General features: G+C 64.2%; 60 protein-coding genes (2 of these 60 cut by a window edge). 28 read left to right on the top strand and 32 right to left on the bottom strand.

What is annotated here, in order from left to right; all coding sequences use genetic code 11:
• On the bottom strand, window positions 1–40 hold the 5' portion of the coding sequence (locus BM190_RS33415) for a c-type cytochrome, methanol metabolism-related (protein ID WP_018320735.1). It extends 449 nt beyond the left edge of the window; 40 of the gene's 489 nt are visible here — the first part of the coding sequence; its start codon is at window positions 38–40; its stop codon lies off the left edge, out of view.
• A gap of 111 nt (window positions 41–151) precedes the next feature.
• A complete protein-coding gene (gene xoxF5 / locus BM190_RS33410; RefSeq protein ID WP_018320734.1) occupies window positions 152–1,954 on the bottom strand; it encodes a lanthanide-dependent methanol dehydrogenase XoxF5 in 1,803 nt (600 codons plus the stop codon).
• A 511-nt stretch (window positions 1,955–2,465) separates the two neighbouring features.
• Here xoxF5 and BM190_RS33405 point away from each other — a divergent pair.
• Window positions 2,466–3,434, top strand: a complete 969-nt coding sequence (locus tag BM190_RS33405) for a helix-turn-helix domain-containing protein (protein WP_018320733.1) — start codon at window positions 2,466–2,468, stop codon at window positions 3,432–3,434.
• Window positions 3,435–3,471: 37 nt separating this feature from the next.
• On the opposite strand, the gene BM190_RS33400 is transcribed toward BM190_RS33405, so the two are convergent.
• The 6 genes from BM190_RS33400 to BM190_RS33375 form a co-directional block, all read right to left on the bottom strand.
• Window positions 3,472–3,897: a hypothetical protein gene (locus tag BM190_RS33400; protein WP_092261825.1), complete on the bottom strand. Its 426-nt coding sequence runs from the start codon at window positions 3,895–3,897 to the stop codon at window positions 3,472–3,474.
• 144 nt (window positions 3,898–4,041) lie between these two features.
• The gene (locus BM190_RS33395) at window positions 4,042–5,031 is read right to left on the bottom strand and encodes a Bug family tripartite tricarboxylate transporter substrate binding protein (protein ID WP_092261824.1); all 990 of its coding nucleotides are present in this window, start codon (window positions 5,029–5,031) and stop codon (window positions 4,042–4,044) included.
• Window positions 5,032–5,141: 110 nt separating this feature from the next.
• Complete coding sequence (locus tag BM190_RS33390) at window positions 5,142–6,167, bottom strand: FUSC family protein (RefSeq protein WP_092261823.1); 1,026 nt, start codon at window positions 6,165–6,167, stop codon at window positions 5,142–5,144.
• 247 nt (window positions 6,168–6,414) lie between these two features.
• Complete coding sequence (locus BM190_RS33385) at window positions 6,415–7,344, bottom strand: type 2 periplasmic-binding domain-containing protein (protein WP_092261822.1); 930 nt, start codon at window positions 7,342–7,344, stop codon at window positions 6,415–6,417.
• On the bottom strand, window positions 7,341–7,697 hold the full coding sequence (locus BM190_RS33380; protein WP_091966698.1) for a c-type cytochrome: 357 nt from the start codon (window positions 7,695–7,697) through the stop codon (window positions 7,341–7,343). The genes BM190_RS33385 and BM190_RS33380 overlap by 4 nt, the downstream gene beginning before the upstream one ends.
• An 11-nt stretch (window positions 7,698–7,708) precedes the next feature.
• Window positions 7,709–9,373, bottom strand: coding sequence for a methanol/ethanol family PQQ-dependent dehydrogenase (locus tag BM190_RS33375; RefSeq protein WP_092261821.1), 1,665 nt, complete (start codon window positions 9,371–9,373; stop codon window positions 7,709–7,711).
• A gap of 342 nt (window positions 9,374–9,715) precedes the next feature.
• Between BM190_RS33375 and lanM the strand changes: the two genes are divergently transcribed.
• The 5 genes from lanM to BM190_RS33350 all read left to right on the top strand — a co-directional run bounded on the left by lanM (window position 9,716) and on the right by BM190_RS33350 (window position 12,372).
• Window positions 9,716–10,108 carry a lanmodulin LanM gene (gene lanM / locus BM190_RS33370; protein ID WP_018320726.1) on the top strand — a complete coding sequence of 131 codons (393 nt, stop codon included), beginning with the start codon at window positions 9,716–9,718 and terminating at the stop codon, window positions 10,106–10,108.
• A gap of 137 nt (window positions 10,109–10,245) precedes the next feature.
• Window positions 10,246–10,593 carry a hypothetical protein gene (locus BM190_RS33365; RefSeq protein WP_244550803.1) on the top strand — a complete coding sequence of 116 codons (348 nt, stop codon included), beginning with the start codon at window positions 10,246–10,248 and terminating at the stop codon, window positions 10,591–10,593.
• A 229-nt stretch (window positions 10,594–10,822) separates the two neighbouring features.
• The gene (pqqA, locus tag BM190_RS33360) at window positions 10,823–10,903 is read left to right on the top strand and encodes a pyrroloquinoline quinone precursor peptide PqqA (protein WP_012029362.1); all 81 of its coding nucleotides are present in this window, start codon (window positions 10,823–10,825) and stop codon (window positions 10,901–10,903) included.
• Window positions 10,904–11,165: 262 nt separating this feature from the next.
• A complete protein-coding gene (locus BM190_RS33355; protein ID WP_244550802.1) occupies window positions 11,166–12,008 on the top strand; it encodes a DUF6662 family protein in 843 nt (280 codons plus the stop codon).
• Window positions 12,009–12,162: 154 nt separating this feature from the next.
• Window positions 12,163–12,372, top strand: coding sequence for a hypothetical protein (locus tag BM190_RS33350; RefSeq protein WP_092261818.1), 210 nt, complete (start codon window positions 12,163–12,165; stop codon window positions 12,370–12,372).
• A gap of 9 nt (window positions 12,373–12,381) precedes the next feature.
• Here BM190_RS33350 and BM190_RS33345 read toward each other — a convergent pair whose 3' ends face one another.
• From BM190_RS33345 to BM190_RS33325, 5 genes are read right to left on the bottom strand one after another with little or no spacing between them, the layout of a single operon-like run.
• Window positions 12,382–12,729, bottom strand: coding sequence for a hypothetical protein (locus tag BM190_RS33345; RefSeq protein ID WP_026202409.1), 348 nt, complete (start codon window positions 12,727–12,729; stop codon window positions 12,382–12,384).
• A 26-nt stretch (window positions 12,730–12,755) separates the two neighbouring features.
• Window positions 12,756–13,559, bottom strand: a complete 804-nt coding sequence (locus BM190_RS33340) for a pentapeptide repeat-containing protein (RefSeq protein ID WP_177237451.1) — start codon at window positions 13,557–13,559, stop codon at window positions 12,756–12,758.
• Window positions 13,560–13,607: 48 nt separating this feature from the next.
• Entirely contained in the window at window positions 13,608–14,336 is a 729-nt protein-coding gene (locus BM190_RS33335) for an ABC transporter ATP-binding protein (protein ID WP_092261816.1), read from the bottom strand.
• Window positions 14,326–15,063: an ABC transporter permease gene (locus tag BM190_RS33330; protein WP_018320721.1), complete on the bottom strand. Its 738-nt coding sequence runs from the start codon at window positions 15,061–15,063 to the stop codon at window positions 14,326–14,328. The genes BM190_RS33335 and BM190_RS33330 overlap by 11 nt, the downstream gene beginning before the upstream one ends.
• Window position 15,064: 1 nt before the next feature.
• Window positions 15,065–16,063 carry an ABC transporter substrate-binding protein gene (locus tag BM190_RS33325; RefSeq protein WP_177237450.1) on the bottom strand — a complete coding sequence of 333 codons (999 nt, stop codon included), beginning with the start codon at window positions 16,061–16,063 and terminating at the stop codon, window positions 15,065–15,067.
• A gap of 87 nt (window positions 16,064–16,150) precedes the next feature.
• On the opposite strand from BM190_RS33325, the gene BM190_RS33320 reads away from it, so the two are divergent.
• Entirely contained in the window at window positions 16,151–16,510 is a 360-nt protein-coding gene (locus tag BM190_RS33320; RefSeq protein ID WP_092261859.1) for a hypothetical protein, read from the top strand.
• A gap of 186 nt (window positions 16,511–16,696) precedes the next feature.
• Here the strand turns inward: BM190_RS33320 and BM190_RS33315 are convergent, their stop codons facing one another.
• On the bottom strand, window positions 16,697–17,515 hold the full coding sequence (locus tag BM190_RS33315; protein WP_177237449.1) for a quinoprotein dehydrogenase-associated SoxYZ-like carrier: 819 nt from the start codon (window positions 17,513–17,515) through the stop codon (window positions 16,697–16,699).
• A 57-nt stretch (window positions 17,516–17,572) separates the two neighbouring features.
• On the bottom strand, window positions 17,573–18,499 hold the full coding sequence (locus BM190_RS33310) for a quinoprotein relay system zinc metallohydrolase 2 (protein ID WP_092261813.1): 927 nt from the start codon (window positions 18,497–18,499) through the stop codon (window positions 17,573–17,575).
• 126 nt (window positions 18,500–18,625) lie between these two features.
• On the opposite strand from BM190_RS33310, the gene BM190_RS33305 reads away from it, so the two are divergent.
• Both BM190_RS33305 and BM190_RS33300 read left to right on the top strand, forming a co-directional pair.
• Window positions 18,626–19,507 carry a substrate-binding domain-containing protein gene (locus BM190_RS33305; RefSeq protein WP_177237448.1) on the top strand — a complete coding sequence of 294 codons (882 nt, stop codon included), beginning with the start codon at window positions 18,626–18,628 and terminating at the stop codon, window positions 19,505–19,507.
• Window positions 19,504–20,061, top strand: a complete 558-nt coding sequence (locus BM190_RS33300) for a PQQ-dependent catabolism-associated CXXCW motif protein (RefSeq protein WP_092261811.1) — start codon at window positions 19,504–19,506, stop codon at window positions 20,059–20,061. The genes BM190_RS33305 and BM190_RS33300 overlap by 4 nt, the downstream gene beginning before the upstream one ends.
• 132 nt (window positions 20,062–20,193) lie before the next feature.
• Here BM190_RS33300 and BM190_RS33295 read toward each other — a convergent pair whose 3' ends face one another.
• From BM190_RS33295 to BM190_RS33270, 6 genes are all read right to left on the bottom strand, one after another.
• Window positions 20,194–20,493 (bottom strand): copper-binding protein, encoded by a 300-nt coding sequence (locus BM190_RS33295; protein WP_018320714.1) that lies wholly within the window; start codon window positions 20,491–20,493, stop codon window positions 20,194–20,196.
• A 129-nt stretch (window positions 20,494–20,622) separates the two neighbouring features.
• Window positions 20,623–21,231, bottom strand: a complete 609-nt coding sequence (locus tag BM190_RS33290; protein WP_092261810.1) for a hypothetical protein — start codon at window positions 21,229–21,231, stop codon at window positions 20,623–20,625.
• Window positions 21,228–22,076: a lanthanide ABC transporter permease protein PedC gene (locus BM190_RS33285; protein ID WP_092261809.1), complete on the bottom strand. Its 849-nt coding sequence runs from the start codon at window positions 22,074–22,076 to the stop codon at window positions 21,228–21,230. Before BM190_RS33285 ends, BM190_RS33290 begins: the two co-directional genes overlap by 4 nt.
• A complete protein-coding gene (locus BM190_RS33280) occupies window positions 22,073–22,879 on the bottom strand; it encodes a lanthanide ABC transporter ATP-binding protein PedB/LutE (RefSeq protein WP_092261808.1) in 807 nt (268 codons plus the stop codon). The genes BM190_RS33285 and BM190_RS33280 overlap by 4 nt, the downstream gene beginning before the upstream one ends.
• Complete coding sequence (locus BM190_RS33275; protein ID WP_177237447.1) at window positions 22,876–23,844, bottom strand: YVTN family beta-propeller repeat protein; 969 nt, start codon at window positions 23,842–23,844, stop codon at window positions 22,876–22,878. The genes BM190_RS33280 and BM190_RS33275 overlap by 4 nt, the downstream gene beginning before the upstream one ends.
• Window positions 23,845–23,852: 8 nt before the next feature.
• The gene (locus tag BM190_RS33270) at window positions 23,853–25,034 is read right to left on the bottom strand and encodes a lanthanide ABC transporter ABC transporter substrate-binding protein PedA1 (RefSeq protein WP_092261807.1); all 1,182 of its coding nucleotides are present in this window, start codon (window positions 25,032–25,034) and stop codon (window positions 23,853–23,855) included.
• A gap of 60 nt (window positions 25,035–25,094) precedes the next feature.
• Between BM190_RS33270 and BM190_RS33265 the strand changes: the two genes are divergently transcribed.
• On the top strand, window positions 25,095–25,667 hold the full coding sequence (locus BM190_RS33265) for a DUF3280 domain-containing protein (protein WP_091966648.1): 573 nt from the start codon (window positions 25,095–25,097) through the stop codon (window positions 25,665–25,667).
• 170 nt (window positions 25,668–25,837) lie between these two features.
• On the opposite strand, the gene fghA is transcribed toward BM190_RS33265, so the two are convergent.
• Both fghA and BM190_RS33255 read right to left on the bottom strand, forming a co-directional pair.
• Window positions 25,838–26,683 carry an S-formylglutathione hydrolase gene (gene fghA / locus BM190_RS33260; RefSeq protein ID WP_092261806.1) on the bottom strand — a complete coding sequence of 282 codons (846 nt, stop codon included), beginning with the start codon at window positions 26,681–26,683 and terminating at the stop codon, window positions 25,838–25,840.
• 74 nt (window positions 26,684–26,757) lie between these two features.
• A complete protein-coding gene (locus BM190_RS33255; protein ID WP_092261805.1) occupies window positions 26,758–27,378 on the bottom strand; it encodes a response regulator in 621 nt (206 codons plus the stop codon).
• A gap of 142 nt (window positions 27,379–27,520) precedes the next feature.
• Here BM190_RS33255 and BM190_RS33250 point away from each other — a divergent pair, with 142 nt between their 5' ends.
• The 5 genes from BM190_RS33250 to BM190_RS33235 all read left to right on the top strand — a co-directional run bounded on the left by BM190_RS33250 (window position 27,521) and on the right by BM190_RS33235 (window position 32,757).
• Window positions 27,521–28,879, top strand: a complete 1,359-nt coding sequence (locus tag BM190_RS33250; protein WP_177237446.1) for a histidine kinase — start codon at window positions 27,521–27,523, stop codon at window positions 28,877–28,879.
• A gap of 163 nt (window positions 28,880–29,042) precedes the next feature.
• Window positions 29,043–31,514, top strand: coding sequence for a TonB-dependent receptor (locus BM190_RS33245; protein WP_177237445.1), 2,472 nt, complete (start codon window positions 29,043–29,045; stop codon window positions 31,512–31,514).
• A gap of 111 nt (window positions 31,515–31,625) precedes the next feature.
• Window positions 31,626–31,988, top strand: a complete 363-nt coding sequence (locus BM190_RS33240) for a hypothetical protein (protein ID WP_092261803.1) — start codon at window positions 31,626–31,628, stop codon at window positions 31,986–31,988.
• A 147-nt stretch (window positions 31,989–32,135) separates the two neighbouring features.
• Entirely contained in the window at window positions 32,136–32,288 is a 153-nt protein-coding gene (locus tag BM190_RS40800; protein ID WP_177237433.1) for a hypothetical protein, read from the top strand.
• Window positions 32,289–32,349: 61 nt separating this feature from the next.
• Window positions 32,350–32,757 (top strand): hypothetical protein, encoded by a 408-nt coding sequence (locus tag BM190_RS33235; protein ID WP_018320701.1) that lies wholly within the window; start codon window positions 32,350–32,352, stop codon window positions 32,755–32,757.
• A 67-nt stretch (window positions 32,758–32,824) separates the two neighbouring features.
• Here the strand turns inward: BM190_RS33235 and BM190_RS33230 are convergent, their stop codons facing one another.
• Window positions 32,825–33,400 carry a YybH family protein gene (locus BM190_RS33230; RefSeq protein WP_092261802.1) on the bottom strand — a complete coding sequence of 192 codons (576 nt, stop codon included), beginning with the start codon at window positions 33,398–33,400 and terminating at the stop codon, window positions 32,825–32,827.
• Between the two features lie 81 nt (window positions 33,401–33,481).
• Here BM190_RS33230 and BM190_RS33225 point away from each other — a divergent pair, with 81 nt between their 5' ends.
• The 3 genes from BM190_RS33225 to BM190_RS33215 all read left to right on the top strand — a co-directional run bounded on the left by BM190_RS33225 (window position 33,482) and on the right by BM190_RS33215 (window position 38,384).
• Window positions 33,482–34,435, top strand: coding sequence for a LysR family transcriptional regulator (locus BM190_RS33225; RefSeq protein WP_018320699.1), 954 nt, complete (start codon window positions 33,482–33,484; stop codon window positions 34,433–34,435).
• Between the two features lie 291 nt (window positions 34,436–34,726).
• Window positions 34,727–35,161, top strand: a complete 435-nt coding sequence (locus BM190_RS33220; RefSeq protein WP_018320697.1) for a helix-turn-helix domain-containing protein — start codon at window positions 34,727–34,729, stop codon at window positions 35,159–35,161.
• A 397-nt stretch (window positions 35,162–35,558) separates the two neighbouring features.
• Window positions 35,559–38,384: an ATP-binding protein gene (locus BM190_RS33215; protein ID WP_092261801.1), complete on the top strand. Its 2,826-nt coding sequence runs from the start codon at window positions 35,559–35,561 to the stop codon at window positions 38,382–38,384.
• Window positions 38,385–38,448: 64 nt separating this feature from the next.
• Here the strand turns inward: BM190_RS33215 and BM190_RS33210 are convergent, their stop codons facing one another.
• Window positions 38,449–38,847: a putative quinol monooxygenase gene (locus tag BM190_RS33210; protein WP_092261800.1), complete on the bottom strand. Its 399-nt coding sequence runs from the start codon at window positions 38,845–38,847 to the stop codon at window positions 38,449–38,451.
• Between the two features lie 47 nt (window positions 38,848–38,894).
• On the bottom strand, window positions 38,895–39,734 hold the full coding sequence (locus tag BM190_RS33205; protein ID WP_177237444.1) for a VOC family protein: 840 nt from the start codon (window positions 39,732–39,734) through the stop codon (window positions 38,895–38,897).
• Window positions 39,735–39,939: 205 nt separating this feature from the next.
• Here BM190_RS33205 and BM190_RS33200 point away from each other — a divergent pair, with 205 nt between their 5' ends.
• From BM190_RS33200 to BM190_RS33190, 3 genes are all read left to right on the top strand, one after another.
• Window positions 39,940–41,403, top strand: a complete 1,464-nt coding sequence (locus tag BM190_RS33200) for a GH1 family beta-glucosidase (RefSeq protein WP_092261798.1) — start codon at window positions 39,940–39,942, stop codon at window positions 41,401–41,403.
• Window positions 41,404–41,660: 257 nt separating this feature from the next.
• Window positions 41,661–42,893, top strand: a complete 1,233-nt coding sequence (locus tag BM190_RS33195; RefSeq protein ID WP_092261797.1) for an acetyl-CoA C-acetyltransferase — start codon at window positions 41,661–41,663, stop codon at window positions 42,891–42,893.
• Window positions 42,894–43,249: 356 nt separating this feature from the next.
• Window positions 43,250–43,552 carry an HU family DNA-binding protein gene (locus tag BM190_RS33190; protein WP_018320691.1) on the top strand — a complete coding sequence of 101 codons (303 nt, stop codon included), beginning with the start codon at window positions 43,250–43,252 and terminating at the stop codon, window positions 43,550–43,552.
• Between the two features lie 72 nt (window positions 43,553–43,624).
• On the opposite strand, the gene BM190_RS40795 is transcribed toward BM190_RS33190, so the two are convergent.
• The 5 genes from BM190_RS40795 to BM190_RS33170 form a co-directional block, all read right to left on the bottom strand.
• A complete protein-coding gene (locus BM190_RS40795) occupies window positions 43,625–43,780 on the bottom strand; it encodes a hypothetical protein (RefSeq protein ID WP_177237443.1) in 156 nt (51 codons plus the stop codon).
• 5 nt (window positions 43,781–43,785) lie between these two features.
• Window positions 43,786–46,167: an endopeptidase La gene (lon, locus tag BM190_RS33185; protein ID WP_092261796.1), complete on the bottom strand. Its 2,382-nt coding sequence runs from the start codon at window positions 46,165–46,167 to the stop codon at window positions 43,786–43,788.
• A gap of 8 nt (window positions 46,168–46,175) precedes the next feature.
• A complete protein-coding gene (locus BM190_RS33180) occupies window positions 46,176–46,559 on the bottom strand; it encodes an Hsp20/alpha crystallin family protein (protein WP_092261795.1) in 384 nt (127 codons plus the stop codon).
• Window positions 46,560–46,738: 179 nt separating this feature from the next.
• Window positions 46,739–47,305, bottom strand: a complete 567-nt coding sequence (locus BM190_RS33175) for a YciE/YciF ferroxidase family protein (protein ID WP_092261794.1) — start codon at window positions 47,303–47,305, stop codon at window positions 46,739–46,741.
• Between the two features lie 113 nt (window positions 47,306–47,418).
• Complete coding sequence (locus BM190_RS33170; protein ID WP_018320686.1) at window positions 47,419–47,625, bottom strand: hypothetical protein; 207 nt, start codon at window positions 47,623–47,625, stop codon at window positions 47,419–47,421.
• Between the two features lie 88 nt (window positions 47,626–47,713).
• Here BM190_RS33170 and BM190_RS33165 point away from each other — a divergent pair, with 88 nt between their 5' ends.
• The 3 genes from BM190_RS33165 (at window position 47,714) to BM190_RS33155 (ending at window position 50,951) form a co-directional block, all read left to right on the top strand.
• On the top strand, window positions 47,714–48,340 hold the full coding sequence (locus BM190_RS33165) for a MarC family protein (protein WP_092261793.1): 627 nt from the start codon (window positions 47,714–47,716) through the stop codon (window positions 48,338–48,340).
• A 157-nt stretch (window positions 48,341–48,497) separates the two neighbouring features.
• Window positions 48,498–49,151: a class II aldolase/adducin family protein gene (locus tag BM190_RS33160; RefSeq protein WP_092261792.1), complete on the top strand. Its 654-nt coding sequence runs from the start codon at window positions 48,498–48,500 to the stop codon at window positions 49,149–49,151.
• 12 nt (window positions 49,152–49,163) lie between these two features.
• Window positions 49,164–50,951 carry a chloride channel protein gene (locus BM190_RS33155; RefSeq protein ID WP_018320683.1) on the top strand — a complete coding sequence of 596 codons (1,788 nt, stop codon included), beginning with the start codon at window positions 49,164–49,166 and terminating at the stop codon, window positions 50,949–50,951.
• Between the two features lie 7 nt (window positions 50,952–50,958).
• On the opposite strand, the gene BM190_RS33150 is transcribed toward BM190_RS33155, so the two are convergent.
• A complete protein-coding gene (locus BM190_RS33150; protein WP_026202400.1) occupies window positions 50,959–51,216 on the bottom strand; it encodes a DUF2798 domain-containing protein in 258 nt (85 codons plus the stop codon).
• 303 nt (window positions 51,217–51,519) lie between these two features.
• On the opposite strand from BM190_RS33150, the gene BM190_RS33145 reads away from it, so the two are divergent.
• The 4 genes from BM190_RS33145 to puuE form a co-directional block, all read left to right on the top strand.
• On the top strand, window positions 51,520–51,921 hold the full coding sequence (locus BM190_RS33145) for a hypothetical protein (protein WP_092261791.1): 402 nt from the start codon (window positions 51,520–51,522) through the stop codon (window positions 51,919–51,921).
• Between the two features lie 1,320 nt (window positions 51,922–53,241).
• On the top strand, window positions 53,242–53,517 hold the full coding sequence (locus BM190_RS33135) for a hypothetical protein (protein WP_177237442.1): 276 nt from the start codon (window positions 53,242–53,244) through the stop codon (window positions 53,515–53,517).
• Window positions 53,518–53,607: 90 nt separating this feature from the next.
• Entirely contained in the window at window positions 53,608–54,021 is a 414-nt protein-coding gene (locus BM190_RS33130) for a DUF3830 family protein (protein WP_014493672.1), read from the top strand.
• Window positions 54,022–54,132: the 5' end (the start) of an allantoinase PuuE gene (gene puuE / locus BM190_RS33125; protein WP_092261790.1), read on the top strand. The gene runs 825 nt beyond the window's last position; 111 of the gene's 936 nt are visible here — the first part of the coding sequence; its start codon is at window positions 54,022–54,024; the stop codon falls past the right edge of the window.

Below are 54,132 nucleotides of genomic sequence, written 5' to 3'. Positions count from 1 at the left end.
CGTCCGCGACCGCAATTCCTCCGGACGCAACCAAGATCATCGCAGCAATGACAGAGCAGATTTTACGCAAGAGATTCATCCTCGAAGGAGCCCGGGGGAGACGAGCCGGCGCGTGGATTTGATTCCACGCGCCGGAGCGATGCTGATGGGCCTAGTTCGGCAGCGCGAACACGGTCAGCGTACCGCCGAGTGCCGTGTAGTTGCTGAGGGCCGCATAGCCACCGACCGCGCCGAGACCTGCGGTCGGATCGGTCAGGCCTGCCGCCAGACCGATGCCGGCCCAGCCGCCGACGCCGGAGAGCACTGCGACATACTGCTTGCCGCCGTTCTCGTAGGTGGTGACGTTGCCGATGATGCCGGAGGGAGTCTTGAACTTGTAGAGCTCCTTGCCGGACTTGGCGTCGACCGCCTTCAGGTAGCCTTCGAGCGTGCCGTAGAACACCACGCCGCCGGCGGTTGCGAGCGCACCCGACCAGACCGAGAACTGCTCCTTGTTCGACCAGACGATCTTGCCGGTCTTGCCGTCCCAGGCGATGAAGTTGCCCATGTGGGTTTCACCCGCCGGCGGATACATCGAGAGCGTCGCACCCACATAGGGCTGGCCCGCGGTGTAGCTCACCTTGAACGGCTCGTAGTCCATGCAGACGTGGTTGGTCGGAACGTAGAACAACTGCGTGTCCGGCGAGTAGGCTGCCGGCTGCTCGTCCTTGGTGCCGAGCGCGGCCGGGCAGATGCCCTTCACGTTGACGTCCTCGCCCGCCTTGTCGGTCGAAGCTGCGTCGAGCACCTTCGGACGGCCGTAGGTCGGCGAGTTCTTGTCCATGTCGACGCCGGAGGTCCAGTTCACCTTCGGATCGTACTTTTCGGCGACCAGGAGTTCGCCGTTGGTGCGGTCCATGGTGTAGGCGAGGCCGTTACGGTCGAAGTGCGTCAGCAGCTTGCGCGGCTGGCCGTTGATCGACTGGTCCGAGAGGATCATCTCGTTGACGCCGTCATAGTCCCATTCGTCGTGGGGCGTCATTTGATAGACCCACTTGGCGACGCCGGTATCCGGGTTGCGCGCCCAGATCGTCATCGACCATTTGTTGTCGCCGGGACGCTGCTTCGGATTCCAGGTCGAGGGGTTGCCCGATCCGTAGTAGACGAGGTTCAGCTCGGGATCGTAGGAGATCCAGCCCCAGGTGGCACCGCCGCCGATCTTCCACTGATCGCCTTGCCAGGTCTTCAGGCTGGAATCCTTGCCGATCGGCTTGCCGAGCGCGGTGGTCTTGTCGTCGACCAGGAGCTGGTTGTCCGGTCCTTCCGAATATCCGCGCCATGCCAGCTTGCCGGTCTTGATATCGTAAGCCGACATATGGGCCTGGACGCCGAACTCGCCGCCGGAGATGCCGATCAGCACCTTGTCCTTGACGACCATGGGGGCCGACGTGCCGGTCTCGCCCTTGCTCGGATCGCCATTCTTGGCGGTCCACGCAACTTGACCGGTCTTGACATCGAGCGCGACGAGGGTGGTGTCGGCTTGATGCAGGAAGATCTTGCCGTCGCCGTAGGCCAGGCCGCGGTTGACGGTGTCGCAGCACATCACCGGGATGACGTTCGGATCCTGCTTCGGCTCGTACTTCCAGACGATCTTGTTCTCCTGCGAAAGGTCAATGGCATAGACCTTGTTCGGGAACGGCGTGTGGACGTACATCATGTTGCCGATGATCAGCGGGCCGCCTTCATGGCCGCGCAGCACGCCGGTCGAGAAGGTCCAGGCCACCTGGAGCTTGCCTACGTTCTGTGCGTTGATCTGGTTGAGCTTGGAATAGCGGGTATTGGCGTAGTCGCCGGTCGGCATCACCCAGTCTTTCGGGTTCTGCGACATCTTGACCAGCTCGTCATTGGCTGAGGCGCCCCCGACGGCGAGCGCCGCCGCGGAGCCAAGAAAGGTCGCCAGTAGCACCTTGCGCATAGTTATTCCTCCGTTGGTCTCGTTTATTGTTTCCGAAGCAATACTGATTCACCGGGCTTCTCGTCCGGCGTCTGCTCGTGCAGGGCGGTCACGATTGGGACCAGAAACGATGCTGTGCTGTTTCCTCCTCCTGATGAGAGCCACGGGTCCACGTGCAGGAGCGGCCCGTTCTTGTTGTTCCTGCCGCAATCCCTAACGACTTCGTCATCGGGAAACTTGCCCAAGAGAGAAGGCGGTTTGCTTCATAGCGCACGGACGCGAAGATTTTGATTTTGCAGTAGCGAATTCAGCGGCTTCCGCATCGCTTTGACAGTGCCTTCAACGCTCAGGTTCCCCTTGACGGCGCTGCAACTAAGGCGGAGGATTAAGTTTCAAGGGTGGCAATGGAACGATGGCGCTCGTGCCAAAAGACCGCTCAAATTCGAGGTAAACGTCACGCAATCACGGCTGAGGGCTCCGGCAGCGCTGGTTGCGATTCGCGTCTCTCCGGATCAAACCAGTGGCTGGATTAATGTCCGACACCATTCACACGCTCTCGACGACCGGCATGACGCCGAAGCGCCAGATCCAAAGCTGGATCGACGGGCTGACGAGTCTGTGTGGGCATTTCGACGTCGATCCGCTGGAGGCGTCCTCGCTCGAGGGCCGCATCGACTACACCAGCGTCTCGCGCCTGAAGCTCTGCCAGATCGAAGTGAGTCAGCATCGCATCGCCCATACGCTGGCGCGCGCCAAGGCCAACGAGCATCCGTACATCAAGATTCACTTCCAGACCTACGGCGTGTCCTATTTCGAGCAAGAAGGCCGCCACATCGAAATCAACCCGGGCGACATCATCGCCTATGACGTCTCCTGCCCGCATTCGATCATCAGCCCGGCCTTCACCCGTCACGACGTCGTGATCGTGCCGAAGGCGCTGCTGCGCGACCGCGGATTCCCGTCGCAGCGGATGCCCGCCTGCAAGCTGTCGTCGAAGACAGGGACGGGGCGGATCGCCCACGATTTCGTTCATGCGACCTTCGACGAGGCGGCAAAGCTGTCGGCAAACAGCGCGGTCGGCGTCGCCGATTCGCTGATCGACCTGCTGCTGCTGCCGCTGCGCGAAGCCGACACGATGTTCGACCGTGTCGGGCCCGAAGCGATGTATGTGCGCGCGCAGTTCTTCATCCGCGAGCACCTGCGCGATCCGGATCTGTGCATCGACCAGATCTCGACCGAGCTCGGCTGCTCCAAGCGCTATCTGCACATGCTGTTCTCGGAGCGCGGCACCACGGTGAGCGACTACATCTGGCAGGCGCGCCTGCAGAACTGCCGCCAGGAGCTCGAGGCCCACGCCGGCAAGACCATCACCGACGTCGCGTTCTCCTGGGGCTTCTCCAGCTCATCGCATTTCAGCCGGGTGTTCCGGAAATATTTCGGCGTGGTGCCGTCCTCGATCCACAAGGCGCAGCAGGCCACCGCGAGTTCGGGCGAGCACTAGGCCGGACGCAAGAGGCTGCCAGCGATTGCTATCCCGCTTACGCCGACGTCGCAATATAGGGAATGCTGCCCACGAGAGCGACGAGCAGCGCCGCGTTGCCCAGCATTCCGCTCCAATGTAGCCTGCGCAACCGACGCGGGGCTTCGGCATCGCCGGCGTCCCTTGCGCTGAGCTGGTCGTCCATCCGCCGCATGAACCAGCTGCGCCCCCAGATTGCCAGGGCAGCGATCATGCCGACGCCCATCGCAGCCGCCAGGCGGCCGTCGAGGAGGAGGGCCACCGTTCCAATCACGGCGGCGATGCGCATCACCAGAAAATGGGCGTTGAACATTCCGCGCAGCAGCTGGGCGACGGGCTGGATATCGAGCTTCACCAGCAGGAAGGCGGGCGATGCCAGCGTGAAATAGCCCATCGGAAAGAGCAGGATGACCATGACGGCGACAGCGACTCCATCCGGTGTCATGCAATCGGCCTTTCCCGTTCCGCCCCGATGAAGGCTCTCGGCGGTGGCGCACAATCATAGCGTGAAATTGCGCTTCCGACACTAGGCTTTGGTCGGAAGCCGGCCCGGGAAGGACGGCGGGCGCGTTGCGTCGCCCCTGGATCCTCAAGCCGGCTCGAGGCCGAGAGACTTCGCGCTCTCGATCCAGATCGGCAGTTCGCGCTGATACAGGGCGTTGCTCTCCTTGAAGCCGATTGCGGGTTCGAGCACGAAGGTCGTGAGAACTTCCTTCACTTTCGGATCGTTGTTGGCGGCAACGCACAGCTCAGCCAGGCGGTCGACGACCGCTTGCGGCGTTGCCTTCGGCACGGCCCAGCCCGAGAAGCCGCTCACGGTGAAGAATTTCGAGGTCGCGCCCTGCTCCGGGAGGGTCTTGATAGCAGGGATCACATCGACCTTCTTCGAATGCACCGCGAACACGGTGCCGCGGTCGCTTTGCAGGACCGACTGGGCCGCCGTGTAGCTGCCCATCGCGGCATCCAGCGTGCCTTCGAGCATCCCCGTCCACATCGGGGCTTCGCCGCGGTAATGGACCGGCTCGATGGACAGGCCATACTGCTTGTTGAGCTCGTTGATCGTCATGTGCGGGGCCGAGCCGGCGCTATAGGTGCCGAAGTTCACCTTGCCGCTCTTGCGTGCGAACGCAACGAAATCCTCCAGCGTCTTGACCCCGGTCTTGGGGTTCGCGACCAGCAACAGGCCGGCACCCGGAATGACGCTGACGAGCGCCAAATCCTTGTCCATGTCGTAGCCGGGATTCTTCATCACCACCCGGTTCATGATGTAGGTGGTCGAGATCGAGCACAGCATGGTGTGGCCGTCGGGCTCGGCGCGGGCGACTTCGGCGGTGCCGATCGCGCCGGAGGCGCCGGGCTTGTTCTCGACGACGACAGTCTTGCCGACCTGCTTGGAGATGAACTCACCATAGGCGCGCGCGAGCAGGTCGGTCTGCCCGCCGGCGGGATAGCTGCAAATCATGCGAATCTGCCGCGACGGCCACGCGGCTTGCGCCGAGGCGTTGCGCATGACGAAGGGCATCGCAAGTGCGGTGGTACCGGCGGCGACGAAGTGGCGGCGATCGAATTTGGCGGACATGATTCCCTCCTGATTTTGGCCGAACCTACTGCATCAGGCTGGCGCCGCCATGGCCGGCGAGCGAGACAGATTGGCGCATTCGACACAGCGGCGAGGTGCCCATTCGCGCCTCACCCGGGGGGCGACCGCGCCTTACGCATGATGCGCAGCCACACGATCTCGGTCAGGGCCACGGCAATGAGGCCAAAGCTGCCGCCGATCAGCACGTTGACGATGCGCTCCTCCGCGATGCCACTGGCGCCGCCGGCAAAGGAGGCGGCCAGCGCGATGAAGAAGCAGCGCAGGCCGAAGCCGAGGATGTAGCGGGAAAACGAGATCAGCGTGAGGGTCGCCGCCAGCACCGCGAGCGCGTAGCCGACGCGGCTCTGCGGCAATACGATGCCGGCGAGGAAGCCCAGCGGCACGCCGACGAAGGCGCCGATCGTACGCTGCTTCAGCTTGTCGGTGGACGTCGAGAGATCGCCGACCACGACGCTCGCGGCCGACCACATCACCCATTGCCCCTGCGCAAGGTTCAGGATTTCGACCAGCGCCGCCGCCGCGAACACCGCCATGGCGGTTGCCAGCGCGGGCAGGAACCACTCGGCCGCGGGCGGCCCGAACGAGGTTGCGGCATCGCCTTGCCGCCGCTGGTCGTAAATCCGGATGGCGCAGACCAGTGCCAGCGCGATCGGCGAGGAGGCGACGATCACGCCGGCATGCCGCAGCGCTTCGGCGGTGCTCACGCCCTCGCGCACCTCGCAGGCGAGATAGACGGCGGGGATGAATACCCAATTGCCCAGCGTGCGGAAATGCTCGCCATAGCGGGTCCCTGCCACCGCCAGAAAACCGGCAAGCGCCGTCAGCACCGCGAATAGCGGCTTGATCGGGGCTGCCAGGAAGAGTGCGGCAAAGGTCACGAGGATGGCGAGGTAGTGCCAGACGATGACTTTCGGCGGAAAGTGCTGCCTGAGCGCGGGAATGAGCAACGAGACCGCGACCAGCCCGAGATTGAGCAGCGCCGTTTCGCGCGCGATGAAATAGGCGGCCACCATCGGTCCGGCGACAATCAGCGCGCGCAGCAGCTCGGCGGTTTTGATTTCGCGGGAGAGCAGGTCGCGCAGGTTGGTGGCGGACGGGCTGATGGGCGAATTCACGGAGCACCAAAGGGGCGAATGAAAAGCCAAGCATAGCACGGAATGATGCAGAACTTTGCGAAGGGCTCGACGGCCTTGCCGCACCCTCGCTGTCATCGCCCGCCTTGTGCGCAATTGCGCACTGGGGGGCGATCCAGTACTCCGTGACGGTTGTGATTGACCCGTTGGGCCGCGGCGTACTGGATGCCCGGCTTCGCGGGTATGACAGCGGAGCGCGCGGAGGTGCTGCCGCTCGCCGCGACCAGCTCTACCGCTGAATGATCTTCATCCACACGTCGCCCAGGATCGCAGGCTCGCGCGGTGGCAGGTAGGTGAGCCCGGCCTGCATGCCTAACTCTGCGATCTTGCCTTCGGCCGCGAGCCCCGTCAGCGCCTTGTTGACGGCGTCGATCAGCGCGTCATCGCTGGCCAGTCCGACATAGCCGCGATTGGCGCCGATCGGATAATAATATCCGGACGCCGTGATCGCCGTGTCCGGATGCGCGGCGCGATGGGCGTCGAAGCGGCCGAGGTCGATCAGCGTCGCGTCATGGTCGCCGCGCCGGAGTGCGCCCAGCAGATCGTCGCGGCCGGGGACGAGATGGGTGATGTTGTCGATCAGCCGCCCCTTGTCGAAGGTCATCAGGATGGCATCGCCGAGCGAGCCGCTTTCGATGACGAGACGAAGGCCGGCGAGATCGCCGATGTCGCCGATCTTGCGGCCGCTTGCCTTCGGCCCGAGCACGACCGTCATCGGCGAATAGACGTAAGGCTGGCTCGGCGCGAGCACGCCGAGTGCGACGCGGCGCCGCCGATCGTCGCGCGTGGCCCCGGCGAAGTCAGGCAAGCGCGCCGTCTTCATCCCGGGGGCGACGAGCGAATCCTTCGTCAGCGCGTAGCCGCCGACGAGCGAGCAGCGGCCATCCGAGAGCAGCGCATTGGCCTCGAGCTGTGGACTCGAATCCTCGTCCAACTTGCTCTCGAACCACTGGATCGTCAGCTTCCGTCCGAGCCGCTCCGCCATTGCCTGCGCCAGCAGCACGTCGAAGCCGGCATCCGGCTTGCCGCGGTGGTGCATCGAGAACGGCGGCCGGTCCTCGTCGAGACAGATCTTCAGGGGATCGTCGGCCGCAAGGGCGACCGACCCCATCGTCGAAAGAAGGGCCGCAATGCTCCATGCAGCACGCCGGCCCCTCATGGCTTCCTCCGGCTGGAGATGAAGGCCCAGAGGGAGCCGATCTCCTCGTCGTTGAGGATATCGCCCCACGGCGGCATCTTGTTGTTCTTGCCGTTCTTCACTGTGGTGACGAAGCGCGTCTTGTCGTCGGGGATGGCACGCAGGTCCGGCGTGATCGTGCCGGAGTTCATCAGATTGGGGCCGTGGCAGTGCGAGCATTTCGAAGCATAGGTCGACTTGCCGTGGTCGATCTGTGCCTGCATGGGATTGCCGGTTGCGTCGTCCGCGGCGCGAACGGTCGCCGCAAGCGCGACCGTCAGCCCCGCGACGGCGGCGAGGACCGCCGCCGTCTTGTGAGATGGTTTTCTCAGCATCATGCCGTGGATTACTGCTTGACCGCAAAGACCCACAGCGAGCCGCCGGGCGGCACGTTGGCAAGCCGCTCGTCGCCCGAGAACAGCGAGTAGACGCCGCCATAGCCGCTGGTCACCGCGACATACTGCACGCCATCCTGCTGCCAGGTCACCGGCTGGCCCTCGATGCCGGACCCGGTCTGGAACTGCCAGAGCTTCTTGCCGGTGTCGGCATCGAAGGCCTCGAACTCGCCGGTCAGGGCACCCGAGAACACGACGCCGCCCGCGGTCGACAGCACGCCCGAGAAGCGTGGAATGTCGCTCGGTGCTTCCCATTTCGACTTGCCGGTCATGGGATCGATCGCCTTGAGATGACCGCGCGGCCCGTCGCCGTACTCCCAGAGGTCGGTCAGGTCCATCCCGAGATACCATTCACCCTGCTTGAAGGTGACGGGCTCAGTCTTGTACCTGCCGCCGAAGGCGAGCGTGTTGGCATAGGCAAGGCCGGTCTGCGGGTTGAAGGACATCGGCTCCCAGTTCTTGCCGCCAAGGATCGACGGATAGACCGTGACCTTCTTGCCCTCGCGCGCGTCCTTCGACACGTCGGTCTCGATCGGACGTCCCGTCTTCATGTCGATGCCGGTTGCCCAGTTGACCTTCACGTAAGGGTTGGCCGCGAGCAGCTTGCCGTTGGTGCGGTCGAGCACGTAGAAGAAGCCGTTACGGTTGGCGTCCATCAGCACCTTGGTCGGCTTGCCCTCGACATTCATGTCGGCGAGGACCATCTCGGCCACGCTGTCATAGTCGAACGGATTGTTCGGCGAGAACTGGTAGTGCCACTTGATCTTGCCGGTCTTGGGATCCATCGCCAGCACCGAGCAGGTGTAGAGATTATCGCCGGGACGCACCGCCGAGTTGAACGGTCCGGGATTGCCGATGCCCCAATAGATCGTGTTCAACTCGGGATCATAAGACCCCGTGATCCAGGTCGAGCCGCCGCCGAGCTTCCAGGTATCGCCCTTCCAGGTATCGCCGCCGGGCTCTTCCGGTGAGGGGATCGAATGGGTGCGCCACAGATGCTTGCCCGTCGCAGGATCCCAGCCGTCGATGAATCCCCTGGTGCCGAATTCGGCGCCGGAGATGCCGGTGATGACGACGCCGTCGGCGACAAGCGGGGCCACCGTCATGGAGTAGCCTTCCTTGATGTCGGCCGCCTTCTGCCGCCACAGCTCCTTGCCGTTCTTGGCGTCGAGCGCGATCACGTTGGCGTCGAGCGTGGTGCGAAACACCTTGCCGCCATAGAGCGCCGCACCGCGATTGATGATGCCGCAACAGACGATGCGCGGCGTCTCGGCGGGATATTCGACCTTGGTCTTCCAGATCTGCTTGCCGGTCTTGGCGTCGACCGCCATGGTCGCGTTGTGCGAGGTCACGTAGATCACGCCCTGGTACACCAGCGGCTGCGATTCCTCGCTGCGATCGTCGTTGAACGAGTAATTCCAGACCGGGACGAGGTTCTTGACGCTGTCCTTGTTGATCTGGTTCAGCGTCGAGAAGCGCTGCAGATTGTAGCCCATCCCGTAATTGAGAACGTTCGATGTATCGGTCGCGCCCTTGACCAGTTGCTCGGTGGTCTGTGCGCTTGCACAAGTCGATGCAAGCATGACGAGGCTCGCGGCCATCGCAAAGCGTTTCATCCGTTCCTCCCAATATGCGCGCCTTTTGACGCTGCGGGAGCAACACTCCGTCGGAAACCAAAACGCGTCAATACGAAAGTCATAAGTGTCGTGTCGATATCGTTGAACAGGCGCCGGTCACCTTACGGAAACCTGACGGCAACCGAGTCCCACTTGTGCGGAGACGCTGAAAAATCCCGCGACGCGACGCAGCTCCGGGCGTCGGTCGTTCGGGGGCGCAAGCCGGGTTCCCCGGGGTTGTCGCGCGCGCAAGTTGCAGTTACGGACTTGAACCTGGGACCGCTTGTGGATTTATTTCGTTGTGTCCCGCCCGAACCGGGGCTCTTCATCTGGGAGGTCTTGATGATTTCGCGTCGCTCAGTTGCGCTTGCACTCACCATTGCATTGTTGTCCGGTCCGGCGTGGTCGGCCTCCGGCAGCGCAGTCAAGTTGTTCGACACCGACAATGACGGCACGCTCGATCTTGCCGAGGTGAAGAAGGCGGCCGCCGCAACGTTCGCAAAGCTCGATCCCGATCGTGACGGCACGCTCGACGCGCGCGAATTGCGCGGGCGGTTGACGGCGAAAGAGCTTGCCGCGGCCGATCCCGATCGCGATGGGACCCTGACGCTCGACGAATATCTCGCCGTGGTCGAGCAGCGCTTCAACGCGGCCAATCCCGACAAGGACGGAACGCTGGATGCGAAGGAGCTGAATTCGCGCGCTGGCCGGTCGCTGCTGCGATTGTTGCGGTGAACGGTGAATCGGAACAGACGAGGGGGCGTTTGCGGGCATTTCCGCTCCGACACTCGGAACATCAGGCTGTTCGGCCTGTTCTCTTCGCGAGTCCTGCTCGGCGCCGGGGCAGCGCGGCGGGAGAAGAGGAGATGCAGATGAACACGAAACGTTCCATTCTTGCTGCCTGCGCGATCCTGGCGTTGAGCGCCGGCGTCGCCGTCGCCGGCCCGTGCAACACGGGCAGCGCCAGCACTGACAAGAGCGCCAGCACTGACAAGGATGCCGGTTCTGGTCCCGTGACGGTAGGCGCAGCGCAGTCGCACTCGTCCAGTTCAGCGGGCGACACCAGCCAGCATCCGCCGACCAGCACGATGAATCGTGCAAGTGGTGAAACGCCGGCTTCATCCGAAGATGCGCAGCGGCAGATGCAGAGCCAGCCGACGGCGGCTCAGCGCGCCGAAGGTGCCAAGCCGGACGCCGCAATGGCCGACAAGGGCTGCTGACGGCGACGGTGCCATTCGTGTCGATTCGACGTGCGGTGCGTCGCACAAGACGGTGTCCCGCAGGTCGTGTTTGACCAAGAGGGAACTGGCTTTGTCCGAGAGAGAAATGCAGCCGCGAAGAATCGACACGGACGCGCTCGACAGGCGAATCGAGGCTTGAACTGCACCTAACGCAGCCCTAGGTTTTGCGCCGCGCGATGTCGCGCTCAATACCTTGGGGAGACCCCGAATGGCTTGGAAAGCTCCGAAGATCGTGGAAGTGCCGGTCGGCATGGAAATCAACATGTACGCCTGCGCTGCGCGCAAGTAAGACTGACGACCTGCCGCGGCTTCGACGGTGAACGCCGTCGAAGCCGTGGCAGTGTCGGATCTCAGGCCTGGCATCGTTGTGCTCTGCGTCTTGCCATCGACGCGATGACACGCCTGCGCAGGCTTCAATCATCTTCCATCAAAATCTCGACCACGCTCTTGCTGCAGTGTGTTACGCTGATGCTCGGTCAGCGCTGCTGCCGCATCAAAGCGGCGCGCGCCTTCGGGGCATGGGGATGCGCGGCGGAGTTCGCAGACTTCTGATGGTGATTGCAGGCGCGATCGCGCTGACACCGACGCATGGGCACGCCGAGGAGGGCTTCGATACCGAGCACATCTTCGGCTTCATGATCGGCACCGATGTCGGCAATCCCGGCGAGCGCGAATTCCAGAGCCAGACGACGGGGCGCTTCGGCAAGGGCGGCGGGACCTATCGCGCTCTTGAGAAAGAGGTCGAGATCGAGATCGTGCCGCTGCCGAACTTCCGCATCGAGGTCGGCGCCGCCGCCAGCTTGCACGACATCACCGGTGTCCCTGATATCGACGACCGCCGCCAGATCAACTTCCAGGGCGCCTCGCTCGACCTGCGTTATCGCCTGCTCAACCGCGAGCACGCCCCGTTCGGCCTCACCATCGCCGCCGAGCTCCATGGCGACCGCATCGACGAGACCAGCGGCGCGAAGGGGCGGATGTACGGCACCGAATTCACCCTCGCTTTCGACCGCGAACTCATCCCGAACTTTGCCATCGGCGCCCTCAACCTGATCTATCAACCGGAATGGGCGCGCTTCGAGGTGGCAGGGCAGTCGGAAAAGAGTTCGACGATCGGTGCGGCGTTCGCCGGCCTGGTGCGTGTGCGGCCCAACATGCTGCTCGGCGGCGAGCTGCGCTACTTCCGGCAATACGAAGGCATCGGCCTCGGCGAGTTTTCAGGCCAGGCCCTGTTCGTCGGCCCGACCGCTTATTTCCAGCTCTCCGAACGCTCGCGGCTGACCTTGAGCTGGAGCATGCAGGCCTGGGGGCGCCCGGCCGGATCGGGCGGCAATCTCGACCTCGTCAATTTCGAACGCCACCAGGCCCGGATGGTGTTCGGGGTTAATTTTTAGCAGAGAGCGTCGTCATGCCCGGGCTTTGCTTTGCCCGGAAGCACGGGAAGAGCCCAGTTCCGGCCCCATTTCTCGCCCGGATCTGAAACTTCCGCTTCCGTGGAACGTAACCTTTCGTGCTAATCTTGACCGCGCCTTGCGAGAGGATCCCGGCATGAACCCGATTGACCTGGTGGTGACTGTGTGTGCGGTGCTCTCGCCTGCGACCTGCGAGGAACAGCATCTGATGTTCAACTATGGCGGGTCGCCGCGGCAATGCGCGATGGCCGCGCCCCCCTATATCGCGCAATGGGTCGGCGACCATCCGAAGTGGCAGGCGGTGCGGTGGCGCTGCGAATATCCGCACCCGAACGACAGGGCGTGAGGCGTCTCGCTACTTGCTGCAGTCTTTCAGATCCTTGTCGGCGATCGAGAACACCGCGTCCGCCCTGATCTCGATGTCGCGAACGACGCATTGCCGCGCATTGGGATAGCTGACCTTGGCGTCGTAGCGGCCCGGCTCGACGCCGGTGATGCGCAGCCGCTCGTCGTGGTCGACCTCCTTGTCCTTGTCGTTCAAGCACTGGTTCGGGCCCCAGTCGGTCTTGCCGGCGGGTGAGAGCTGGAAGCCGGAGATCGTCTCCGTCGTCAGGTTCCAGAGCCTTATGCCCTTGCCCTTGGCCTGCGCGGCGGCTTCGCCGGCAAGCGTCAACGACGCGATCAAAGCTAGAACCCAACGCATCAGCCAGTCCTCCCAAAGGCGGGCCATCATTCCCTGATCAGGCGCTCGCGGTTCTTTGCCTTGTCGAAATTTTTGGCGCGGTCAAGGCCGTTCAGTGCGATCAGCTTCGCCGAGACGAGATCGGCGCCGTCGAAATCGGCGTCGATGACGATGGCGCCCGTCAGATCGGCTCCGCCGAGTTGGGCGTTTTTCAGTGATGCGCCGCTCAGATCGGCGCCCCTGAGGACTGCGAATTCGAGGTCGACGCGCGACAAATCGGCGTTGCGCGCGTTCAGCCGTTCCAGATTGGCGGATCTCAGCACCGCGCGCATCAGCCCCATCGACTGGTTGCGCATATCGGCGCCCAGATTCGCGTCCGCGATCGAAGCGCCGACCAGGCTTGCGCCGGTGAGATCGGCAGCGATGCGCGCTCCTGACAGGTTCGCGCCGTCGAGACGCGCGCGGGCCATTTGCGAGGCGAACAGATTGGCGCCCTTCAGGCTTGCGCCGGTAAGATCCGCATCCAGCAGCCACGCCTGATCGAGGATTGCACGGTCAAGCCTGGCGTCTCGGAGTATTGTCTTGTTGAGCCGCGCGGCGCGGAAGACCGCGTTGGACAGGTCCAGCCCCGAGAGATCGAGGCCCGACAGGCGTTTGCCGGTGAAATCGGCAGGCTGCGCGGCGCTCGCTTTGGCCAGCACGGCCTCGACCTCTGGCCTGGTCATTTCGGACGAGACCATCGCGGGGGAGGTGAGGTCGACGTCGCGCATCATGTCCTGCGCGCCCGCCGTCATCGTGACGAGTGCAAGACCAAGCGTTGCCAGCGTTGAGAGGGCGACCGTCCGCGTCATCATCGACTCCGCCGCCGGCCCAGCCTAGCACGTCCGCCAGGCGACCGGCTATGAGACATCTCGCTCAGTGCGGTCGCCTTGAGTTCGTTGGGCGAGGCCGGCCTTGATCGCCGCAATCTCGGCTTCGTCGCGTCTGTCGCGCGGGATGCCGATAGGCACCTCGGCCACGATCCGCGCTGGCCGCGGCGACAGGAAGAACAGCCGGTCGCCGAGGCGCACTGCATCGTCAAGACTGTGTGTCACCAAAAGCGTCATCACCGGACGGCTGGCCACCAGCGTCGCGATCTCGTCGCGCAGGCGGCCGGCGAGCGCATCGTCGAGCGAGGCGAGGGGCTCGTCGAGCACCAACAGATCGGGCTCGACTGCGAAAGCGCGCGCGAGCGCGACGCGCCGGGCAAGACCGAGCGACAACTCGCCGGGAAAGTGGCTTCGATGCGCTTCCAGCTCCAGAATTCTGAACAGCTCCGACAGCTTCGCCTCGGTCACGTCGGGCGCCGCCAGCCGCACATTCTGCTCGACCGAACGCCACGGCAACAGCCGCGGCTCCTGGAACACCATGCCGATCCGCGCCTGCGGTGGCCGCGCAACGTGGCCCCTGAAATCGCTATCGAGCCCGAGGATGATGCGCAGCATTGTGCTTTTGCCGCAGCCGGAGGGGCCGATCAGCACACCGACCTCGCCGGGGCAAAGCGCGAATTTGAGCGGCGCCAGCACCTCGTGCGTCCCGCCCGCGGCACTCCTGAACGTCTTGCCTGTGATCTCGACCTCAAGCCGCACGGGGCCGCCACCGTGTTGCGCGGGCTTCGAACGGCTGCACCAGCAAGGTTTCGATCACGAGCACGACCGCGGCGAAGGTCAGCGAATAGGCCAGCAGCCGCGGCGTGTCGAACAGCTGGAAGGCGACGCCGATCTCGAAGCCGACGCCGTTCGGACGTCCCAAGAGCTCGGCGACCAGCACGATCTTCCACACCAGCGACAGTCCGGAGCGGGCGGCCGCCGCGATATAGGGCGCAAGCTGCGGCAGCACGACATGGCGGAACGCGCGCCAGCGCGGCATCGCGAACACGCTCGCCATCTCGTCGAGCGAGCGGTCGAGCGCGCGGGTGCCCTCGCGCAAGGTGACGACCGCGGTCGGCAGCTTGTTGATGGCGATCGCCGCGATCGCGGCGGCCTCGGTCAGGCCTGCCCAGATATAGGCCAGCACGATCACGACCAGCGCCGGCAAATTGAGCAGCAGGATCAGCCAGGGATCGCCGAGCTTATCCGCAAGCCTGACCCGTCCCATCAGGTAGCCGATGGCGCTGCCGAGCGACATCGCCAGCACGAAGGCGAGGGTGACGCGCGCCAGCGTGGCGCCGAGATGCAGGAACAGCGCGCCGGATGAGGCTTCCGCGATCATCACCTCGAGCACGGCCGGCGGGGAGGGCAGCTTCGCGCCGCCGACGAACAGCGCGGCAATCCACCAGATCGCGAGAAACAGGGCGAACGACAGAAGACGCAGCACCTCAATCTCCGGGGACCGCGTGATAGAACGTGCCCGGATCGAGCTCGGCCGCCGGGCCGACGAGGTCGCGGCCGCCGATCTCGGCGAGCACGCGGTAGAGCACGCGCGCGTCTTTCTCCTCGTCGTCGATGCTCCGGCGCGGAATACCGTCGCGATAGCGGTCGCGATAGGTCTTGAGCATGGCTGCGTCGGACGTGCCGGTGAGCGGCGCGATCTTGTCCCAGGCCGCATCCGAGGTCACTAGCAGGTCCTTGGCCCTGCGCGTCATCGTGATGAAGCGCGCCACGGCGTCGCGATGGCTCGCCGCCCAATTCTCGTCGAAGACATAGCCGACCGCGGAGACCGCGCCTTTGGCACCGAGCTTCGGCAGAATGTCCTCGATGCCGGCGAGGCGGCGAAATCCCTTGGCCTCGAGCTGGGCACAGAAATTCCAGAAATTGAGGCTCGCCTCCATCTCGCCGTCGAGCGCCTTGGCGGCGATCAGGGGCGGGGCGCCGTAGGCGATGGTCGCCTCCGACTTCAGGTCGATGCCGTCCTGCTTCATGCTCGCCTGGAGCAGCAGCCAGCTCTTGTCGATCGCCCCGCCGGCGACCGCGAGCTTGCGCCCCTTCAGGTCGGCGAGCGTCTTGATCGGAGAGGATGCGGGTACCATCACCGCGCCGAGCGCGCTGGAATAGGGATAGAAGGTGAGCTTGGCACCGAGCGCGCGCTCGCGCGACACCCACAGCCAGTCCGACAGGATGATGTCGGCGCTGCCTGCGCGCATCGCGATCTTGCCGGCCTCGGTGCTCGCGAGCTCGGTGACCTTGAGCGAAAGGCCCGCCTCCTTGTCGAGGCCGCTCGCGCGGATCGCGGCCAGCTCCCAGGAAAATGTCCCGGTTTTCTGCACCGCAAGGCGGATCGTATCCGCGGCGCGGCCGGGCGCGGCCAATGTCAGCGCCAGCGTCGTCGCCAGCGCAAATGTCCGACCAAGTGCCCTTATCACGCCAAATGCTCTCATCACCTTGTGAGCCGTTTCCTCTGACAGAGTGCTTTTCAGGACAATACGCATAGCATAGCTTTGCTCGCAACCCGCGGGAGGATGCGCATGAAACTGGCCGGACAGCTACGACCGATTGTCGCCGCATTGACGGTGTTGGCGGCGACCGCGTGCGTGGCGCGGGCCGAGGAGGCCAATGATTATCCGACGTCCGCGCGCGCGGAGTATGTCTATGGCTGCATGAAGGCCAATGGCGAGAGCCGGCAATCGATCGAGCAATGTTCCTGCTCGATCGATGTGGTCGCCTCGATCGTCACCTATGAGCGCTACATGACTGCCGAGACCGCGCTCAGCATGTCCCAGGTCCGCGGCAACCTCGGCGTCCAGTTCCGCACCTCCGAGCAGGCGAACACGGCAGTGAACGATTTGCGGCGCGCGCAGGCGGAAGCCGAGGTGAGGTGTTTCTGATGATAGCGGCGATGTCTTACCCTCCCCTGGAGGGGGAGGGTCGATCGCGCGCAGCGCGAGCGGGGTGGGGTGATCTCTCCACTCGGCAATGTCGGATGTGGAGAGACCGTCGCCCCACCCCGTCTCACATTTCGCTGCGCTCCATGTGAGCCGACCCTCCCCCTCCAGGGGAGGGTGATCCGCCTCTCACGTCCCCGGCTTCTCTACATCCCACTCATTCCGGAACACGTGCCCATCCGTGTCCTTTGCTTCCGCGCGGAAACGCTTGGCGCCGTTGGAGACGTAGGTGAAGCGCAGATTGGGATCTTCCGAGATCGAGATGCCGCCTTCCATCGACAGCACGGGGCTGTCGTCCTGCGTCAGCTTCAGCTGGTTGACGAAGAAGGCGGGAATGTAGAGCTGCGTGACCTGGTCCATCTGCAGGCCGGAATTGTTGGGATGGCCGATCATGATCTGCGCTTCGCGGATGCGGCTCGCGGGCGCTTCCTCGCGCGCAAACTGCCGGTAGCGCATCTGGCCGAGCCGGTTTTGCGCCTCCTCGGCGTTCTTTCCTGCCGGCGCCGAGCAGCCGCCCGAGGCCTTCACATAGACTTTCGAGACATAGAGTTGGCCGTCGCTGAGCTCGGCCACCGCGTGCACATCGGTGTAATTGTTGACACGCACGCGCGTCGAGATCTCCGTGACATTGGCATCGGAGCCGAGCTCGAACTTCGCCGCCATCGGCGCCGGGTTACGGTCGATCACGAGCGTGATCGAACGGATACGGCGACTGTCTGCGGGTGACAGCTTGCTGCGCAGGGTCACCGGCACGATCGCCGCGTCCTCTGCGCGATACGGCATCTCGATGCCGATGACGGCGCTGCCGTCATTCATCGCACGGCTGTTGAAGATGTCCTGCACCAGGCCCGGCCAGGGATCGTCGGCTTCTTCAGCCTGCACTGGTGCGGCGAAGGCGATGCCGAACAGGGCGGCGATCAAGGGCAGGTGGCGTGTCCATCGGGTCATGGTCATGGTCCCCGGAGTCAGCGAGGCTGATCTCCTGCACCTATCGTAGCGCGCCTGCTACTCCCATTCAATTTCCGAAAATGCTGCAGTTGCGTTTCGGGCATTGTAATCGCCGAACAACTCCCAGCGCGGTCGCTCCTGTGCAGCCGCCTTGTCGGCGGCGGCTCGGATCGGCTCGCCCTTCTTGTTCAGCGTGCGCACGTCGGACAACAGCGTTGACAGGTAACGCCGCTCATCGGCCAGCGCAGCAGGCCAGTCGCTCACGGGGCCGTGACCGGGAACGACGCGTTGCGCCGGGATGGTCTCCAATTCCTTCAACGTGTCGAGCCAGCCGCGGATACTGCCGTCCATGACCGGAATGTGGCGAAGAAAGACGAGGTCGCCTGCGAACAGGGTTTTCGTCGTCTCGTCGTACACGGTCAAATCGCTGTCGCTGTGCCCGGTCCGCCAGGCGCGCAAGGTCAGGCGACGCGACCCGAGATCGAGCGTCATCGTGTCCGAAACCAAGAGGGTCGGGGCAACGATCTTCACGGGATCGATCAATTCGCTGCCCATGATGCGGCGAAAATTGTCGAGATAGTAGGGTCCGCGCGTCGCGAGCGCCTGCGGCAGCTTGCTGTGACCGACGAAGCTGGTGTCTCCGGCGGCGAAGGCCGCGTTGCCGAAGACGTGGTCGGGATGGCCGTGGGTGTTGATGACATAGCGAATCGGCTTGGCCGTGCGAGCCCGCACGGCGGCCAGCAGGGCCTCACCTTCGCGGAGGCTGCCGCCGGTGTCGATGACGGCTACGGCATCATCGCCCACGATGAAGCCGACATTGGCAATGTCGCCCTCGTTCTCGCGGGTCATCAGGGCAATGGCCCCGGAGTGTACGAAGATTCCCGGTGCGACTTCGCTCACAGGCAATTCGGCCGCCCCGGCCCGTGCTAGCGTTACGATCCCCAGCAGGGACAAGGCTGCGATCACTCGAGCGATGCGAGACACTTTTCTGCCTCAGTTCAAAGGGTTGCTGCATTGCACTGCAACAAAGCAAAGCCAGCGAAGTCTGGCAAAACATGGCGCGTCATGCGTTGCATGGATAGCATTCAAACAAAACGAGGAGGAAGCGCGATGACGGAGGCCGGACGACATCGTCGCTGGTTGTTTTCACTGGGGGTCCTGGTTGCGTCCTGTGCGTTCGGCGATGTCGCCATCGCACAGACCAGCGACAGCGGCGACCTCTCGTTCGAGCTGGTCGACCCGAACGTGCTGCGCGTCTGCGCCGATCCGCGCAATCTGCCGTTCTCGAACGAGAAGGGCGAGGGGTTCGAGAACAAGCTGGCCGAGCTGTTGGCAGACAAGCTCAAGAAGAAGCTCGACTACGTCTTCTTCCCGCAGGCCACTGGCTTCGTGCGGATGACGCTGGGCGCACATCGCTGCGACGTCATCATGGGCTTTCCGCAAGGCGATGACGTCGTGCAGGGCACCAATCCCTATTACCGCACGTCGTACGCGCTGGTCGCCAAGGCCGGCAGCGGGCTCGAGGACGTCGATACGCTCGAGGACCCGAAGCTGAAGGGCAAGCATGTCGGCATCGTCGCCGGAACGCCGCCGGCGACCAACATGGCCATTGCCGGCCTGATGAGCGATGCAAAGCCCTATCCGCTGATGATCGACACGCGCTACGACAATTCGGCGCAAGCGATGGTCGACGACCTCGCCGCCGGCAAGATCGACGCCGGGGTGCTGTGGGGACCCATGGCCGGCTACTACGCGAAGAAGGTCGGCTCGCTTCACGTCACGCCGCTGGTGAAAGAAACCACGGGGCCGAAGCTGGTCTATCGCATCGGCATGGGCGTGCGTCCCGCCGACCAGAACTGGAAGCGACAGCTCAACAAGCTGATCCAGGAGAACCAGGGCGAGATCAACAAGATCCTGGTCGACTTCGGTATACCGCTGCTCGACGAGAGCGATCGGCCGCTCAGCGCGGAGGCGGCCAAGAAGTCGCCATGAGGCGGCGTCTTGCCGCTGCGCTCGTCGTTGCCGCGTTGGCGGTGCCGGCATCCGCGCAGCAGCAGGAGCCGTTCGAGCCCGAGGGTTATCGCGCCGACAATTATCGCGCACCGGTGCCGGCGACGCTTGCCGGCGCGCGCGTGCTTAACACGGTGGAAGCCGAAGCGATCTGGCGCGCCAGGAGCGGTGCGTTCGTCGACGTGCTGCCGCGCCCGCCGAAGCCGAAGAACCTTCCAGCAGGCACGGTGTGGCGCGATGCGCCGCGCAAGAACATTCCGGGCAGCATCTGGCTGCCGGATACCGGCTACGGCAGTTTGCCGCCGGCCATGGACGATTATCTCCAGCGCGGCCTCGCACAGGCCTCGCGTGGCGACAAGGCCGCGCTGCTGGTGATCTATTGCCTCGCCGACTGCTGGATGTCCTGGAACGCCGCCAAGCGCGCGCTGGCGTATGGCTACTCCAACATCGCCTGGTACCCTGACGGCACCGACGGCTGGGAGCGTGCGAAGCTGCCGACGGAAGAGGTGCAGCCGGAGCCGCGGCCGGAGCAGTAGACGAGTGAACGCAGGTCTGCTCCCTCGCCCCGCTTGCCGGGAGAGGGTTGGGGTGAGGGGGACTCTCCTCAGGGAGGGTGAGAGTTGGACTCGCGGAGACTCCCCCTCCGCAAGCGGGGAGAGGCGAAGCGCCTACTGCTTCTGCAGCTTCGTCAGCGTGCCCGTGCCGTTGTTCTCGGTCGCAGAATAGTTCACCCTGTCGCCGGCATGAACGGCCTCCAGCATCGCGGCGTCCTTGGTTTTGTACTCCTGGAGCGCGCCGGCGCCACCGGCGCTGCCACCGACGGTGCCCTTCTGCGTCTGCTGGATCGAGATGGTGCCGTTGAGCCGATCGATCCGCATGACCATTCCGGTCATGTCGTCAGCAAGGGCGCTGGTTGCGAGCATGCTGAGGGCCGCAGCGCCCGCACAGATGAATCTTGTGGTTCCCATCGAGGCCTCCCGACGTCTTGGAGTTCACTTCGACAAGCCATCCTAGATCGATTTGGTTCCGGCAGATAGCAGGGCAAAGGTTAACCGGGCCGATCCGGGAACCTGTGGTGGGCGCCAGCGAGGCGGGCGCTATTCCATTTCCTGCTGGATCACGCGGCCAAGTGCGAACAGGCGCTGGTCGATCGTGGTGGGAACCTCGCAGACGAATCGCACGACCTTGTGACGGTCCTCGAAAATGCGGGTCTTCCAGATCAGTTCGTTGCCGAGCGCTTCGACCTTGGCCTCGTCGCGCGGCGTCGCGCCCTGCAGCGCATGAAGGGCGATCGTCTCCTCGCGAATCTTGTCGGCGGCTTCGCGCTGCTTGCGGCTGACGCGTTCGAGCCCGGCCATCACCTGGGAGCGCTGGGCATTGAGCGTGTCGAACAGGCCGGCGAACAGGAGCTTTGCCTTCGCGGTCTTGTCGGTGGCGGAGGCGGCCAGAAATTCCTTCACGGACTTTTCGGCCTCATCGAGCGGCGTTTTGCGCGCCGATAGTTTTGCGACCAGCGCGCTGACCTTGGCGTCGTCTTTCCATGTGTTCTGGACGTCGTCGAGCGTCGGGCCGGCCCAGACGGCGGCAAGTGAAATCTCCGGCACCTTGGCTTGCGTGCAGGGCCAGTCAGGATAGCGCGGATCGGCCGCGCGCGCGGCCGTGCCCGACAGCGCTAGCGCCACAACAGCCATTGCCAGAACCTTCATCCTTCGCCTCCTGCGGGCCCCCGTCGCGCCAGCCCACGCGAGGGATCATAGGCCAGAATTGCGCCGATCATGAAGACGATTGTGCAAGCCGCGACCACTGCCAGCGAGACCCAGTTGATTTGCCCGTAGAGTGCAAAGCGTATCAGCTCGACCGCATGGGTGAACGGATTGGCCTCGCAGAGATAGTACAGATAAGGGCTGCCCTCCTGCACCCGCCACAGCGGATAGAGCGCGGACGAGGCGAAGAACATCGGGAAAATGACAAAATTCATCACCCCGGCGAAGTTCTCGAGTTGCTTGATGCCGGAGGAGATCAGCATACCGAGCGAGCCCAGCATCAGCCCGGACAGGATCAGCGCCGGCAGCACGGTCAGATAGCCCGATGACGGCGGGGTGATGTCCCAGAACCAGGCGATCAGCAGGAACGCATAGACCTGGAGCAGCGACACCGCGGTGCCCGCCAGCAGCTTGCAGAACAGCAGGAACCCGCGCGGCAGCGGGCTCACCAGCAGCGTGCGCATGTTGCCCATCTCGCGGTCGTAGACCATCGAGAGCGAGGACTGCATGCCGTTGAAGAGCTGGATCATCGCCATCAGCCCGGGCGCGATATAGACCTCGTAGAGGATGTAGGTCTCGTAGGGCGGGATGATGGAGATGCCGAGCACCTGACGGAAGCCGGCGGCGAAGATGAACAGCCACACCAGCGGCCGCACCAGCGCCGAGACGAAGCGTTCGCGCTGATGCAGGAAGCGCAACCCCTCGCGCCAGACGATTCCGGTGAGGCAGGTCAGGTACTGCTGGGCCGAGAAGCCGCGCGGGGCGTCACGCGTGGTGATGCTGCTCATGCGCCGCCTCCCGGCATGGTTTGCGCGCCGGTCAGGCGCATGAAGGCGGTGTTGACGTCCTGCGCGCCGGCCTCGGTGACGACGCCGTTCATCGGCCCCTGCGCCAGCACCTTGCCCTGGTGCAGCACCACGAGGTCGTCACTGGGCATGATCTCGTCGAACAGATGCGTGGCCCAGAGCACGCCGATGCCTTGCTCCGTCACGAGCTGGCGGACCTGGCTGATGATGTCGGCGCGCGCCTTGACGTCGAGGCCGACGGTCGGCTCGTCCAGCAACAGCAGCCGCGGCCGGTGCAGCAGCGCCCGGGCGATTTCCAGCCGCCGCATCTGTCCGCCGGAGAGATCGCGCACCTTGCTGCCGGCGCGGTCAGCGAGCCCGATGCGGCCGAGCAGCTCGGTGCTGCGTTCGGCGGCTTCGCTCCGGCTGATGCCGTGGAGCGCGGCGTGATAGAGCAGGTTCTGCGTCAGCGACAGGTCGAGATCGAGCGTGCGCGGCTGGAACACGACGCCGAGTAGCCGCAGCGCTTCGCCGGGGCTTTTGCTGATGTCGTGGCCGAAAATGCCGACCCGGCCGCTCTGGATACCGAACAGGCGCGTGATCAGCGAGAACAGCGTGCTCTTTCCGGCGCCGTTGAGGCCGAGCAGGGCGGTGAAGCTTGCCGGCTGCACGTTGAAGGAGACGTCGATCAACGCGCGCCGCTGCCCATAGGAATGACTGACGCCGTCGATCGACAGCGCCGGCACCGCCGCCGCTTCCAGCTTCAGCGCCTCCTGTGGCTCGGGAATCGGAGCGGGGCTGGTCATGGTGCGATCGTGATGCCCCAGGGCAGTTCGCCCACTTGAATCGTCTTGATCACCTTTTGCGCGGCGACGTCGATAACAGAGACGTCGTTCGACACGCCGTTGGTGGTGAGCAGGTATTTTTCATCGGGCGTGAACGCCATATGCCAGACCCGCTGACCGACCAGCAGATATTTCGTCACCTTGCGCGAGGCGACGTCGACGACGGCAATTCGATTGGCGGGGCCGAGCGCGACGAAGGCGGTCTTGTCGTCCTTGGTCATGCCGATGCCGACCGGCTGGATCGCCTCTTTCCGCAGGCCCGGAATTTCGAACGTGACCTTGCCGATCACCTCGTGCTTCTTCGGGTCGATCACCGAGACGGTGCCGCCGATCTCGGAGGAGACCCACACTTCGGAAGCATCGTGCTTGAACTCGGCAAAGCGCGGCCGTGCATCGACCAGCACGTTGGCGACGATCTGGCGCGACGCCGTGTCGATGAAATGCGCCATGTTGGTCGTTTCCGACGTGTTGATCAGCGTCTTGCCGTCGGGGCTGATGGTCATGCCCTCGGGCTCGACGCCGACCTGGATGTCGCCGAGCCGGGCGCGCTTCTCGAGGTCGATCACGGTCACCGTGTTGTCGTTCTCGTTGGCGACATAGAGGATCTTGCCGGCCGCATCCTGGGCGAACAATTCCGGGTCGGGGCCGGAGGGTAGGCTGTCTACCACGGCTTGCGTCTTGGCGTCGATCACCTGGATGGTGTCGTCGTCGCCGACGGCGACCATCACGAACTTGCCGTCGCGCGTGAAGTCGATGCCGCGCGGGCGCTGGCCGACCTTGATGGTCTTGGTCACGGTCCAGCTCTCGGTGTCGATCACCGTCACCGTATTGCTCTTCTCGTTCGAGACATAGGCGATGAATGCATGGGCGGGCGCTGCCGCGAGCGCCAATCCGGACAGGAGCCCCACACGCCACATGCGCAACATCTGCGTTCTCACTTCAGCTTGCATTTGCTCTCCGGACGATCGTAGCCGAGCGTGTCGAGCTCGGAGATCTGGTGCAGGAAACCCTCCTGCGGCGAGACCGACACCACCATGCGGCCATCGACCAGCAGGATCGGCTGGCGCAATTGCCAATTCCAGTCGCGCAGGGTCAGCCGCGTGCCCTTGAAGGCGGCGACCGAAAAATCCGGGCCCTTGATGAAGTCGGTGACTTTCTTGACGTCGCCGGAATTGGTGCGCGAGGTCGCTTCGCCGATCATGCGGGCTGCGGTCCAGGCCTGCATGTCGAGCGCGGTCATGCGCCGCGAGTTCAGCTTCACGAAGCGGTTCTGCATCTGGATCGCGCCCCACTGGTCCTGCGCCGCGTCCCAGCTTCGCGGCACGAGGCCGGCCGAGCCTGCGACGGGGCGGGGATCCCAGGTGCGGTAGGGCAAATACGCGCCGAACACCTCGCTCTCGTCCGCGGCGACCAGCACGTCGTAAGCAGGCGCGCCTTGCGTGAACACGGGCATCTGGCGCTGGATCAGCGTCACGCCGCTATCGGTGCGGCGCGCGCCGCCTTTGTCCTCGAAGGTTTTTTCCTGGACGATCTTGGCGCCGAACCGCGCGGCGGTGCGCCGGAGCGCATCGGCAAACAGCTTGTCCTCGTCATGCGAGCCGACCACGAGCAGCCAGCGCGACCACTTTTTCCAGACCAGATATTGCCCGAGCGCATCCGCCAGCATCGCCCGTGTCGGCGCGGTGTGGATCACGTTGGCACGGCAATCGGCCTCGCGCAGCCGCTCGTCGATCGCGCCTGCGTTGAACAGCAGCGTGCCACGGTCGCGCAAGGCGTCCGAGACTTTCAGCAGCGCGTCGGCCGGCAGGTCGGTGATGATGAAGCTGTTCTTCTCGGCAAGGGCAGCCGCAGCCTGGACGACGTCCTCGCCTTCCTTGATGCGGCGCTCCTCCAGCGCGAACCGCTGGCCCAGGAATTTACCGGTGGTGTTGTTGTCCTCGATGGCGAGGCGCGCGCCGGCGACGCCGTCATTCTCCGCGGGCTGCTCGACCAGCGACAGCGTCGATCTGGTGCCGGCGAGGCCGAGATAGCCGACGCCGATCAGGGCAGGCTCCGCCGCGAGCGCGCTCGTCGCAGCAAGACCTAAGCCAATCAGGCCGACCAACCATCGGATCATGTTTCCTCCGAACGATCTCCCCGGCTTGACCGCAGGTGGAGAATTGTCTCTGCTTCGAGCATGACCGATTTGGCAGGGCATGCAACCCCGCATTTCGTCCCTGCGCGCGCGAGGCCTGGAATCACGATCATGCGAGCATTGATGATGATCGCCGCTTTGCTGTTGACGCCTTCGCTTGCGCGCGCCGATCCACCCAAGCTTGCCGTGTTCGATTTCGAGCTGATCGACACCAGCCTGCCAGGGGAGTTCTACGGCTCCAGGCCCGAAGAGGCACGGCTCGTGCTCATCAGCGAGCAGCTGCGCAAGGAGTTGACGGAGTCCGGCAGGTTCCAGGTGCTCGACATCGCGCCGGTCAGGGATGCCGCCCGTCACGCCAACTTACAGGCCTGCGGCGGCTGCGACCTCAAGCTCGCCGGCGAATTGGGCGCTGACCTCGAGATCACCGGCATGGTGCAGAAGGTCTCGAACCTGATCATCAACCTCAACATCTATTTGCGCGACGTGAAGACCGGCAACATGATCGCCGCCGCCAGCGCCGACATGCGCGGCAACACGGATGAAGCCTGGACCCGCACGATGAGCTACCTGATCCGCAACCGGCTATTGGCGCCGAATTACGGCAAGCGGGAGTAGGATATTCTCTCAGCGAATTGGGAATCGTAGGGTGGGCAAAGGCGCACTTGCGCCGTGCCCACGATCAATCAATGATTCGAGAGAAATCGTGGGCACGCTCCGCTTTGCCCACCCTACGATACTGCGCGCACGGAGAGATACCCCTCATCGCGAGGGGAGAAGAAAGCCGATCACCCCTTCAGCTTCTCCGCATGCCAGTGCAGATGATCGCCCATGAAGGTCGAGATGAAATAATAGCTGTGGTCATAGCCCGCCTGACGGCGCAGCGTCAGCGGGATGCCCGCCTTGGTGCAGGCGGCTTCGAGCAGCTCCGGCTTGAGCTGTTCTTTCAGGAAATTGTCGGCCTCGCCGACGTCGACCAGGAAGCCCGAAAACTTCGCGCCGTCCTCGATCAGCGCCACCGTGTCGTGGCCGCGCCAGGCGTCCTTGTTCGGTCCGAGATAGCCGGTCAGCGCCTTGGTGCCCCAGGGCACCAGCGAGGGCGCCACGATCGGCGCAAACGCGCTCGCGGCGCGAAAACGGTGCGGGTTGCGCAGCGCCACCGTCAGCGCGCCATGGCCGCCCATCGAATGGCCCATGATCGATTGCCGCTTGGCGTCGACGGGAAAATTTCCCGCTATGAGCTTAGGCAATTCGTCGGTGACATAGCTCCACATCCGATAGTTGCGCGCGAAGGGCTCTTGCGTCGCGTCGACATAGAAGCCGGCCCCTAAGCCGAAATCATAGGCGTTGTTGGCATCGCCCGGCACGTCGGCGCCGCGCGGTGAGGTGTCCGGCGCGACGAAGATCAGGCCGAGCTCGGCGCAGGCTTTGCGGAATTCGCCCTTCTCGGTGACGTTGGCATGGGTGCAGGTGAGCCCGGACAGATACCAGACCACGGGCAGCTTGGCGCCGTCGGCATGGGGCGGAACGTAGACCGAGAACACCATGTCGGTTCCGGTCGCCTGGCTCGCATGGCGATACACGCCCTGCACGCCGCCGTAGGATTTGTTGGTCGAGACAGTCTGAATCGTCATGCCTTCACTCCGTGGCATCTCACCAAATCAATATTGCAACGCTTGTGTGACCGAATTTGTGGCAGCTGCCTGCGTCAGGCAACACCGCTGTCGATCGCCAGCCGCACCAGCTCGACCGAGGTCTTCACCCCGAGCTTCTGGCGCATGATGGACGAGGTGTTGGCGACCGTCTTATAGGACGATTGCACCAGCCAGGCGATCTCGGACAGGCTTTTGCCGGCGCTGAGCAGCCGCAGGATCTCCATCTCGCGCGCATTCAGCTTGGACAGCGGGCTTTGCGCCAGCGTCGGTCCTGCGAAGGCGATGCTGCGCGCGATCGCGCTCGGCAGGTAGGTGCCGCCGCCGCCGACGGCACGGATCGCCTCGACGAGGTCGTCGGGGTCGCCGGTCTTGGAGACGTAGCCCTTGGCGCCGCACTCGATCGCGCGCGCGGCAAAGGCCGGGTCGTCGTTCATGCTGAACATGATGATGCGGGCATCGGGCGCGCGCTCGAGGATGCGGCGCGCGAGCTCGAAGCCGGAGACGGTCGGCAAATTGATGTCGATGATGCAGAGGTCGGGGCGTTCGACGATGAAGACGCACTCACCGTCCTCGGCGTCGGCGGCCTCCAGAATCTCGATCTCACCCTCGTCGGCCAGCACGGCACGGCAGCCGGAGGCGACAATGGGATGATCGTCGACGATCAGAATGCGCATAGGCGTTTCCTTGTGACAGCGTCGGCCTGTTTCGCGCCCGGCCGGGATTGCTGTACGCTTCCGATTAGATATCGGGCGCTTCGCCGCTGTCAACGTCATCGGACAGCGGCAGGCGAGGCTTCGCGAGGCACGGGCGACACCAATGTGGCAAAATCTATCCTTGCGCGGGCGCATCAACCTCTTGCTGGCGCTGCTGCTGGCGCTGGGGCTCGCCGTCAATATCGGCCGCCAGGTCGCGGAGGCAGGTCCCCGCGTGCAGGCCGAGGATCAGAGCGTGATCCGGCTCGCCCGCGAATTCATCGAGATGATCGTTGCCGATCTCAACGAGGCGCCAGATCCGGATGCCAGGCTGAACCAGATCGCGCGCGATCTCAGCCGCCTGCGCCATGTCAGCATCACGCTTCGGGACACCGGAGGCAATGCGCAGACGCCGCCCCGGCTTGACACTGACGCCGACACGCGCGGGCCGCCGGCCTGGTTCGTCAGCCTGGTCCATCCCGAGCAGACCGCGGTGAGCGTGCCGGTCTCGATCCGTGGCAAGCCCGGCTCGCTCCTGATCACCTCGCATCCCGATGACGAGATCGCGGAAATCTGGGACGGCATCGTGACCCAGCTCGAGGTCGGCACGGCGATCGCGCTGGCGCTGTTTTTCCTGATGATGAAAGTGGTCGGCCGGGCGCTGGCCCCGCTGCAGTCGCTGGCCGAGGCAATGGGGAAGCTCGAAGGCGGACATTACGAGGCCCGCGTCGCACCGGGCGGCGCGCCGGAGCTCGCTGCAATCTGCACCAAGCTCAACCACCTTGCCGCAACCCTCGGTGAGGCGGTCGAGGACAAGCGGCGCCTCGCCGAGCGGGCGGTGTCGCTCCAGGACATCGAGCGCAAGGAGATCGCGCGCGAGCTCCACGACGAGTTCGGGCCGTATCTGTTCTCGCTGCGCGCGCATGCCGGCGCGCTGGCGAAGCAGGCGGATGGACGCGTCCCGAGTGCGGAGGCGGTGCGAAAACACGGCAGCGCCATGCTGGAGCAGATCAACGCGCTGCAGCAGTTCAATCGCCGCGTGCTGGAACGGCTCCGGCCGGTCGGCCTCGCCGAGTTCGGGCTGCGCCAGGCGCTCGAATCGCTGTCGCGGCTGTGGCGGGAATCGCATCCCGATGTCGCCATCGAGACCACGATCTCGCCGTCGCTGGGGGTCACCGGCGAGACCGCCGATCTCACGATCTATCGCATCGTGCAGGAGGCGCTCACCAACGTGTTCCGCCACGCCGGCGCGACCTCGGTCAATGTCGTCATCGAGCCGGCGCAGCAGACGGCGCAGGACGGTCGCTTTTGCGCCCGGGTGCGGGTCAGCGACAATGGCCGTGGCATGGAGCCGGGCCAGAAGCTCGGCTTCGGCCTCGTCGGCATGCGCGAGCGGATTCTGGCGCTGGGCGGCACGCTCAACGTCGTCTCCGGCGACGGCGGATTGACCGTGGAGGCGCTGGTTCCGACCGCGGCCGCCTGACCGCTCCCGAAGCGATCGGGAATAATTCCCGATTTCGTCGGGAAAACGGGAGCCGATATTGCCCGACCTTTTGTGGCTGGCGCGCGATCGGCCGCCGAATACACTCGTTCCGACCAATCGGCGAAAATCAAAACAGCCGGTGGTCACGGATGGGAAGGCGGGGATGGGCAAGGTTCTTTCGTTCAGGCGTCGTTTGTTGATGGCCTCGGTGTCGACCGGTCTGGTGTCCGGGGTGGTCTTGGCGAGCCCCGCGGGGGCCGCGCAGGACGAGGAGACCAACGTTCAGAATCTGCCGCCCGTCGAAGTGGCGGCGCCGCCGCCGTCGGTGGCGAGGCGCACCGCGCCGACGCGGCCGGTCGCGCATATCGGGGCGGCCTCGTCCGCCAGTCCCCGGACCCGCATCTACGTCTATCCGACCGCGCCGGGCACCGGCCGAGGTCTCGATGTCGACAAGGTCCCGTCGGCGATCAACGCCGTCGATGCCAGCCAGATCAAGCGCACCGGCTCGCTGAACGTCACCGACGCGCTGCGCGACAACATCGCCGGCGTCAACATCACCGAGGTCACCGGCAATCCGTTCCAGCCGGATGTCGAATTCCGCGGCTTCGTGGCTTCGCCCGTGACGGGCACGCCGCAAGGCCTTGCGGTGTACCAGAACGGCGTCCGCATCAACGAAGCCTTCTCGGACGCGGTCAATTGGGACCTGATCCCGACCGCCGCCATCAGGTCGGTGACGCTGGTGACCAACAATCCCGCCTTCGGCCTCAACGCGCTGGGAGGCGCCATCAACCTGCAAATGAAGGACGGCTTCACCTATCAGGGCGCCGAGATCGACGTGATGGGCGGGTCGTTCGGCCGCGTCCAGGGCTCGGCGCAATGGGGCAAGCAGGTCGACAAGAATTACGGCGTCTATGCCGCGCTCGAAGGCCTGCGCGATAACGGCTTCCGCAATTTCTCGCAATCAACCGTGCGGCGCTTCTACGGCGATGTCGGCTACAAGGCCGGCGACAGCGAATTCCACGCCAATATGGGCGTGGCCAAGAACGATTTCGGCGCCAGCGCCACCGTTCCAGCCGAGCTGCTCGACAAATATTGGGGCGCGACCTACACCACGCCGCAGACCACCTCCAACCGCGTCGGCTATCTCAACCTGACCGGAAAGGTCGATCCGACGCCGACCTGGACGCTCGAAGGCACCGCGCATGTGCGCAGGTACGAGCAGAAGCTCGTCGACGGCAATCCGACCGACGTGCAGGAATGCGCCGCCTTGGGGCTGTTGTGCTTCGGCGATGATACGACGCCGGCGAATGGCACCAACGGCGCGCAGCTCGTCAATCCGTATCCGTTGGGGACCATCCTCGGCGAGATCGACCGGAGCACGATCCGCTCGACCAGTTTCGGCGTGTCAGGGCAGGCCACCAACACCGATCAACTGTTCGGGCATGACAATCGCTTCGTGATGGGCGCGACTTACGATGCCAGCGTGACGCGCTACAACGCCACCGCCGAGATCGGCTCGATCGGAGAAAACTACGTCGTCAGCGGCAGCGGCCTCTTCCTGGGGCCGACCGGCCAGCCGGAACCGGTTGCCGGTCCCGTCTCGCTGCGGACCGTCAACCAATATAACGGCCTGTATGCGATGGACACGTTCAACGTCACGGACGCCTTCGCCATCACCGGCGGCGGCCGTTTCAATGTCGCGCGCATCAAGCTGGAGGATCAGCTCGGAACCGATCTCAACGGCGATCACACCTTTACCCGCTTTAATCCGGTGATCGGGGGCACGTACAGGATCACGCCGGGGCTGACCGCCTATGCCGGCTATTCCGAGGCCAACCGCGTGCCGACGCCACTCGAGCTCGGTTGCTCCGATCCAGCTCGGCCCTGCCTCATTGCGGCGTTTCTGGTCTCCGATCCGCCGCTCAAGCAGGTCGTGTCCAGGACCGTCGAAGCCGGCCTGCGCGGCTCCAAGGAGCTGAACATCGGCATGCTCGGCTGGAAGATCGGCGGATTCCGCGCCACCAATAACGACGACATCGTCGCGATACCCGCGGTAGGACGGACCGGCTTCGGCTATTTCTCCAATGTCGGCCGTACCAGGCGGCAGGGTCTCGAGGCCGAAGTCAACATCAAGTCTCCCACGCTCCAGTTCCAGGCGAGCTATGCGTTCGTCGACGCGCGCTTCCTCGATCCGCTCGAGCTGGGCTCGGAAAGCCCGTTTGCCGATCCGGCCACCGAGACCATCCGGGTCTCACCCGGCAACCAGCTTCCCGCGATCCCGCGCCACCGCATCAAGGTCGGCATCGACTATGCCGTGACCGACGTCTGGAAGGTCGGCGGCAACGCGCTGTTCGTCTCCAGCCAATACCTGGTCGGCGACGAGTCGAACCAGTACGCGAAGCTGCCGTCCTATACCGTGTTCAATCTCCACACCTCCTACCAGGTGACGAAGAACATCCAGCTCTATGGCAAGATCGACAACATCTTCGACAAGCGCTACGCGACCTACGGACAGTTCTTCGACCGCGAGGCCTTGCCCAACTTCACCAACGGCGGCGCCGAGTTTACCGACCCGCGCTCGCTGAGCCCGGCGAGGCCCCGTGCGTTCTACGCGGGGATGCGGGTGACCTTCTAGGCGCGGGTGCCGTATCCAAGGCCAGCGGCGAAGCATCGGCTCCGAGTGCCGCGGCCGGAGCCAGCGCCTCTTGTTCCGCTCGCTGAGCTTGCAGAATATCCCGCCTCCGGCATGATGGGCTCGGAGGCTCGCTTTGCTGTGGCGTTGAAGAATCCGGATGCCGTCGCTGCTATCGTTTCAGCGCTTCGGCACGTCTACGGTGACGAGGTCGCGCGACTTATGCTCGTCGAGGGCATGAGCCTCGCCGACCTGATCGATGCGATGTTTTCTGCGCCTTTGACGCATCGCGAGGCCGTTCGAGATATCACCGACGGATTGGACGATTTTGTCATTTCGCCGGACCTGGGTCCCATGTGGCACCTCAGGTACATCTATGGAGACGAGCCCGGCTCTCTACACGTCGTGGACATGGAGATCGCCACGCCGAATGGCACGCTGGCAAGCAGAGACGTCTGGCTTCGTCTGGTCTCCTAGAGAGGCCGCCCTTGGACGGTTTGGCCCGGCGGCTGCGTCGTCTTTACCAACCGGAAACCATGTCAAATGATCTGAAAATTTTAATGCAACTGCCTGGCTGTCTCCGCGTCAGTTCGTCGGAGGGCCCATGTGATGACAGAGCACCAATTGATGGAGCAGGAGTGCCAGATCGCGCGTTATCGGCGCTTGGAGCGGGAGGTGACGGATCCGCTTGCCGCGTGCCTGCTTCACGGCATCGTCGAGGAGCTTGAAGCCGAGCTGCGCAAGGAAAGGCCGGATTGGCACGGGCCGCGCGATTAACGGTTCCTTAGCGCTAATCATGCGGATTATCGTGCGGGAATGGCCAAGGGAGACTGCTCCCATGCTGAAGGACGGCACATATGCGGCGTGGTACAAGACGCCGATCGACCAGGGCACCGGGATCGTCCATGTCGCAGACGGGCAGATCTGGGGCCGTGACAGCCTGATGACTTATCACGGCTCGTGCCGGGTCGACGGAGATCGCTTCACCGCCACCGTATCAACGAAGCGTCATACCGACGGGCGTGCGACGGTCTTCGGCGTGGAAGACGAGCTCACCCTGGACATCGAGGGAAACTGCCCCGGCAAGATCGCGACTTACACCGCGACGGCCCAACAGGTGCCCGGAATGATCCTCCAGGGCACGCTCATTCTGACCGAACAGCAGCCGCCGGCAGATGAACGAACCGAGCAGTTCCCGGCATTCAATCCCGACAAGCTGCCAAAGCTGCCGAAGCGCTCGCGCTGAAAATTCTCTATCGCGACGAGTGACGTCACGAGCCAGCTGGCAGGCCGCTCCAGCGAGGTGAGGGATATCATTTTTCCTCCGGCCAGCCCCGGGCAAGTATCGCGGCTTGTTGCAAGGTGATGCTTCGGACCAGCGGATCGGCATGACGGTGCACAAGTTGCCAATCCGTGCCATCCTTGCGGTAGACCTCGGTCACGCGCAGCGACCAGTCTTGAGCCGGCAATCCGCCCACTTCGGCCCGCTGGTGTTCGATCATGACGAGAACGACGAGCGCGTCCGATGCATAGGTTTGCGAGACATCGAGCTCGGTTTCGCCTTCCCTGAAGTATCGCGACAGGTCGGCCAGGCGTCTGGGGCTTGCGTCGAATCCGCGACTGGCAGGCCCGCCGAAGGGCTGCATCAACGTGAAATCCGGCGCGATGCGGACGAGTTGGAGCCAGCGATCCATGTCGCCGCGCATGAAGGCGGCATTTTTCGCGCGGGCACGTTCGATGAGGCTCGCTATCGCGTCTTTTGCGACGGCCTCATCGGCTGAAAGCTGAACGGACAGCGGAATTGCAGCCGTGGCGGCCATCATCGAGCGCCGCGACATCTTCCCCTGCCGGTCCGGCCAATTGTTCACGCCGGGCGGTCTCTGGGTCATTTCACGTCTCCTGGTCGAACGACGAACCACCCATCCATGAGACCTTGAACTTGATGAATCCAGCGATATGATTTCAGCATCATGCTGAACCAAATTGATCTATCCAGAATCGATCTGAATCTCCTCGTGCTCTTCCGCGTTGTTCTGGAAGAACGTCATGTCGCGCGTGCTGCAGGCCGGCTGAACCTGACGCCGTCGGCTGTCAGCCATGCGCTTGGCCGGCTCCGTCTCCTGCTGAACGACCCGCTGTTTCTGCGGACACCAAAGGGCGTCGTTCCAACGGCGCGGGCCTTGGAGCTCGAGGAGCCCGTGACCGAGATCATCGCGCGGATCGAACAGCTGATCGGCTCGGCTGCACCGTTCGACCCCGCGAAGAGCCGCCGCCGGTTCACGATTGGCGCCCCCGATGCCGTACTGGTCTCGACATCCGTGCAGCTCCTGCGATCGATCGCGACTGCGGCCCCCCATATCGACCTCGCCCTGATCCACCTGATGCCTGCGCCACGCGGCGGCGCGATCGGGGAGCCCTGGCACCAAAGCCTCGATATGCTCGAAAGACGCGAGCTCGATGTCGCAATGCTGCCGCTCCCGACGGTATCGCCGCGATTCGAGGCGCGCAGGCTCTACGACGAGGATTTTGTCCTGGCCATGCGCAAGGGGCATCCCCTCGCAAAAGCGCCAACCCGTGCTGCATTCTCGCAATCACAGCATCTGCTGGTGTCTCTCAGTGGTGAAGCGCGCGGTTTCGTCGATCAGATGTTGGCAAAGCGCGGCCTCGAGCGCCGCATCGCCTTGACTGTCCCGAATTTCATGATGGCGCTCGTCCAGCTTTCAGGATCTGATCTGATCGCAGCATTGCCGCGAAGATTGGTGGAGCACCACGCCGGCCGTTTCGGCTTGGTGTTCGTCGAGCTGCCTTTTGCGCGTAAACCGGATGCGATCCGCGCGATCGCAACGAAAGCGGCGATGCGAGATGCCGGCATCGCGTGGCTCATGCAGGTCGTGGTCGGCGCAATCGGAGCAGGTCGGCCCTAAAGCCGCCCCTCCGAAGCCCAAAGGTCTTCATTCGACGCTGAAAAGTGACGCTATTGCGTCTGCCGATCCGCGCCTTACCGAAGAGTAGGGTTGGAGGTTTACCTAACGAAGAGAGCAACCAGCAATATGGCGACCGGCAGAAGCCCGAAACAGGTCACAATAATCGCAAAGACCGTCTCGTTCGCGAAAGTCTGTCTGAGATGCCGACGCATGAGCGATGTGCTCCAGCTTAACACAGCTTCATTTGCGGCCGAAGCATGCGCCAGCTAAACACAATCGCGAGCGAAGACAATGGTGGCGAAAATGGCCGGAGAAATCCCAAACAATTCAGATGCAGCAGTGACGAAGCGCGAGAAGCAATCGGCTATTGTCGGCAGGTTGTTGGTGACGTGCTTCGTGGCGATGCGCAGCGGCTATCCTCGCAAGCACCTCGGCGCGGTGTTTGAAGAACTGCTGGTTGCGATGATGATTCGCGTGAGCGACGAGCTCGGCGCTCCGCCGCGTACGGCCTCCGACGTTTCCAAATATCTCGGGCTCCCGCGCTCGAACGTCCGGCGCTGCCTCAACGTGCTGATCAGCGAAGGCGTGATCCGCAAGGTGAATGAGCACGGCCATACGGGCGAGCTGGATTGGCTCGCGTCGCGGATCGATGCGGAATATTTCGTCAAGATTCGGGGTGCGATCATCGCTGCGGCTGACGAGTTAAAGGCGCTGGACGCTGCATGACGCGGAACGCGCCGGCTGCTACCCTGAAACCTCGCTTCTCAAACCGCTTGCCGCCCGCCATTGTGCGGCCGCAGCAATCATCTCGGGAGCAGCATCAATGTCGGACAAGGTCTCGCGTCTGCGACAAATCGCGCGACCTAATTCGTGCCAATCGAGAAGAATTTCGCTCCGGTGACTGATAGCTCCGTTTATTCGTACCGGCTGAGCACTGGCCAGAACCGATGATCCTGCTTCGATCCGAATGTCCTCCGATCCTGGTTCCCAGGGTCCGGATCAATCGTTCTCTGCGCCCACGACACGTTGTCGGGTTGCTGCCGCCGGAAGGTCAGCGCTCGCTCGGTGCCTTCGCTGAGCTGTCGACCGATCGACCATCAGGGCGCTGAGGGCTGGGCAGGCGATGGCGGGTCCGGAAATCACGTTTGGACCGTTTCGTTTCAGCTTGGCCAGACGCTTGCTGTTGCACGGTGAGACTCACGTCAGGCTCGGCTCGCGTGCGGCCGCGATTCTGGGCGCCTTGCTGGAAGCTCCGGGTGAGCTCGTTTCAAGGGCCGTGCTCTACGATCGCGCATGGCCCGGGCGAACCGTGACCGAGGACAACCTGAAGGTTCAGATCTCCGGCCTGAGAAAGGCTCTGCTTGAATACGGAGACCTGATCCGCGCAGAGGCGTCCTTCGGCTACCGCTTCGTCGGAGACGTCGGCGTCTATCACCCATCGAAGCGCCGATCGCGCGCGCCCGGCGCGATGCATGCGCCGATCGGCCGCGCCGCGGTGATCGGCGACATCAGCGAGCTTCTGCAGAACGACCGGCTCGTCACCATCCTTGGGCCCGGCGGCATCGGCAAGACGACCGTCGCGCTTGCCGTGGCGAGCGAGCTTGAGAAATCCTATTGCGACGGAGTCTGCCTTGTCGAGCTCGACCGTATCACTGACGGAAGTCAGATCTATGCGGCCGTCACCGGCGCGCTTGATCTGCCGGTTCAGATGGCTGCAAGTCTCGATCAGGTCCTGCTTGCCCTTCATGGCCGGCGTCTGTTGCTTGTCCTGGATTCCTGCGAGCATGTCACCGAGAGCGTCGCGCTCCTCGTTGAAAGCGTGCTCAGCGGCACCCGCGACGTCCATATTCTGGTGACGACCCGCGAAACCCTGCGGATCGAAGGCGAACTTGTCTGGCGTCTCGATCCGCTCGAAACCCCGCCGTCGTCCGTTCCGGTGACAGCCGGAAACGTTCAGGATTATTCATCGGCAGAATTGTTCACGCGAACCGTCTGCCGGAGAGCGCCGAACTTCGCGATCGATGATACCGTCGCGGCCGCGATCGCGGATGTTTGCCGGCGCCTCGACGGGATGCCCCTGGCGATCGAACTCGCGGCGTCGATGGTCGACGTCCTCGGCATCGAAGAGGTTCGTCGCGGGCTCGACGAACGATTCTCCCTGCTCTGGGTGGATCGTCGGACCGCAATTCCGCGTCATCGCTCGCTCGCCGCAACGATCGACTGGAGCTACAATCTTCTTCCCAAAAGGGAGCGGGTGGTGCTCGGGCGCCTCTCCATTTTTGCCGGGCCTTTCACCCTCGGTGCTGCAATTGCGGTTGCAGGCGATGACGATCTGGACATGGGAGGTGTCCGCGAAGCGGTTGCCGCATTAGCGAGCAAGTCGTTTCTGAGCCTCGATCATCGGGCCGCGCCGCTGGAATATCGCTTGCTGGAGACCACCCGGGCCTACGCCACTCGGGCATCGGACGCGGCAGACGATCGGGAACGGGTGCACGAGCGCCATGCGCGCTATTTCCTCGACATGCTGGAGCGGAGGGATTGGGATGCCTGCGATTCCGTCGCGGACAGTGCACAGCTGCGTGGTTACATCGACGAGGTTCGCGTCGCTCTCGATTGGGCGTTTTCCGTCAAGCCCGGCCTCGGAATAGCGCTGGTTCTTGCAGCCGAACGTCTATGGCTCGAGTTCACCTCACTCGCGCAAGGCGTTCCTCATCTGGAGCTGGCGTTGCGCTTTGCCGACAGCAGTCCCGATGTCGGACCCGCCGTGAGATCTCGCGTGCTGGTCGCGCTCGCGGCGGCGCAGGTCTATGTACCGGGTCTTGAGGGTGCGAGCCTCTACGAGCACGCCTGGCGCGCAGCACAAATCGCGCGCGACGATCTCCTGGAGATGCGGGCGCTCTACGGCATCATCCAGAACATGCTCCTGACCAGGCGTCCCGCCTCGCCCTACATCGATGCGTTCGCGGCGGTATGCAGGAGATCGAACGATGCCGTGATGTCGAGGCTTCTCCTGCGCTGGTCCGCCTTCCAGGCCTTTGAGGCCTCCGATATGACGCTGGCGCACCAGAAATTCGAGGCGTTCTTGAATGACCGATCGGCGATTCCCCGGAGAGTTTCGCTCTATTTCGGCGGCATCGACTCGATCATCTCCTGCAAGGTCGGGCTCGGGCTTACGAAGTTCTATTTGGGTTATCCCGATCAGGCGCGGTCTCTGCTGGCATCTACCGTCAGCCAAGCGGAAAGCCAGGGCCACGTGACGACCCTGTACTTCGTGCTCGCGCAGGGAGCTATCTGGGCTCATCTTGCATCTGGCGATTTTCAACGTGTCAGACTCTATCTGCGGAAGCTCGAAGCTGTGTCCAGCCTCTATCGTCCATGGCGCGTTCTGGTCGATGTCTTTCAGGCTCTTCTGATCCGCGAGGAAGCCCGTGACCTGGAAGCGGCAGAACGCAGCCTGACCCACAATCTGCAGGACAGATTCATCCTGAAGACAGGGACGCTTCATCCGACCCTATGGGTTGAGCTCGCGGATACGCGACGCAGGCTGGGCGATCTGGATGGGGCGGAGGCTGCGGCAAAGCAGGCAATGACACAATGTCTCGGTGATCGGGACGGCCGACTCATTGGACGGCATCACCCCGTCCTCGCAAGGATCCTGATGGCGCGGAATCGGCCGGGCGATCTGAGCACCGCAAGGAGCCTGTTCAGGGGCGCGATCGAGTTGACGCGCGCTCAAGGTATCTATTTCCATGAATGCGATGCCAGTGTCGGTCTCGCCGAACTGGAGTTGATGGCCGGACGGGCGGAAGTCGCGCACGCCGTGCTCAAGGAGCTGTTGGGGCGTCTCGGCGATCGAGAGTGTGTGCCCGGACTTGACCGGGCACGCGAGATTCTTGACGAGCCCACAGCGGGGTCGATCGCCCCGCGGCAGATTGCCCGCTTGTCCTGAAGGTAAATTCAGCAATCAGGTTCAAGCGCTCGCTGCGGGCTCGCTGCGACGGCGAGGCGCGACTTCAACCTCCGTTGTGGCCGAGTATCTCCAGCCGCCTGACCACGACGCCCCCCTCGGCGAGCTCGGGGAGCCGGCCGAACCACTGCTGGACGTAGGGCATGGCATTGTGGGCCTCGAAGTCGTCGCGGCTTGCGAAGATCTCATAGAAGATGAAGCGTCCTGGTGTCTCGCGGTCCTCCTGGAAGAAGTAGACCAGGTTCTTGGGATCGCTTCGGACAAGCGCGACAAGCGGCAGCGTTGCCTCTCGAAGCGCGCGTTCCTTGCCCGGTTTGGCGCGGACTTCGGCGACGACCGAATAGGCGCCATCGGGAATGGTACGATAGCGAACGCCGTCGCGTTCCCGAGCGGTGGCTGATGCTGCGCCGGCCAGTGAAGCTGTGGCGACGAGGGCCAGAATCATTCGTTTCCGTGACATCATGGAGATCGTCCTTCTCTGCGATAATTGCTCTAGCCCCGCTGCTGGCGGGCGGCGAGCGCGTCGCTGAAGCGCTTCTTCACTGGACCCAGAGCCTTGACGAACTCGAGCTGCTCTCCCTCTGGGCCCTTGCAATAAATCAGCTCCCAGCCTTCCGAGAGGCCCTGCGTGATGCGATTGGTGTTCGACTCCATCGGGGCGGCGCGGCGCTGCTGCTCTGATGTCACGGTGATCACACGATTGGCCCGCACCTGGGTCATGCCGCGGCGCGCCGATTCTGCCTCCAGGTCGTGGATGAACTTGTTGAAGTCGACGTCATCCCTCACATAGAAGCAGATGTGCATGGAGCGCGGAAACGCCGGGCTCATGTGGTCGCGCGCTTCTGCGAAGCTGTCGCCGCTGCCCGATGGCTGGCCAGCGTCGCGATACTGCAGAAGCTCGATCACGACGTTGTCGAACTGGACGAAGCGTACGTCCAAACGTTGTGTGCCTCCCCTGAGATCGGGAACCCCGATCGTGCGCGGGTTGACATGGCGTTCGCGCGCTTCGATTTCCTGATCGGTCAAAAGCGTGTTGTGGATCGGTTCACCCTGGAAATCTCCGTCGCGGAAAATCTCGGTGCCGCCGAGCACTTCGGTGTAGAACTCGAAGGCGCGATTCATGTTTTGCACGGTCACGCCGAAATGCTGAACGCCTTGCAGCCGCGCGCCGAGTGGCGCGGAATCGCGAGCAACCGAAGCGGGGCGCGGAGCGCCTTGGGCATTTGCAGCCGCCGGGTTGGTTGCCGCCATTCCTGCCAGCATGGCCCCTGCCGTAAGGAGAACATCCCGGCGTCCAATGCCCGTCGTCTCAAAGTCTGTCTCTTCGCTCATCTTCCGTCTCCATCGCTTGACCGACATGGCGCGACGTAAAACTTGCTGGAGAACGGAGGGTTTTGCAGGTTAATTGAAGTAAATTCTGTCGTGGGTCGGTGTGCCACAATTCTGCATCCGCAAATCCCGACCCCACGGCTTCTCAAACCGCCTGCGACGCGCCATTGTGCCGCAGCATCAGCATCACCCTTGGAGCAGCATTACCATGTCGGACAAGGTCTCGCGTCGCCAGTTTGCCAAGCTGGCGGGATTGTCCGCGGCCGGAATGGCAAATCCTCTGGAGGCAGCCGACGCCAGGCCGGCATCGCCGCCGCGCAGCGGCGGCGGTTTCCCGGCGGGCTTCGTCTGGGGCACGGCGACCTCGTCCTATCAGGTCGAGGGCGCGGTCAACGAGGACGGGCGAGGGGCCTCGATCTGGGACAAGTTCGTGCGGATCCCCGGCAAGATCGAGGACGGCACCAACGGTGACCGCGCCAATGAGCACTATCACCGCTACAAGGAGGATATCGCGCTCATCAAGGCGCTCGGCTGCAAGGCCTACCGCTTCTCGGTGGCCTGGCCGCGGCTGTTTCCGGACGGCGACGGCAAGCCCAACCCGAAGGGGCTCGACTTCTACAATCGGCTCATTGACGAGCTCCTGAAGAACGGCATCGAGCCGTGGCTGACGCTCTATCATTGGGACCTGCCGCAATCACTGCAGGATCGCTTCGGCGGTTGGCGCTCGACGGAAACCTGCAAGATCTTCGGCGACTACGCAGCCTATGTCGCCGAGCATCTGACCGACCGCGTCAAGAACGTGTTCACGCTGAACGAGAGCGGCCGCTTCGTCTATTTCGGTTACGGCATCGGCATCGACGCGCCGGGCATGACGCTGCCGCAAGCCGAGGTCAACCAGATCAGGCACAACAGCGCGCTCGCGCACGGGCTCGCGGTGCAGGCGGTGCGCGCCCATGGCCGCCGCGGCACCAGAGTGGGGCCGGCCGAGAACATCGATGCCTGCGCGCCCGCGATCGACACGCCGGAGAACGTCCGTGCCGCGGAGATCGCGCTGCGCGAGATGAATGCCGGCTATCTCAACGTCATCATGACGGGCGGCTACACCGACGCCTTCCTGCAATTCGCCGGCCCCAATACGCCGAAATACACCGATGCGGAGCTGAAGATCATCTCCTCGCCGGTCGATTTCCTCGGCCTCAACATCTACGCGCCGCAGCACTATGTGGTGGCCTCCGACCAGGGCGCGGGCTTCATGCCGCTGCCGATCCCGAAATCGTTCCCGCACATGAACTCGGACTGGCTGCGCGTCGGACCGGAGACGCTCTATTGGGTGCCGAAGCTGGCGGCAAAGATCTGGAAGACGGATGCGATCTACATCAGCGAGAACGGCGCCTCCGGCGACGACGTCGTCACGCCGGACGGCAAGATCTACGACACCGACCGCATCATGTATCTGCGCAACTATCTCGCCCAGCTCCAGCGCGCCACCGCCGAGGGCGTGCCCGTGCGCGGCTATTTCCTCTGGAGCCTGATGGACAATTTCGAGTGGGTGTACGGCCTCAACAAGCGTTTCGGGCTGTACCACGTCAATTTCGACACCCAGGTCCGCACGCCGAAGCTCAGCGCCAGCTTCTATCGCAACGTGATCGCGAAGAACGCGGCGGGGGCGTGATGTCTTCGCCTCTCCCCGCGCGCGGCGAGAGGCCGGATTTTACGCGGAGCGGAAAATCCGGGTGAGGGGGAGTCTCCGCGAGTCCGTTTGTTACCGTTTTTGCCGAGGCAGCCCCTCGCCCCAACCCTCTCAGGGCGAGCGTAGCTCGTCCCGACCTCGTAAGAACGGGGAGAGGGAGTGCAGCAGCCGCGCATTGACTCCCTTCTCCCCCTGATTCAAAACCATCCGCAACAACCCACAACAAGAGGACAACGCCAATGGCCGACGCGCTGATCATCGATGCCTGCCGGACCCCGCGCGGCGTCGGCAAGGCCGGCAAGGGCGCGCTTTCCGGAATTCATCCGCAGCAGCTCGGCGCCACCGTGCTGCGCGCGCTCGCGGATCGGACCGGCATCAACACCGCGGATGTCGACGACATCGTCTGGGGCTGCAGCGCGCAGGTCGCAACGCAAAGCGGCGATCTCGGCCGTATGTCGGCGCTCGATGCCGGCTATGACGTGCGCGCCAGCGCCGTGACACTCGATCGCTTCTGCGGAAGCGGCATCACCAGCGTCAACATGGCCGCATCCTCGATCATGGCGGGCGCGGAAGACCTCGTCATCGCCGGCGGCTGCGAGATGATGTCGATGGAAGGACGCCGCGGCGGCGGCCCGATGATGATGGACGGCGGCAATCTGCGCCTGCGCGCCCGGCATCCGCAGTCGCATCAGGGCGTCTGTGCGGACGCGATCGCGACCATGGACGGCATCACGCGACAGGACGTCGACGCGCTCGGGCTCGAAAGCCAGAAGCGCGCCGCGCATGCCATGGCGAACGGCCACTTCAACAAGAGCCTCGTGCCCGTCCATCGCGAAGACGGCAGCCTCGCGCTCGACCACGAGGAATATCCGCGGCCGCAGACCACGATGGAGGGCCTCAGCAGCCTGAAGCCGGCCTTCCCGGCGATCGCCGACTACGCGCTCGATGACAAGGGCACGACCTATCGCGGCCTTATCCTGCAGAAATATCCTGATCTCGATATCGACTTCGTGCACCACGCCGGCAACTCGTCCGGTGTCGTCGACGGCGCCGCCGCGATCCTGTTGGCCTCGCCCGCTTACGCCAAAGCGCATGGCCTTAAAGCCCGCGCCCGTGTCGTCGCGATGGCCAATATGGGGGACTCGCCGACCCTGATGCTGAACGCGCCGGTGCCGGCCACGCGCAAGGTACTGGCGAAGGCGGGGTTGACCGTTGACGACATCGACCTGTTCGAGATCAACGAGGCGTTTGCGGTGGTTGCGGAAAAATATATCCGTGACCTCAAGCTCGATCGCGCCAGGGTCAACGTCAATGGCGGCTCGATCGCGCTCGGCCATCCCATCGGCGCCACCGGCTCGATCCTGATCGGCACCGTGCTCGACGAGCTCGAACGGCGCGACCTCAAGCGTGGTCTCGTCACCATGTGCGCCGCTGGCGGCATGGCGCCGGCCATCATCATCGAGCGCATCTAGCGCGAGCGAAGCTCGCCGCGCCTCTGTGGGAATAGGGTGAGGGAGCGGGTGAGACGTCCCAACGCGACGATCTAGCCTTATTTTCTAGGGCGAAACGCGCTTCTCCGCGCACAAAGAGGCACCTCGTCGCTTGTCGAAAGCGGCGAATCAGCTTTAGCAAGGTTGCGTGCGGGCCTTTGAAACAAGGTAAAATCCGCTGCCCGAGGCTTCTCCCGCTCCGGAAGTAGCTAAAAAGCAGGGTTTTTTGCCGCTGAGGGCCAAAAAAGCCCGTAAAACCGCGACAAAACTGTGCAGAAGGCTATAGGCCTTCGCCGGTTGGTCTAATATGCAACCGGCAACGAATCAGAGGAGACACGATGCCAACCCAAATGTCCAAATCGCAGTTGATCGAAAAGATTGCGACCGCCACCGAGCTTTCCAAGCGCGACGTCAAGAACGTCATGGAGACGCTGACCGACGTCGGTCACAAGGAGCTCAAGAAGAACGGCCTGTTCCTGGTGCCGGGCTTCGCCAAGTTCGTGGTCATCAAGAAGCCCGCGACCAAGGCGCGCAAGGGCACCAACCCGTTCACGGGTGAAGAGATGATGTTCAAGGCCAAGCCGGCCCGCAAGATCGTCCGCGCCCGCCCGGTCAAGGCGGCCAAGGACGCCGTGGGCTAACAACGCAAAGGCCCCCTCGGGTCGGAGGGGGCCTTTTGATTGGGGCAGCCGCGAGGGCCTGAGACGGAGGGCTCAACCCTTGCGGCGCTTCACCCGGACCGGAATGGGTTGAAGCTGCCGCCCGGCCGGCGCCAGCCCATCGCGAACCCGGTCGATCGCGCGATCGAGCAACTGGCGCAGCCGCTGTGTCGTCCGCGATCTCTTCGCTTTCTCCAGCAGTTTCTTCATCGCAGTCACTCCGCCGCTTCGACCTTGACCTCGACCGGCTCGAGCGCCGCGGCGATGGCTTCGTCGACGCGCTCCAGCCAGATGAATTCGAGGTTGTCCCGGGCGCTCTTCGGGATGTCGTCATAGTCCCGCTTGTTGCGCGCCGGCAGCATCACCCGCTTCAGGCCCGCCGCCGCGGCCGCCACCACCTTCTCCTTGATGCCGCCGACCGGCAGCACCAGGCCGCGTAGCGAGATCTCGCCGGTCATGGCGGTGTCGCTGCGCACCGTGCGGTTGGTGAGCAGGGACGTCAGCGCCGTGAACATCGCAACGCCCGCGCTCGGTCCGTCCTTCGGGGTTGCGCCCGCCGGAACGTGAACGTGGATGTCGCTCTTCTCGAACACCGACTGATCGATGCCGAGCTGCGTGGCTTTGCTCTTCACCAGCGTCAGCGCAGCCTGCACGCTCTCGCGCATGACCTCACCGAGCTGGCCGGTCAGGATCATGCCGCCCCGGCCAGGCACTCGCGAAGCCTCGATGAACAGGATGTCGCCGCCAACAGGCGTCCAGGCAAGGCCGGTGGCCACGCCCGGAATGCTGGTGCGCTGCGCGATCTCGCCCTCGAAGCGCGGCTGGCCGAGCACGGTGGCGATGTCCTTCGCTCCCACCACGACCTTCACGGCGGTGCCCTCAGCGACCTGCACTGCGGCATGCCGGAACAGCTTGCCGATCTCGCGCTCGAGGTTACGCACGCCGGCCTCGCGGGTGTAGCCCTTGACCACCAGCTTCAGCGCCTCCGGCTCGATCTCGGCCTGCTCGGCGGTCAAGCCGTTGGCCTCGAGCTGACGCCGTACCAGATAGCGCTTCGCGATCTCCAGCTTCTCCTCTTCGGTGTAGCCGGCGAGGCTGATCAGCTCCATGCGATCCAGCAGCGGACCCGGGATCTGGTCCAGCATGTTGGCGGTCGCGATGAACACCACGCGCGACAGGTCGAAGGGCACGCCCAGGTAATTGTCCCGGAACGTCCCGTTCTGCTCGGGGTCGAGCACCTCCAGCATGGCAGCTGACGGATCGCCCTGCACGCCACGGCCCATCTTGTCGATCTCGTCCAGCATCATGACGCAGTTGCGGCTGCCAGCCTTCTTGATGCCCTGGATGATGTTGCCGGGCAGCGCGCCGATATAGGTGCGCCGGTGACCGCGGATCTCGGCCTCGTCATGCACGCCGCCTAGGCTGACGCGCACGAAGGGGCGATCCATCGCACGCGCGATGGACTGGCCGAGCGAGGTCTTGCCGACGCCGGGCGGGCCGACGAAGCACAGGATCGGCGCCTTGCCCTGCGGGGCCAGCTTGCGCACCGCCAGATATTCGATGATCCGGCCCTTGATCTTCTCCAGGCCGAAATGGTCGGCGTCGAGGATGGCTCGCGCTTCCTTGATGTCGATCGGCTTCTCCGCGGGCAGCGCCCAGGGCAGCTCGATCAGCCAGTCGAGATAGGTGCGGACCATGCCGGCTTCGCCGGCCGCCTCTGGCATGCGTTCGTAGCGGCGCAGCTCCTTCCTGGCGTGCGCGTCCGCCTCCGGCGGCATGTTGGCCTTGGCGATGGCAGACGTCAGCTCGGCGACCTCGGCCGCCTTGCCGTCGCCTTCGCCGAGCTGGCGCTGGATGGTCGCCATCTGCTCGCGCAGGATCGCCTCGCGCTGCCGCTCGTCGAAGCTGGCGCGGGTCTTCTGGCCGATCTCATTGCTGATGCGCAGCACCTCCAGCCGCTCGGCCAGATGCTTGGACACCTTCTCGACGCGCAAGGCGAGGTCGATGGTCTCCAGTACCTCCTGCTTGTCCTGCGGCTTGATGTCCATGAACGAGGTCGCCAGATCCGCCAGCGCGCCGGGCGCGGTGGTGCCCTGGAACATCGCGGCCAGCTCGGGCGGCGCCTGCGGCAGCAGCTCGATCGCCTCGATCGCCTGGCGCTGCAGATTCAGCGCGCGCGCCTCGATCTCGGGCGAAGTCGTGGTCGGCTCCGGAATCTGCTGGATCCGCGCGGCCGGGAACGGCGTCCCCGGCAGGAAGTCGAGGATGCGCGCACGCTGCACGCCCTGGCAGACGATGTGATGGGTGCCGTCGGGCGCGGTGATGTAGCGCACGATGTTGGCGATGGTCGCGACCCGGTAGAGGTCGTCCGGCGTGGGATCGTCGACTTCGGGATTGCGCTGCAGGACGATGCCGATAGGCCGCTGCTCGCGCAGCGCCTGTTGCGCCGCCGCGATCGATTTCGGTCGCGCGATCGCGATCGGCCCGATCGCGCCGGGAAACAGCACCATGTCGCGTACGGCGACCATGATCAGCGCGTCTTCGGGGATCTTCACGTCGTTACTGGTCTGTTCGTTGTTCATCTGTTCGGTGGCCATGATCGACCTCAGGATTTGGCGAGGCGTAGCGCGACGCAGCCGTCCATCACGAAGCGGCTGATGGCGTAGCGGCCAAGGGGCAATGCAATGCGGCGCTCAAAACGCCCCTGCGGCAGCTCGAGCCGGTGGATGCGGGCGTTGCGAAGCTCCGGCGGAAGCGTGCGCTGGCCGGAGACGACGAGCACGCCGTCGTGAATCACCGTCTCGACATTGTCCGGATTGACGCCGGGAAGCGCGACCAGGATCAGCAGCTCATGCTCGGTTTCGAGCACGTCGATCGGCGGCTCCCAGCAGGCGTCCTGGCGGCCGAACTGCTGGCGCAGCCGCTCGGCGCGCGTCAGCTGGTCCAGGGCTTCGGACAGCATCCAGTCGAGGGGATTTTTGGGTTGCATGATGCGGGCTCAGGGGTGGGAAAGCCTGCATATGGGGCTGGTTCCGGGGAAATCCAGTGCAGTGGCGCTGACGTGCCATGCGCCGTCGTGCGATCGCAAAAGCAAACGCCGCGGCTTTGGCCCAAAATGCAAACGCCGCGGCTTTGGCCGCGGCGTTCCGTCATCGGCAGGGGCGCGGGTCAGGCCGCGGCGCGGTAATCTTCTTCCGCCTCGAGGTTGATCACGGACGTCGCCAGCTCGGTCAGCGTATGGTCGGTCGCCTCTTCTTCCTCCAGCGTCGCCTGAAGCAGCCTTGCTGCGTCCTGCATGCCGAGCTCCTCGGCCCAGGTGCGCAACGTGCCATAGCGGGAGATCTCGTAGTGCTCGACCGACTGGGCGGCCGCGAGCAGCCCCGCATCGAGTGCAGGTGCGCCCTTGAACTCTTTCATGATCTCGGCGCCCTCGTCGGTAATGCCGTTGATGGCCTCGCAGGGCTTGCCGCGTGCCGGCTTGCCCAGCATCTTGAAGATCTGGTCCAGACGCTTGACCTGGCCCTGGGTCTCACGCAGGTGCTTGTTGAAAGCGGCCGCCAGATCCTTCGATTGCGCGGCCTTGGCCATCTTCGGCAGCGTCTTGATGATCTTGTTCTCGGCGAAATAGATGTCCTTCAGCGTTTCCAGAAACAGGTCGCTGAGCATTTTCGGCGCCTGACGCGGTCGGCGCGCGGCGGTCTTCTTGGGTGCGCGTTTCTTCGCTCGTTTAGCCATATGTCCTCCTCTTGAGGTGACACGGGAAGGCATCTCCTTCCCCAATCCTCAGGCGTTCAAAGCCGGTTGGAGAACGAAAGTTCCAAACTGCAACCGGCGCGCGCGGCAACCGTTCAGGTCGGGCGCTTGTAGGGATCTTCCTGGCGCTGCCGTGCCTCGGTATTGCGATCGAGCTGCGCCCGCTCGCTGCGCCTGAGGTGGCCGGCCTTCATCACGCCATAGACGAGGACCCCGCCGAGCACGAAGGCTCCGATGAACCAGAGCCAGAGCAGGTTGGCCGAGAGCTGGCCGAGAAGCATTCCGATTCCACTGTCGCTCATTGTCGCCTCCAGTGATTTCCAAAGCGGCTTTGCTGGGCTAAGTCAGCCCGGCAGCCATCGTTCCAGCGTCCAAGGATCCCACCGACACATGCTCGACTTCGCCCTGTCCGCCTTCGTGACGCTGCTGCTGGTGGTCGACCCGGTCGGCCTTGCGCCGGCCTTCCTGGCCGCGACAGGGGGCATGCCCGACAAGGTCAAACGAACCATCGCGCTGCGCGCGCCGCTGATCGCGGCCTCGATCCTGGTGGTGATCGCGCTGGTCGGAAACTGGCTGCTGCGCCAGCTCGGGATCGGGATCCCCACCTTCCAGATCGCCGGCGGGCTGCTGCTGTTCGGCGTGTCCTACCAGATGATCTTCGGCGATCGTCCGCATCGCGAGGCCCGCGAGGCCGACAAGGCGACGTCCGAGCACGCCTCCGATGTCGCGGTGTTTCCCCTGGCCATCCCCATGATGGCCGGCCCCGGCGCGATTGCGACCACGCTGCTGCTTTCGGGCGATGCCGGCTATGGGGCGAGACTCGCGGTGATCATCGCGGTCGTCCTCTCGGTCTGCCTGCTCTGCATGCTGTGCTTCGTCTCGGCACACCTGATCGCGACGACCCTCGGACGCACCGGAAATGCGGTGCTGTCGCGCGTCCTCGGCATGCTGCTCGCGGCCTATTCCGTGCAGTTCGTGATCAACGGGATTGCGGCCGTCCGCTTGAGCCTGTCATAGGGCTGCGACAATCTGTGAATTCGTTGATTTTGCCGTCGATTTCGTGGTCTGGCAGGAGGGGCGACAAGGTGGCACCGGATCCGGGCCGCTTTCGCTTGCACTGCCGTATTGCTTTGACGTACTCCCGGTCTAACAAGCCCATCGTCAGGAAATCGGGATGTCGACGACAGCGGAAGAGTTCGCCAAGAGACAGGCCATCATCGACGCCTGCCGGCGCATGAACGCGCTCGGCATCAACCAGGGCACCTCGGGCAACATCTCTGTCCGGCATGTGGACGGTCTCCTGGTCACGCCGACCAGCGTGCCCTATGAGGCGATGACGCCGGACCAGATCGTCTTCATGGCCATGGACGGCACACATGCGCCCGATCAGAAGCCGTCGAGCGAATGGCGCTTTCATCGCGACATCCTGAAGTCACGGGGTGACGTCAACGCCGTAGTGCACGCCCATCCGACCTATTGCACCATCCTGGCGATCATGGGCATGGAGATTCCGCCGGTGCACTACATGATCGCGGCGGCCGGCGGCGACAGCATCCGCTGCGCGCCCTATGCGACGTTCGGAACCGTGGAGCTGTCCGAACATGCGGTGCAGGCGCTGGAGGGGCGGCTTGCCTGCCTGCTGGACCATCACGGCATGATCGCGATCGGCAAGACGCTGGACAAGGCGATGTGGCTCGCCGTCGAGGTGGAAACGCTGGCGCGGCAATATCACGGTTGCCTCCAGATCGGACAGCCGCCGCTGCTTCCCAGCGCCGAGATCGAGCGGGTCCGCCAGCGCATGGCCGGCTACGGCCTGTCGGAAGGGTAGGGCAGGCAGAAGGTGTTCGTGCGGATCAGGCATCTCGTGGATCGCAAGGGGACGAACCGCACCATGGTTCGGCTGCGTGCCCTCTTGCGCAGCAACGAGTTCTACCTGATCCCGCTGGCGCTGGTGATCGGCACGCTGGCCGGCGCGGTGGTGACGCTGATGGCGCATATCGCGCAGATCGCGCACGTGGTGATCTATGGAATTCCCGTCGATGTCCACTTGTCGGCCCACGCGAGCGTCAGCCCGTGGGCGGCACTGATCGCGCCGGCGCTGGGTGGGCTTTCGCTTGGCATCATGGAGTGGTCGCGGCGTCGGATGAAGATTTCGAATGCGGTCGATCCGATCGAGGCGAACGCGCTGCGCGGCGGCAATCTGTCGATGCGGGACAGCGTCATCGTGTCGAGCCAGACGCTCATCTCCAACGGCTGCGGCGCCTCGGTCGGCCTCGAGGCGGGCTATACCCAGATCGGCTCGGGGATCGCCTCGCTGTTCGGCAAGTTCTTCAATCTGCGCCGCAACGATCTTCGCCTGATGGTCGGCTGCGGCGCGGCGGCTGCGATCGCGGCGGCGTTCGGCGCGCCGATCACCGGGGCCTTCTATGCCTGTGAGTTGATCGTCGGCGTCTATTCGGTCGGCAGCGCCGCCCCGATCCTGGCAGCTTCGCTCGCCGGCGCGCTGACCGCGCAATGGCTCGGCGGCGCGCCATACTCGCTGGAGATACCCAAGGTCAGCGCCGTCGGCGTCGAGCAATATCTGGCCCTGATCGGACTTGCGCTGATCACCAGCGGCGTCGGCATCGCCGTGATGCGCTCCTCGCCGATGTTCGAGCGTCTGTTCGCCTGGCTGCCGATCTGGCTCCGGCCGGTGATCGGCGGCCTCATCGTCGGCGGCTTTGCCATCGTGACGCCGCAGGTGCTGGCGGCCGGCCATGGCGCCATGGTGCTCGATCTCTTTCACGACATGACGATCGGCCTGATCGCGCTGATCATCGCCCTGAAGGTGACGGCCTGCCTGGTCTCGCTCGCCTCCGGCTTCCGCGGCGGTCTGTTCTTCGCCTCGCTGTTCGTCGGCAGCCTGATCGGAAAGTTCTTTGCCGCGGTGCTGCTCTTGATCAGCCCGAACTTCGCGATCGATCCGCTGGTAGCGATGCTGACGGGCATGGCGACGCTCGGTGTCGCCATCGTCGGCGGCCCCCTGACCATGTCGTTCCTGGTGCTCGAGATGACCCGCAACGTCGACGTCACCGCCGTGGTGCTCGCCGGCTGCATCGTCACCTCGATCTGCGTCCGCTTCATGTTCGGCCACTCCTTCTCGACCTGGCGCCTGCATCTGCGCGGCGAGACCATCCGCAGCGCCAACGACGTCGGCTGGCTGCGCAATCTCACCGTCGAGCGGCTGATGCGCTCCGACGTCGGCAAGGTGCCCTCGACCACGACGATCGCCGCGGTCCGCCGCGAGTTCGCGCTGGGATCGCGGCCCGGTATCGTCATCGTCAACAATTCCGACGAATATGTAGGCCTGGTCCTGCTGCCGGACCTGTTCTCCAGCGACCTCGACACCATCGCCGACGACATCCAGGTGATCGAGCTCGCCCGCCTGATCGACATCGTGCTGATCCCGGAAATGAACGTGAAGTCGGCGATGGCGGTGTTCGACGAGGCCGAAGCCGAGATGCTGGCGGTGGTGGATTCCACCGACAGCCGCAAGGTGGTCGGCTTCCTCACCGAAAACTTCGCCCGCCGCCGCTATGTCGAGGAGATCGACAAGGCGACGCGCGGCGTGCTTGGGGCGCTGTCGTAGGCGCCTTCTATCGGCCTGGTTGAGGCGGGGCTGCGACGAGGAGCGTCACGATCCGCCGCACCATCGGCAGCACCACCAGCAGCGTCGGAAAGGCGACCAGCCAGGACAGCGCCCAGGCGCCCGGCCAGGTCGCGAGGAACGCCGGTGTCGCCCCTAAGCTCCGGAGCGTCGAAATGACCGACACCACGGCCGTCATGAGGATGGACAGCACGAACGGCATCACGATCGGCGCATAGCGCGCCGGCAGTTTGCGAACCACAATCAACTGATTTCTCTTGGAAAAGGACGCGTCGATCACGTTGAACCCTGCAAATGGCATCGATCCCGACGGCATCGGTTGATGCGTTGGTTCACGTGAAACGCTTACGGCGACCGAAAAACGGCGCGGCTGTTCATTATCCGCTCAGGTTCGATGGTTCAAGCTGCGAGTTGGTCGTTCGGTTTACAATCGTTCAAAGCGTGGCAGATTGCCGCGAACATGAAACCATCTCAACGGTTTGCGCATTGAATCCGGTTTGCACATCCCTACGTTTGGCAAGAGCATCGGCAAGATTATAGGAAGGTCAAAATGACTGTGAGACCCATGATTTCCGCAGCCGGCCGCAACATGGTGCTGGCCGCGTTCGCAAGCCTGGCATTGGTCGCAACCTCCGCATCGCCCTCGGCTGCGGCGTCCCCCGGGGCGGTGTCTGGAAAGCCCGTCACGGCAGGGCAGGGCTCCTCCGACGTCACCGATTTCAGCGCCCGGCGGCGCCACTATTATCGGCGCGGGTCGAACGCCGCAGGCCTCGCCTTCATGGGCGCCGCGGCGGGGATCATCGGCGGGGTGATCGCCGAGCAGCGCCGCCGCGACTACTACGAGAACCGCTATTATTATGGTTCGCGTCCCTACTACGGCGGTCCGGGCTATTATGGCGGTCAAGGCTATTACGGCGGCGGCAGTCCGTTCTATTACGATCCGGGCTACTGAGCGGCTGTTTTCAACGCGGCCCGGATTGGGCTGCGCGAAAAGGGCGGTACTTTGTGCCGCCCTTTTTTGATGCGTCGGTACGCTCGTAGCCCGGATGGAGCGACTTGTCCGCCATAGCTCGAAGAGCGACGGCGGAAGCGCAATCCGGGTCCGCCCGCCCGGCATCTCGCACCGTCCCGGATTACGCTGGCGCTCCATCCGGGCTACGCGACCGAGCCTGTGTCGCCCTCTGTCAATCCGCTTCGCTAAAAATATTCCACTTTACCGAAATTCGGTTTCGGCGTATGTGTTGCTCATCCCGGCTCACCCAAGAGGGGCGATCATGTGTCGTCACTGTCGCGAGCCGGGCTTGCGGTGGACGCGGCAGCGTCGGCACGAGAGGCGCGGGCAGGGCGGGTAGTCCCTGTGAGCCCGAGGCTTCGTGCGGACGACGGCGCTGCAAGGCTTCGTCTCGTCTGTAAGTTTCCGGCTTCGTCGACAGGGCTCGGGAAAACTGCGGCGAAATGGCGGGCCGTGCGTACGGCAAAACCGTGTGGTCCTGGCCGTCGTTGCCACGGTCAAGTCCTTGCGAAGGTGCGAGCGAGCCCAACCGGGCAGACTGCATCATCCAAATTCGCGGGGCGAGGGAGGCCAGAAGGAATGGTCGGCTCCCGGGAGATCACGGCATAAGCCGTCCAGCCATCGCGCAGGGAAGGCCGAGTGATCGGCCACACCTGTATGCTGCTGTGCGGTCTCCTTTGCGCGTGCGCTCTTCGCGCAGCAGACCGCGGGTGCGAGCCAGCACCCGGCCTTCCCTGCGCCCTCTTGGATGAGAGGGTTGCGAGACCAAGCAAAGCTCGGGCGAATGCGCCGCGAGGCCGCGAAGGCGTGTCTGCGAGCCGAGCTGCGTGCCACAATCTCGATCTCGTAGGGTGGGCAAAGCGCAGCGTGCCCACGCCTTGTCGCTTATGGACGGAGATCGTGGGCACGGCGCAAGTGCGCCTTTGCCCACCCTACGGCACCGCCGCTGGGATATGCACTGGAGCATCGCAATGACATGTGGAGACAGCGTGCGCCTCACTCCGCTCTCATGCCCCGGACGCAGCGCGGCGTCCCCGGCGATGCGAAGCATCGTCCGGTGCGGTGCGCTGCAGAGCCGGGGCCCATCCATCCGCGTCGTACCGTGTCGCCATCTGGATCCGAGCTATGCGCAGCAGCGGCAAGAAGCGCTGCGGCTTGTCCGGGACACGGCTAAATATTCGGCAATCGCGCCCTCCGGCGCCGATGGACTTGCCCGCCTCAATCCGGTTCAATGGCCAATCGAGCTTTCAGGCGACAATGATGTCGAGATATCTGCTGGTCCTGCTGCTGCTGGCGTCACCGGCGGCCGCGCAAGTCAAGTTGGCGCCGAAGACCGCGGCCGGACATCCCGATCCCTGTGCCCCGATCGGGCGTACCTCAGACGGCAAGCTGGTCTACTCCATGAAATGCGAGACCCTGCCGGCACCGCCTCCGACGCCGCGGGCGGAACTGAAGGAAGCCCCTCCGCCGGCCGCCGAGCCGGAACCGGAGACGCGGCGGAGCGGCATTTTCGGCTGGTCCTACGACCGCAGGTGATGCGTCCGCGCCCCTTGCGCGAAACTGTCGGGAGTGCTCTTTGCTTGAAAATTATCCGTGGGGCCACCGGCCCCGATCCAGAGAGATGAGATGAGCAAACTCGTTATCCGTGCCGGCGACTTCACCTTCGATGCCCGTTTCGAGGAGCAACTGGCACCCAAGACCGTCGCCGCCTTCCGCAAGGCACTGCCGTTCGAAAGCCACATCATCCATGTGCGCTGGAGCGGCGAAGGCGTGTGGATGCCGCTCGGCGATCTCGATTTCGGCGTCGGCTACGAGAACCACACCAGCTATCCCGCGCCGGGCCAGATCATCCTCTATCCCGGCGGCATCAGCGAGACCGAGATCCTGCTGGCCTATGGCGGCGTGCATTTCGCCAGCAAGATGGGCCAGCTCGCCGGCAACCACTTCATCACGCTGACCTCGGGCCTGGAGAATCTGGCGACGCTGGGCAAGAGCGTGCTGTGGAAGGGCGCGCTGCCGATCCGCTTCGAGGAAGTCTGAGTGGCTGACACACGCTACCCGCGCGATCTCCGCGGTTACGGCCGCAACCCGCCGCACCCCGAGTGGCCCGGCAACGCGCGGGTCGCGGTGCAGTTCGTCGTCAATTTCGAG

It is taken from the genome of Bradyrhizobium sp. Rc3b, from assembly GCF_900114915.1.
Lineage (GTDB): Bacteria > Pseudomonadota > Alphaproteobacteria > Rhizobiales > Xanthobacteraceae > Bradyrhizobium.
Note: the sequence above shows the minus strand (reverse complement) of the source record. Positions and strands in the feature narration are given on the sequence as shown.

Excerpts from the sequence above, each read along its gene's own strand:
- BM190_RS33405 (WP_018320733.1), top strand. The coding sequence starts at position 2,466 with ATGTCCGACACCATTCACACGCTCTCGACGACCGGCATGACGCCGAAG.
- BM190_RS33160 (WP_092261792.1), top strand. The coding sequence starts at position 48,498 with ATGTCGACGACAGCGGAAGAGTTCGCCAAGAGACAGGCCATCATCGAC.
- BM190_RS33300 (WP_092261811.1), top strand. The coding sequence starts at position 19,504 with ATGAGGCGGCGTCTTGCCGCTGCGCTCGTCGTTGCCGCGTTGGCGGTG.
- BM190_RS33165 (WP_092261793.1), top strand. The coding sequence starts at position 47,714 with ATGCTCGACTTCGCCCTGTCCGCCTTCGTGACGCTGCTGCTGGTGGTC.
- BM190_RS33355 (WP_244550802.1), top strand. The coding sequence starts at position 11,166 with ATGGTGATTGCAGGCGCGATCGCGCTGACACCGACGCATGGGCACGCC.
- BM190_RS33345 (WP_026202409.1), bottom strand. The coding sequence starts at position 12,729 with ATGCGTTGGGTTCTAGCTTTGATCGCGTCGTTGACGCTTGCCGGCGAA.
- BM190_RS33130 (WP_014493672.1), top strand. The coding sequence starts at position 53,608 with ATGAGCAAACTCGTTATCCGTGCCGGCGACTTCACCTTCGATGCCCGT.
- BM190_RS33200 (WP_092261798.1), top strand. The coding sequence starts at position 39,940 with ATGTCGGACAAGGTCTCGCGTCGCCAGTTTGCCAAGCTGGCGGGATTG.
- BM190_RS33280 (WP_092261808.1), bottom strand. The coding sequence starts at position 22,879 with ATGACCAGCCCCGCTCCGATTCCCGAGCCACAGGAGGCGCTGAAGCTG.
- BM190_RS33380 (WP_091966698.1), bottom strand. The coding sequence starts at position 7,697 with ATGCTGAGAAAACCATCTCACAAGACGGCGGCGGTCCTCGCCGCCGTC.
- BM190_RS33250 (WP_177237446.1), top strand. The coding sequence starts at position 27,521 with ATGTGGCAAAATCTATCCTTGCGCGGGCGCATCAACCTCTTGCTGGCG.
- xoxF5 (WP_018320734.1), bottom strand. The coding sequence starts at position 1,954 with ATGCGCAAGGTGCTACTGGCGACCTTTCTTGGCTCCGCGGCGGCGCTC.
- BM190_RS33225 (WP_018320699.1), top strand. The coding sequence starts at position 33,482 with ATGCTGAACCAAATTGATCTATCCAGAATCGATCTGAATCTCCTCGTG.
- lon (WP_092261796.1), bottom strand. The coding sequence starts at position 46,167 with ATGGCCACCGAACAGATGAACAACGAACAGACCAGTAACGACGTGAAG.
- BM190_RS33210 (WP_092261800.1), bottom strand. The coding sequence starts at position 38,847 with ATGATTCTGGCCCTCGTCGCCACAGCTTCACTGGCCGGCGCAGCATCA.
- BM190_RS33145 (WP_092261791.1), top strand. The coding sequence starts at position 51,520 with ATGACTGTGAGACCCATGATTTCCGCAGCCGGCCGCAACATGGTGCTG.
- BM190_RS33395 (WP_092261824.1), bottom strand. The coding sequence starts at position 5,031 with ATGTCCGCCAAATTCGATCGCCGCCACTTCGTCGCCGCCGGTACCACC.
- BM190_RS33375 (WP_092261821.1), bottom strand. The coding sequence starts at position 9,373 with ATGAAACGCTTTGCGATGGCCGCGAGCCTCGTCATGCTTGCATCGACT.
- BM190_RS33325 (WP_177237450.1), bottom strand. The coding sequence starts at position 16,063 with ATGAGAGCATTTGGCGTGATAAGGGCACTTGGTCGGACATTTGCGCTG.
- BM190_RS33220 (WP_018320697.1), top strand. The coding sequence starts at position 34,727 with ATGGTGGCGAAAATGGCCGGAGAAATCCCAAACAATTCAGATGCAGCA.
- BM190_RS33320 (WP_092261859.1), top strand. The coding sequence starts at position 16,151 with ATGAAACTGGCCGGACAGCTACGACCGATTGTCGCCGCATTGACGGTG.
- BM190_RS33340 (WP_177237451.1), bottom strand. The coding sequence starts at position 13,559 with ATGACGCGGACGGTCGCCCTCTCAACGCTGGCAACGCTTGGTCTTGCA.
- BM190_RS33385 (WP_092261822.1), bottom strand. The coding sequence starts at position 7,344 with ATGAGGGGCCGGCGTGCTGCATGGAGCATTGCGGCCCTTCTTTCGACG.
- BM190_RS33275 (WP_177237447.1), bottom strand. The coding sequence starts at position 23,844 with ATGTTGCGCATGTGGCGTGTGGGGCTCCTGTCCGGATTGGCGCTCGCG.
- BM190_RS33230 (WP_092261802.1), bottom strand. The coding sequence starts at position 33,400 with ATGACCCAGAGACCGCCCGGCGTGAACAATTGGCCGGACCGGCAGGGG.
- BM190_RS33215 (WP_092261801.1), top strand. The coding sequence starts at position 35,559 with ATGGCGGGTCCGGAAATCACGTTTGGACCGTTTCGTTTCAGCTTGGCC.
- BM190_RS33240 (WP_092261803.1), top strand. The coding sequence starts at position 31,626 with ATGATGGGCTCGGAGGCTCGCTTTGCTGTGGCGTTGAAGAATCCGGAT.
- BM190_RS40795 (WP_177237443.1), bottom strand. The coding sequence starts at position 43,780 with ATGAAGAAACTGCTGGAGAAAGCGAAGAGATCGCGGACGACACAGCGG.
- BM190_RS33245 (WP_177237445.1), top strand. The coding sequence starts at position 29,043 with ATGGGCAAGGTTCTTTCGTTCAGGCGTCGTTTGTTGATGGCCTCGGTG.
- BM190_RS33295 (WP_018320714.1), bottom strand. The coding sequence starts at position 20,493 with ATGGGAACCACAAGATTCATCTGTGCGGGCGCTGCGGCCCTCAGCATG.
- BM190_RS33180 (WP_092261795.1), bottom strand. The coding sequence starts at position 46,559 with ATGCAACCCAAAAATCCCCTCGACTGGATGCTGTCCGAAGCCCTGGAC.
- BM190_RS33170 (WP_018320686.1), bottom strand. The coding sequence starts at position 47,625 with ATGAGCGACAGTGGAATCGGAATGCTTCTCGGCCAGCTCTCGGCCAAC.
- BM190_RS33350 (WP_092261818.1), top strand. The coding sequence starts at position 12,163 with ATGAACCCGATTGACCTGGTGGTGACTGTGTGTGCGGTGCTCTCGCCT.
- BM190_RS33365 (WP_244550803.1), top strand. The coding sequence starts at position 10,246 with ATGAACACGAAACGTTCCATTCTTGCTGCCTGCGCGATCCTGGCGTTG.
- BM190_RS33175 (WP_092261794.1), bottom strand. The coding sequence starts at position 47,305 with ATGGCTAAACGAGCGAAGAAACGCGCACCCAAGAAGACCGCCGCGCGC.
- BM190_RS33235 (WP_018320701.1), top strand. The coding sequence starts at position 32,350 with ATGCTGAAGGACGGCACATATGCGGCGTGGTACAAGACGCCGATCGAC.
- BM190_RS33400 (WP_092261825.1), bottom strand. The coding sequence starts at position 3,897 with ATGACACCGGATGGAGTCGCTGTCGCCGTCATGGTCATCCTGCTCTTT.
- BM190_RS33290 (WP_092261810.1), bottom strand. The coding sequence starts at position 21,231 with ATGAAGGTTCTGGCAATGGCTGTTGTGGCGCTAGCGCTGTCGGGCACG.
- BM190_RS33205 (WP_177237444.1), bottom strand. The coding sequence starts at position 39,734 with ATGAGCGAAGAGACAGACTTTGAGACGACGGGCATTGGACGCCGGGAT.
- lanM (WP_018320726.1), top strand. The coding sequence starts at position 9,716 with ATGATTTCGCGTCGCTCAGTTGCGCTTGCACTCACCATTGCATTGTTG.
- BM190_RS33305 (WP_177237448.1), top strand. The coding sequence starts at position 18,626 with ATGACGGAGGCCGGACGACATCGTCGCTGGTTGTTTTCACTGGGGGTC.
- fghA (WP_092261806.1), bottom strand. The coding sequence starts at position 26,683 with ATGACGATTCAGACTGTCTCGACCAACAAATCCTACGGCGGCGTGCAG.
- BM190_RS33315 (WP_177237449.1), bottom strand. The coding sequence starts at position 17,515 with ATGACCCGATGGACACGCCACCTGCCCTTGATCGCCGCCCTGTTCGGC.
- BM190_RS33255 (WP_092261805.1), bottom strand. The coding sequence starts at position 27,378 with ATGCGCATTCTGATCGTCGACGATCATCCCATTGTCGCCTCCGGCTGC.
- BM190_RS33195 (WP_092261797.1), top strand. The coding sequence starts at position 41,661 with ATGGCCGACGCGCTGATCATCGATGCCTGCCGGACCCCGCGCGGCGTC.
- BM190_RS33270 (WP_092261807.1), bottom strand. The coding sequence starts at position 25,034 with ATGATCCGATGGTTGGTCGGCCTGATTGGCTTAGGTCTTGCTGCGACG.
- BM190_RS33190 (WP_018320691.1), top strand. The coding sequence starts at position 43,250 with ATGCCAACCCAAATGTCCAAATCGCAGTTGATCGAAAAGATTGCGACC.
- pqqA (WP_012029362.1), top strand. The coding sequence starts at position 10,823 with ATGGCTTGGAAAGCTCCGAAGATCGTGGAAGTGCCGGTCGGCATGGAA.
- BM190_RS33265 (WP_091966648.1), top strand. The coding sequence starts at position 25,095 with ATGACCGATTTGGCAGGGCATGCAACCCCGCATTTCGTCCCTGCGCGC.
- BM190_RS33135 (WP_177237442.1), top strand. The coding sequence starts at position 53,242 with ATGTCGAGATATCTGCTGGTCCTGCTGCTGCTGGCGTCACCGGCGGCC.
- BM190_RS33285 (WP_092261809.1), bottom strand. The coding sequence starts at position 22,076 with ATGAGCAGCATCACCACGCGTGACGCCCCGCGCGGCTTCTCGGCCCAG.